The sequence below is a fragment of the Acinetobacter sp. UC24323 genome, from assembly GCF_024151445.1.
Lineage (GTDB): Bacteria > Pseudomonadota > Gammaproteobacteria > Pseudomonadales > Moraxellaceae > Acinetobacter > Acinetobacter baumannii.
The window spans coordinates 1-57,671 of record NZ_JAHIBY010000014.1 but is presented as its reverse complement, the minus strand read 5'-3'; the positions used below and the strand labels follow the sequence as shown (position 1 = coordinate 57,671).

55 protein-coding genes, 2 tRNA genes and 1 pseudogene (1 of these 58 running past the window's edge) are annotated in these 57,671 nt (G+C 40.6%); 40 read left to right on the top strand and 18 right to left on the bottom strand.

Features of this window, described 5'->3' with window-relative positions:
• The 8 genes in view from KNQ97_RS16785 to KNQ97_RS16750 are tightly spaced (at most 54 nt apart) and all read left to right on the top strand, a layout consistent with a single transcriptional unit that may run on beyond the window.
• On the top strand, positions 1-589 hold the 3' end of the coding sequence (locus KNQ97_RS16785) for a fatty acyl-AMP ligase (protein WP_253612490.1). 1,301 nt of this gene lie to the left of the window's left edge; 589 of the gene's 1,890 nt are visible here — the last part of the coding sequence; the start codon falls outside the window, past its left edge; the stop codon is at positions 587-589.
• A gap of 50 nt (positions 590-639) precedes the next feature.
• Positions 640-2,415: an acyl-CoA dehydrogenase gene (locus tag KNQ97_RS16780; protein ID WP_253612501.1), complete on the top strand. Its 1,776-nt coding sequence runs from the start codon at positions 640-642 to the stop codon at positions 2,413-2,415.
• Positions 2,412-2,672 (top strand): acyl carrier protein, encoded by a 261-nt coding sequence (locus tag KNQ97_RS16775; protein WP_001030690.1) that lies wholly within the window; start codon positions 2,412-2,414, stop codon positions 2,670-2,672. Before KNQ97_RS16780 ends, KNQ97_RS16775 begins: the two co-directional genes overlap by 4 nt.
• Positions 2,669-6,628 carry a non-ribosomal peptide synthetase gene (locus KNQ97_RS16770; protein WP_253612489.1) on the top strand — a complete coding sequence of 1,320 codons (3,960 nt, stop codon included), beginning with the start codon at positions 2,669-2,671 and terminating at the stop codon, positions 6,626-6,628. The genes KNQ97_RS16775 and KNQ97_RS16770 overlap by 4 nt, the downstream gene beginning before the upstream one ends.
• Before the next feature lie 24 nt (positions 6,629-6,652).
• On the top strand, positions 6,653-10,303 hold the full coding sequence (locus tag KNQ97_RS16765; RefSeq protein WP_253612488.1) for an outer membrane lipoprotein-sorting protein: 3,651 nt from the start codon (positions 6,653-6,655) through the stop codon (positions 10,301-10,303).
• Positions 10,300-11,574, top strand: a complete 1,275-nt coding sequence (locus tag KNQ97_RS16760) for a porin (protein WP_253612487.1) — start codon at positions 10,300-10,302, stop codon at positions 11,572-11,574. Before KNQ97_RS16765 ends, KNQ97_RS16760 begins: the two co-directional genes overlap by 4 nt.
• 54 nt (positions 11,575-11,628) lie before the next feature.
• Complete coding sequence (locus KNQ97_RS16755) at positions 11,629-13,494, top strand: alpha/beta fold hydrolase (RefSeq protein ID WP_253612486.1); 1,866 nt, start codon at positions 11,629-11,631, stop codon at positions 13,492-13,494.
• Entirely contained in the window at positions 13,487-14,251 is a 765-nt protein-coding gene (locus KNQ97_RS16750) for a 4'-phosphopantetheinyl transferase superfamily protein (protein WP_103235764.1), read from the top strand. Before KNQ97_RS16755 ends, KNQ97_RS16750 begins: the two co-directional genes overlap by 8 nt.
• A gap of 94 nt (positions 14,252-14,345) precedes the next feature.
• Here the strand turns inward: KNQ97_RS16750 and KNQ97_RS16745 are convergent.
• Both KNQ97_RS16745 and KNQ97_RS16740 read right to left on the bottom strand, forming a co-directional pair.
• Positions 14,346-14,421 (bottom strand) — tRNA-Gly (locus tag KNQ97_RS16745).
• A gap of 45 nt (positions 14,422-14,466) precedes the next feature.
• Positions 14,467-14,542, bottom strand: a tRNA-Gly gene (locus tag KNQ97_RS16740).
• Positions 14,543-14,772: 230 nt separating this feature from the next.
• On the opposite strand from KNQ97_RS16740, the gene KNQ97_RS16735 reads away from it, so the two are divergent.
• From KNQ97_RS16735 to KNQ97_RS16715, 5 genes are all read left to right on the top strand, one after another.
• Positions 14,773-15,081, top strand: a complete 309-nt coding sequence (locus KNQ97_RS16735) for a BolA family transcriptional regulator (protein ID WP_000051228.1) — start codon at positions 14,773-14,775, stop codon at positions 15,079-15,081.
• Positions 15,082-15,098: 17 nt separating this feature from the next.
• A complete protein-coding gene (locus tag KNQ97_RS16730) occupies positions 15,099-15,491 on the top strand; it encodes a SirB2 family protein (protein ID WP_000338677.1) in 393 nt (130 codons plus the stop codon).
• A gap of 76 nt (positions 15,492-15,567) precedes the next feature.
• The gene (locus KNQ97_RS16725) at positions 15,568-16,410 is read left to right on the top strand and encodes a ParA family protein (RefSeq protein ID WP_000957990.1); all 843 of its coding nucleotides are present in this window, start codon (positions 15,568-15,570) and stop codon (positions 16,408-16,410) included.
• Positions 16,411-16,420: 10 nt separating this feature from the next.
• Positions 16,421-16,807, top strand: coding sequence for a hypothetical protein (locus tag KNQ97_RS16720; RefSeq protein ID WP_000677531.1), 387 nt, complete (start codon positions 16,421-16,423; stop codon positions 16,805-16,807).
• Positions 16,808-17,022: 215 nt separating this feature from the next.
• Positions 17,023-17,613, top strand: coding sequence for a LysE family translocator (locus tag KNQ97_RS16715; RefSeq protein WP_000573143.1), 591 nt, complete (start codon positions 17,023-17,025; stop codon positions 17,611-17,613).
• A 7-nt stretch (positions 17,614-17,620) separates the two neighbouring features.
• On the opposite strand, the gene KNQ97_RS16710 is transcribed toward KNQ97_RS16715, so the two are convergent.
• Positions 17,621-18,262: a DedA family protein gene (locus KNQ97_RS16710; protein WP_000421344.1), complete on the bottom strand. Its 642-nt coding sequence runs from the start codon at positions 18,260-18,262 to the stop codon at positions 17,621-17,623.
• 193 nt (positions 18,263-18,455) lie between these two features.
• Between KNQ97_RS16710 and KNQ97_RS16705 the strand changes: the two genes are divergently transcribed.
• Positions 18,456-18,893: a DoxX family protein gene (locus KNQ97_RS16705; protein WP_253612485.1), complete on the top strand. Its 438-nt coding sequence runs from the start codon at positions 18,456-18,458 to the stop codon at positions 18,891-18,893.
• Between the two features lie 59 nt (positions 18,894-18,952).
• Here the strand turns inward: KNQ97_RS16705 and KNQ97_RS16700 are convergent, their stop codons facing one another.
• Positions 18,953-20,170: a DUF445 domain-containing protein gene (locus KNQ97_RS16700; protein ID WP_169518027.1), complete on the bottom strand. Its 1,218-nt coding sequence runs from the start codon at positions 20,168-20,170 to the stop codon at positions 18,953-18,955.
• 387 nt (positions 20,171-20,557) lie between these two features.
• Between KNQ97_RS16700 and guaA the strand changes: the two genes are divergently transcribed.
• The 7 genes from guaA to KNQ97_RS16665 all read left to right on the top strand — a co-directional run bounded on the left by guaA (position 20,558) and on the right by KNQ97_RS16665 (position 26,384).
• Positions 20,558-22,126, top strand: a complete 1,569-nt coding sequence (gene guaA, locus KNQ97_RS16695) for a glutamine-hydrolyzing GMP synthase (protein ID WP_000210750.1) — start codon at positions 20,558-20,560, stop codon at positions 22,124-22,126.
• A gap of 65 nt (positions 22,127-22,191) precedes the next feature.
• Positions 22,192-22,980, top strand: coding sequence for an ANT(3'')-II family aminoglycoside nucleotidyltransferase (locus tag KNQ97_RS16690; protein ID WP_001279064.1), 789 nt, complete (start codon positions 22,192-22,194; stop codon positions 22,978-22,980).
• 222 nt (positions 22,981-23,202) lie between these two features.
• On the top strand, positions 23,203-23,730 hold the full coding sequence (locus KNQ97_RS16685) for a PadR family transcriptional regulator (RefSeq protein WP_001249779.1): 528 nt from the start codon (positions 23,203-23,205) through the stop codon (positions 23,728-23,730).
• 60 nt (positions 23,731-23,790) lie between these two features.
• Positions 23,791-24,096 carry a DUF3861 domain-containing protein gene (locus KNQ97_RS16680; RefSeq protein ID WP_000809284.1) on the top strand — a complete coding sequence of 102 codons (306 nt, stop codon included), beginning with the start codon at positions 23,791-23,793 and terminating at the stop codon, positions 24,094-24,096.
• A gap of 156 nt (positions 24,097-24,252) precedes the next feature.
• A complete protein-coding gene (locus KNQ97_RS16675) occupies positions 24,253-25,200 on the top strand; it encodes a pirin family protein (protein WP_000069626.1) in 948 nt (315 codons plus the stop codon).
• Complete coding sequence (locus KNQ97_RS16670; RefSeq protein ID WP_253612484.1) at positions 25,197-25,604, top strand: OsmC family protein; 408 nt, start codon at positions 25,197-25,199, stop codon at positions 25,602-25,604. Before KNQ97_RS16675 ends, KNQ97_RS16670 begins: the two co-directional genes overlap by 4 nt.
• A gap of 111 nt (positions 25,605-25,715) precedes the next feature.
• A complete protein-coding gene (locus KNQ97_RS16665; protein WP_000626445.1) occupies positions 25,716-26,384 on the top strand; it encodes a glutathione S-transferase in 669 nt (222 codons plus the stop codon).
• Positions 26,385-26,427: 43 nt separating this feature from the next.
• Here KNQ97_RS16665 and KNQ97_RS16660 read toward each other — a convergent pair whose 3' ends face one another.
• Positions 26,428-27,054: an SPOR domain-containing protein gene (locus tag KNQ97_RS16660; protein ID WP_000467262.1), complete on the bottom strand. Its 627-nt coding sequence runs from the start codon at positions 27,052-27,054 to the stop codon at positions 26,428-26,430.
• A 153-nt stretch (positions 27,055-27,207) separates the two neighbouring features.
• Entirely contained in the window at positions 27,208-28,998 is a 1,791-nt protein-coding gene (gene argS, locus KNQ97_RS16655; RefSeq protein ID WP_253612483.1) for an arginine--tRNA ligase, read from the bottom strand.
• 496 nt (positions 28,999-29,494) lie between these two features.
• Here argS and KNQ97_RS16650 point away from each other — a divergent pair, with 496 nt between their 5' ends.
• Positions 29,495-31,192 carry an NAD-dependent malic enzyme gene (locus KNQ97_RS16650; protein WP_000623101.1) on the top strand — a complete coding sequence of 566 codons (1,698 nt, stop codon included), beginning with the start codon at positions 29,495-29,497 and terminating at the stop codon, positions 31,190-31,192.
• A 45-nt stretch (positions 31,193-31,237) separates the two neighbouring features.
• Here the strand turns inward: KNQ97_RS16650 and KNQ97_RS16645 are convergent, their stop codons facing one another.
• On the bottom strand, positions 31,238-32,158 hold the full coding sequence (locus tag KNQ97_RS16645) for a Dyp-type peroxidase (RefSeq protein WP_000126807.1): 921 nt from the start codon (positions 32,156-32,158) through the stop codon (positions 31,238-31,240).
• A 157-nt stretch (positions 32,159-32,315) separates the two neighbouring features.
• On the opposite strand from KNQ97_RS16645, the gene KNQ97_RS16640 reads away from it, so the two are divergent.
• Entirely contained in the window at positions 32,316-32,942 is a 627-nt protein-coding gene (locus KNQ97_RS16640; protein ID WP_002003548.1) for a LysE family transporter, read from the top strand.
• 1 nt (position 32,943) lies between these two features.
• Here the strand turns inward: KNQ97_RS16640 and znuB are convergent, their stop codons facing one another.
• Genes znuB through KNQ97_RS16625 form a run of 3 tightly spaced genes read right to left on the bottom strand, consistent with a single transcriptional unit; the run spans position 32,944 to position 35,015 of the window.
• Positions 32,944-33,753: a zinc ABC transporter permease subunit ZnuB gene (gene znuB / locus KNQ97_RS16635; protein WP_114183764.1), complete on the bottom strand. Its 810-nt coding sequence runs from the start codon at positions 33,751-33,753 to the stop codon at positions 32,944-32,946.
• Positions 33,754-33,756: 3 nt separating this feature from the next.
• Positions 33,757-34,545, bottom strand: coding sequence for a zinc ABC transporter ATP-binding protein ZnuC (gene znuC, locus KNQ97_RS16630; RefSeq protein WP_001112013.1), 789 nt, complete (start codon positions 34,543-34,545; stop codon positions 33,757-33,759).
• Entirely contained in the window at positions 34,518-35,015 is a 498-nt protein-coding gene (locus KNQ97_RS16625; RefSeq protein ID WP_000093118.1) for a transcriptional repressor, read from the bottom strand. The genes znuC and KNQ97_RS16625 overlap by 28 nt, the downstream gene beginning before the upstream one ends.
• 127 nt (positions 35,016-35,142) lie before the next feature.
• Between KNQ97_RS16625 and KNQ97_RS16620 the strand changes: the two genes are divergently transcribed.
• The 10 genes from KNQ97_RS16620 (at position 35,143) to KNQ97_RS16575 (ending at position 43,318) form a co-directional block, all read left to right on the top strand.
• Positions 35,143-35,982, top strand: coding sequence for a zinc ABC transporter substrate-binding protein (locus KNQ97_RS16620; RefSeq protein WP_000490209.1), 840 nt, complete (start codon positions 35,143-35,145; stop codon positions 35,980-35,982).
• Between the two features lie 169 nt (positions 35,983-36,151).
• A complete protein-coding gene (locus tag KNQ97_RS16615; RefSeq protein WP_000084237.1) occupies positions 36,152-36,550 on the top strand; it encodes an ATP synthase subunit I in 399 nt (132 codons plus the stop codon).
• A gap of 104 nt (positions 36,551-36,654) precedes the next feature.
• On the top strand, positions 36,655-37,530 hold the full coding sequence (gene atpB / locus KNQ97_RS16610) for a F0F1 ATP synthase subunit A (RefSeq protein ID WP_253612482.1): 876 nt from the start codon (positions 36,655-36,657) through the stop codon (positions 37,528-37,530).
• 84 nt (positions 37,531-37,614) lie between these two features.
• Complete coding sequence (atpE, locus tag KNQ97_RS16605; RefSeq protein ID WP_000424060.1) at positions 37,615-37,860, top strand: F0F1 ATP synthase subunit C; 246 nt, start codon at positions 37,615-37,617, stop codon at positions 37,858-37,860.
• Between the two features lie 38 nt (positions 37,861-37,898).
• Positions 37,899-38,369: a F0F1 ATP synthase subunit B gene (locus KNQ97_RS16600; protein ID WP_001024691.1), complete on the top strand. Its 471-nt coding sequence runs from the start codon at positions 37,899-37,901 to the stop codon at positions 38,367-38,369.
• A gap of 12 nt (positions 38,370-38,381) precedes the next feature.
• Positions 38,382-38,918, top strand: coding sequence for a F0F1 ATP synthase subunit delta (locus KNQ97_RS16595; RefSeq protein ID WP_000818995.1), 537 nt, complete (start codon positions 38,382-38,384; stop codon positions 38,916-38,918).
• Positions 38,919-38,964: 46 nt separating this feature from the next.
• The gene (atpA, locus tag KNQ97_RS16590) at positions 38,965-40,509 is read left to right on the top strand and encodes a F0F1 ATP synthase subunit alpha (RefSeq protein ID WP_253612481.1); all 1,545 of its coding nucleotides are present in this window, start codon (positions 38,965-38,967) and stop codon (positions 40,507-40,509) included.
• A 77-nt stretch (positions 40,510-40,586) separates the two neighbouring features.
• Positions 40,587-41,456, top strand: a complete 870-nt coding sequence (gene atpG / locus KNQ97_RS16585; RefSeq protein WP_001284971.1) for a F0F1 ATP synthase subunit gamma — start codon at positions 40,587-40,589, stop codon at positions 41,454-41,456.
• A 30-nt stretch (positions 41,457-41,486) separates the two neighbouring features.
• Positions 41,487-42,881: a F0F1 ATP synthase subunit beta gene (atpD, locus tag KNQ97_RS16580; protein WP_000094481.1), complete on the top strand. Its 1,395-nt coding sequence runs from the start codon at positions 41,487-41,489 to the stop codon at positions 42,879-42,881.
• A gap of 17 nt (positions 42,882-42,898) precedes the next feature.
• The gene (locus KNQ97_RS16575) at positions 42,899-43,318 is read left to right on the top strand and encodes a F0F1 ATP synthase subunit epsilon (RefSeq protein WP_000224542.1); all 420 of its coding nucleotides are present in this window, start codon (positions 42,899-42,901) and stop codon (positions 43,316-43,318) included.
• A 61-nt stretch (positions 43,319-43,379) separates the two neighbouring features.
• On the opposite strand, the gene KNQ97_RS16570 is transcribed toward KNQ97_RS16575, so the two are convergent.
• The 4 genes from KNQ97_RS16570 to KNQ97_RS16555 all read right to left on the bottom strand — a co-directional run bounded on the left by KNQ97_RS16570 (position 43,380) and on the right by KNQ97_RS16555 (position 46,793).
• Entirely contained in the window at positions 43,380-43,979 is a 600-nt protein-coding gene (locus tag KNQ97_RS16570) for a hypothetical protein (protein ID WP_031380347.1), read from the bottom strand.
• 145 nt (positions 43,980-44,124) lie between these two features.
• Complete coding sequence (locus KNQ97_RS16565; RefSeq protein ID WP_000194676.1) at positions 44,125-44,670, bottom strand: glutathione peroxidase; 546 nt, start codon at positions 44,668-44,670, stop codon at positions 44,125-44,127.
• Positions 44,671-44,792: 122 nt separating this feature from the next.
• Positions 44,793-45,557 (bottom strand): AraC family transcriptional regulator, encoded by a 765-nt coding sequence (locus KNQ97_RS16560; protein ID WP_000786959.1) that lies wholly within the window; start codon positions 45,555-45,557, stop codon positions 44,793-44,795.
• A 21-nt stretch (positions 45,558-45,578) separates the two neighbouring features.
• A complete protein-coding gene (locus KNQ97_RS16555) occupies positions 45,579-46,793 on the bottom strand; it encodes an MFS transporter (protein WP_000372838.1) in 1,215 nt (404 codons plus the stop codon).
• Between the two features lie 136 nt (positions 46,794-46,929).
• On the opposite strand from KNQ97_RS16555, the gene KNQ97_RS16550 reads away from it, so the two are divergent.
• Together KNQ97_RS16550 and KNQ97_RS16545 are read left to right on the top strand one after the other, a co-directional pair.
• On the top strand, positions 46,930-47,580 hold the full coding sequence (locus KNQ97_RS16550) for a TetR/AcrR family transcriptional regulator (RefSeq protein ID WP_110958241.1): 651 nt from the start codon (positions 46,930-46,932) through the stop codon (positions 47,578-47,580).
• Between the two features lie 105 nt (positions 47,581-47,685).
• Positions 47,686-48,606, top strand: coding sequence for a DMT family transporter (locus KNQ97_RS16545; protein ID WP_001994180.1), 921 nt, complete (start codon positions 47,686-47,688; stop codon positions 48,604-48,606).
• Between the two features lie 391 nt (positions 48,607-48,997).
• Here KNQ97_RS16545 and KNQ97_RS16540 read toward each other — a convergent pair whose 3' ends face one another.
• The 3 genes from KNQ97_RS16540 to KNQ97_RS16530 are packed head-to-tail and all read right to left on the bottom strand — an operon-like array spanning position 48,998 to position 51,923.
• The gene (locus tag KNQ97_RS16540; protein WP_000633612.1) at positions 48,998-49,567 is read right to left on the bottom strand and encodes an L-threonylcarbamoyladenylate synthase; all 570 of its coding nucleotides are present in this window, start codon (positions 49,565-49,567) and stop codon (positions 48,998-49,000) included.
• 50 nt (positions 49,568-49,617) lie between these two features.
• The gene (gene dprA, locus KNQ97_RS16535; protein ID WP_253612480.1) at positions 49,618-50,748 is read right to left on the bottom strand and encodes a DNA-processing protein DprA; all 1,131 of its coding nucleotides are present in this window, start codon (positions 50,746-50,748) and stop codon (positions 49,618-49,620) included.
• A 20-nt stretch (positions 50,749-50,768) separates the two neighbouring features.
• On the bottom strand, positions 50,769-51,923 hold the full coding sequence (locus tag KNQ97_RS16530) for a LysM peptidoglycan-binding domain-containing protein (RefSeq protein WP_000755281.1): 1,155 nt from the start codon (positions 51,921-51,923) through the stop codon (positions 50,769-50,771).
• 122 nt (positions 51,924-52,045) lie between these two features.
• Here KNQ97_RS16530 and def point away from each other — a divergent pair, with 122 nt between their 5' ends.
• From def to KNQ97_RS16510, 4 genes are all read left to right on the top strand, one after another.
• Positions 52,046-52,576, top strand: coding sequence for a peptide deformylase (def, locus tag KNQ97_RS16525; protein ID WP_001196539.1), 531 nt, complete (start codon positions 52,046-52,048; stop codon positions 52,574-52,576).
• A gap of 36 nt (positions 52,577-52,612) precedes the next feature.
• Complete coding sequence (locus KNQ97_RS16520) at positions 52,613-53,041, top strand: DUF2946 family protein (RefSeq protein ID WP_000231981.1); 429 nt, start codon at positions 52,613-52,615, stop codon at positions 53,039-53,041.
• A gap of 72 nt (positions 53,042-53,113) precedes the next feature.
• The gene (locus tag KNQ97_RS16515; RefSeq protein WP_253612479.1) at positions 53,114-55,225 is read left to right on the top strand and encodes a TonB-dependent copper receptor; all 2,112 of its coding nucleotides are present in this window, start codon (positions 53,114-53,116) and stop codon (positions 55,223-55,225) included.
• 53 nt (positions 55,226-55,278) lie between these two features.
• Positions 55,279-55,485 (top strand): hypothetical protein, encoded by a 207-nt coding sequence (locus KNQ97_RS16510; RefSeq protein ID WP_000182542.1) that lies wholly within the window; start codon positions 55,279-55,281, stop codon positions 55,483-55,485.
• 69 nt (positions 55,486-55,554) lie between these two features.
• Here KNQ97_RS16510 and KNQ97_RS16505 read toward each other — a convergent pair whose 3' ends face one another.
• Positions 55,555-56,769, bottom strand: a complete 1,215-nt coding sequence (locus KNQ97_RS16505) for an oxygenase MpaB family protein (RefSeq protein WP_031988364.1) — start codon at positions 56,767-56,769, stop codon at positions 55,555-55,557.
• 87 nt (positions 56,770-56,856) lie between these two features.
• Between KNQ97_RS16505 and KNQ97_RS16500 the strand changes: the two are divergent.
• Positions 56,857-57,427: pseudogene (locus KNQ97_RS16500) on the top strand (TetR/AcrR family transcriptional regulator).
• Positions 57,428-57,671: the final 244 nt, after the last annotated feature.

Here is a 57,671-nt window from a genome sequence, read left to right as displayed (position 1 = left end):
CTTAAGAACGGGTGATATGGGCTTTATCAAAAACGGAGACCTTTATATAACCGGCCGCCTTAAGGATGTGATTATCATTCGTGGCAAAAACTATTATCCGCAAGATATCGAATGCTCTGTTGAAATGGCACATCCTGCTGTTCGTAAAGGTTGTGTTGCGGCAGTGAACTTTGCTGATTCTGAAGGGGTTACGGTTGTACTTGAGATTAAGAAAAAGTCCTTAGATAAGACACTTAATTTTGAAACCATCAGAACTCAAGTTAAAGAACAAGTGGCGGCTGATATTGGCTTGCCTGTAGACGGTGTCTATTTACTGCACCAAGGCCGAATAAATAAGACCACTAGCGGCAAAATTAGAAGAAGAAAAATTAAAGAGCAGATCGAACGCGGTCAACTGGTCTGTTTAACCCATCCAAACCGTAGAACGGTGATTGCTCGAAACTATGTCAAGAACGGCTTAGACGTCATCCGTGATCGTGAGCAGCGGGGGCAGCTGATTCGTTATAGCTCCAATCTACTCAACTCAATGATCAAGGAACGTGAAGTACGCACGCTGATTTTTAATCGTCTGAAAAGTGCTTTGTTTTAACCCTTATCTTTTAAATCTTTGAGTGAAAATCCATGTCACTTACGTCCAATTTGCGGCAGTTTCAATCTGCTGCTCGTCTGGAGCAAATTTTAGGCTCCGTACATGATACCAATAATGATTTTTCTTGGTCCGCTGCTATCGAGCGTGATGAGAAAGAGCAATATCCACAGCGAGCTGTTGATTTTCTGAATGCGGTGGGTATGAACCGTTTCTATGTGCCTTCAGAGCTTGGAGGCCGTATGGAAATTGGTGAAGAGTTGTTATATCTGCATCGCGTGTTGGCACGACGCGATCTGACCATCAATTCGACCTATAGCACGAATGCTTGGTCTGTGATCGTATGGATCGGTGGTAATGAGAGCCAATGCCAAAACATCGCTAACCGAATTTTAAGTGGTGCTGCTCCAGCGCTGGCTTATAGTGAGAAAGCGCATGGTGCTGACCTGTTATCTAGTGAAGTGACTGCGCAACCTTCCGACAGTAAGTACGTCTTAAATGGCGAGAAATGGTCGATCAATCGCGCCACTCTAGGTGACTCTTTAAGTCTAATCGCTAAAACGTCAAATGATCGTGGACCCCGTAGCCTGAGTGCATTCTGGCTCGATAAGCGTCATATGGCTTCTAAAGGTACGTATAGCCTGAACCGCCTGCCAACAGTGGGCATGCGTGGTTTAGATATCAGCGGTATTGGTTTTAATAACGCTGAAATTCATAAAGATGCCCTAATCGGTGAAGAAGGCCAGGGGTTAGAACTTGGACTCAAAACTCTACAGGTAACACGTGCATATTGCAGTAGTTTCTCTCTAGGTGCCGGCGATACGATGCTACGCATCGCAACCGAGTTTGCGATTGAACGCGAGTTATATAACAAAAAAGTAATAAGCATACCGTTGGTACGTGAGCAACTCGCTACAGCTTATGCCTACCTTTTAGCAGCGGAGGTGTTATCACTTGTTGGTGCGCGAGGGTTACACGTTTGTATCAATCAATTCAGTACATGGTCACCAATCGTCAAGGTACTGGTGCCTGAATATGTAGAGTCGCTTGCCAAAATCACATCCTCAGTGCTTGGGTCACGTTTTTTCTTAAGAAATGCATATGCAGATGGAATGTTTCAGAAAGCATTCAGGGACCATCTGATTGTCAGTGTGTTTGACGGTAGTAGCACCGTCTGCCTAGACAGTCTGAGTTTTCAGCTCAAATCTGCCAATAAAGGGCGCAGCAAAAAAGCCGACCATCTCAATCAAGCTGAAGCGAAAGCACGCTATCGCCAGTTATATGACTTACAGGTAGAGACAGGTGCTATTGATTTCCGTGAGCTTGAGATTTTCAACCGAGATGGTGACTTGGTGATGGAGTCACTCGAAACAATCATCGAAATGCTCAACGACTCTAATGTCACAGTTGGGTTGTCTGCTGAGACGCTAGCTACGCTACATGAGCGAGCAAACCAGCTTCTGGTTGAGCAGCATTCGTTGGATCAAAAAATTCAGGACTACTTTTCAAATTCTGAGCAAAGCAAGGAGTTTGAAACGATGCGCTTCAGTCTCGCCCGTGACTACGCCGAGTTATTCGCTCGTATTGCTGTGTTGGGTTTCTGGGTTTTTAACCGCCATGGTTTAAGGCCTGCTTTACAGGATGGTGCATGGCTGATCATTTTCTTAAATGCTGCTGAAGGGCAGACAGCTCCTCCTATGACGTCACTACGTGAAAGCACATTGGCAGATCTGCTGGACCGAATTTCAACCAATCACATGTTATCTGTCATCGATTTTGCACTGGCACCGCGTGATGCCAAACCGGTTAAAAAGGAGATTACCCCATGAATAAAGATAAAGCTTACTGGAGCGCAATCATTCGTACGCTAGTCGCTAAAGAGATGCGCGTAGAGCCTGAGACGATTGATCCAGATCAAAAATTTACCAGTTATGGTCTTGATTCGATTGTTGCTTTGTCTGTGTCTGGGGATTTAGAAGATCTGACGAAATTAGAACTTGAGCCAACACTATTATGGGATTACCCAACAATCAATGCGTTGGCTGAATATCTTGTTTCTGAGTTGCAGCAGGGAGTTGCTTCATGAACAACCTTGCACGACTAGAACCGGAAGTTCTGTCTCGTCATGCGATTTCTGCAGAGCAGCTTGGTATTTGGTATATCCAGCGTCTTGAGCCAACTTGCAGTGCTTACAATATGGTGGTGGCCTTTGATGTGAAGGTCAACCAGTCGTTGGGTAACAAGCCAATAGAGATACTAGAAGCGGTAATGCATGATTATCCGCTACTACGTGTAAGTATGCCAGCCAATGATCAGGGGATTGAGCAACTGATCTGGGATCGCGTGTATCCGAATATCATCTTTTCTGATGCTCGTCATATTGAAGCTTCTGATTTGACGCAATTGGTTGAACAGGACACCAAGCAGCCGTTTGACCTGACTCAGCCACCGTTGTGGCGTATTCATTGTTATGAACGCGGTCAAAATCATTATGTGATCGCATTTGTGATTCATCATGCGCTCATGGATTTTTGGTCAATTGGTCTATTGCTGAGAGACGTTAGCAAACGTTTTGGAATCGTGGCAGAGTCGGATGCAGTGAACGGAATCGAGTTTGCACAGTATGCCGATAAGCAGCAGAGCAGCGTGATTGATGATACTGATGAGAGCTTAATTTTCTGGAAAAATGCACTGAAGCATGCACCACATGTGCATAGCATTCCGCTTGACTATCCTCGTCCAGCCGTACAGCAACATAAAGGCAGTTCACTGGTTTTCCGTGTGCCTGAGTCAGTGTCATCTGGCCTTGTAAACCTAGCAAAAGATTATGAGATCACATTATTCGGACTTGTGCTCTCTGGCTTTTATGTTCTACTACACAAACTATCTAATGAAAATAATCTAGTCATTGCTACGCCCGTAGCAGGTCGACTTGAACGTTCTTTACGTAATGCATTGGGTCAGTTTGTCAACACGATTGCTATTCACATGGACATCGATGCTGACCAGACTTTACGTCAATTTACCCAGCAGGTTCAGGAACAATTAAGACAAAGCCTTAAACATCAAAAAATTGCCTTTTCTAGAGTAGTTGAAGCTGTCTCACCAAAGCGTGATGGCAGTATTAATCCATTGGCTCAGATAGGAATGTTCTGGGAACGTCTGGGTGGTATGGATGAGTTTAAAGAACTACTCCTACCAATCCAGACTCCGGCCACTTTGGTTGGACAAGATTTGACGTTAGGAAGTTTTCCGGTTCGCCAGCAAGAAGGACAGTTGGATATTACACTGGAAATGGGCGGTGAATATCAAGGTGAACTCGTTGGTGTATTGAAATACAACACTGATCTATTTTCTGCGCAGTCTGCCGAGAATATGGTGCAACTGCTGCAAGCTGTACTATCAGAGATGGTGGCTCACCCTGAACGTAAGATCGTTGAGTTAGATATCGCACCTGATTATAAAGATGGCATTCAGTTTGAGGCCCTCCGTGGAAAGGTGACTGATTATGCTCAGCATGATCTACTTGGAATGATTCTAAAGCAGATTGAAGAGCGTGGTGAAAATCATGCTTTAACCTCAAACGATCATACGATTAGCTATCGTGACTTAGGTCAACATATTGCTGGTATTGCTGAATATTTGCGTGCACACGGCATTACACGCGGTGATCGTGTAGGTCTGATGTTAGACCGCACGGCGTTATTGCCAGCAGCAATCCTTGGAATCTGGGCGGCAGGTGCAGCTTATGTACCGCTAGATCCTAATTTCCCAACTGAACGTCTACAGAACATTATTGAAGACGCTGAACCTAAAGTCATCTTGACTCAAACCGAGTTAATGGATGGTCTTAACGTTTCTGTGCCTCGCTTAGATATCAATCAAGCTGGTGTTGTGGCACTTGAACAAGTGCGCGAGACGCTTGCCTTTGGTGACATAGCTTATGTGATGTACACATCAGGCTCGACAGGTAAGCCTAAAGGTGTCCGTATTGGGCATCCTTCAATTATCAATTTCTTGCTATCTATGAATGATAGATTGCAAGTAACGACTGAAACTCAGTTGTTAGCAATCACCACGTATGCATTTGATATTTCAATTCTTGAATTACTCATTCCGCTGATGTACGGCGGTGTGGTGCATGTTTGCCCACGTGAGGTATCACAAGATGGCAATCAATTGGTGGATTATCTAAATGCCAAGTCTATCAATATTCTGCAGGCAACACCGGCTTCTTGGAAAATGCTCTTAGACAGCGAGTGGAGCGGCAATGCGGGATTGACAGCACTCTGTGGAGGCGAAGCGTTAGATACTATTCTGGCAGAAAAACTGCTGGGTAAAGTCGGTTGCTTATGGAATGTCTATGGCCCGACCGAAACTACAGTGTGGTCTAGTGCGGCTCGTATCACTGATGCAAAGTATATTGATTTAGGTGAACCACTGGCGAACACTCAGCTTTATGTCCTTGATGAGCAGCAGCGTTTAGTTCCACCAGGCGTTATGGGTGAGCTTTGGATTGGCGGTGATGGTCTGGCAGTTGATTACTGGCAACGCCCTGAACTGACAGATGCACAATTTAGAACATTGCCATCTCTACCAAATGCCGGTCGACTCTACCGTACAGGGGATAAAGTCTGCCTGCGTACAGATGGACGTCTGACTCATCACGGACGTCTGGATTTTCAGGTCAAGATTCGTGGGTTCCGTATCGAACTAGGTGAAATCGAGAATGTCCTCAAACAGATCGACGGTATCACAGATGCAGTAGTGCTGGTTAAAACTACAGGTGACAACGACCAGAAACTGGTGGCATATGTAACTGGACAAGAGCTTGATATTGCTGGTTTAAAAAAGACCCTGCAAATCCATCTTCCAGCTTATATGGTGCCAAGTGCGTTTATCCGATTGGATGAGTTTCCAATGACGGCCAACAAGAAGTTGGATCGTAAGGCATTTCCTGAGCCGATCTTTGAGCAGAGCAATGATTATGTTGCACCGCGTGATCCGATCGAAATCGAGCTGTGTACTACCTTTGAACAGATCTTGTCGGTCAAGCGAGTTGGTATACATGATGATTTCTTAGAACTAGGTGGGCATTCACTATTAGCTGTGAAGCTTGTTAACCATCTTAAAAAGGTTTTCGGTACCGAACTGTCAGTTGCTTTGTTGGCACAGTACTCCACTGTGGAGCGTCTGGGTGAGATCATTCGTGAAAATAAAGAAATTAAACCATCCATCGTAATTGAGCTGCGCCGTGGAACCTCTGAGCAACCGTTGTGGCTGTTCCATCCAATTGGTGGCAGTACCTTCTGTTATATGGAACTTTCGCGTCATCTTAATCCGAACCGTACCCTACGTGCTATTCAGTCTCCTGGACTGATTGAGGCAGATGCTGCGGAAGTGGCGATTGAAGAAATGGCGACGCTCTATATTGCTGAAATGCGAAAGATGCAGCCTCAAGGGCCTTATTTCCTCGGTGGTTGGTGTTTCGGTGGGGCGATTGCCTACGAGATTAGCCGTCAGTTGCGTCAAATGGGACAACAGGTCACAGGTATTGTCATGATCGATACCCGTGCTCCAATTCCAGAAAATGTACCTGAAGATGCCGATGATGCCATGCTTTTGTCTTGGTTTGCCCGTGATTTGGCTGCGCCTTATGGCAAAAAGTTGACGATTCCAGCGCAATATTTGCGTGAGTTGAGTCCAGATCAAATGTTTGATCATGTACTTAAAGAAGCTAAGGCCATTAATGTTCTGCCTCTCGATGCAGACCCATCAGATTTCCGACTTTACTTTGATACCTATTTGGCGAATGGCATCGCACTCCAGACCTATTTCCCAGACCCAGAAGATTTTCCAATCCTTTTGGTTAAGGCCAAAGATGAGCCAGAGGATTTTGGGGAAAGCTTAGGTTGGGATCAACTAGTCAAAGACACGTTGACACAAGTCGATTTGCCTGGTGACCACTCATCAATTATGTACGCTGAGAATGTCGTAGCTGTAGCCCAGACAATTGATCAGATGTACCCAATTCCTGCATAAGAAATATAAGAAGGTAGAACCACTATGGTGACCATAGAACATGCTTTCCTCATACCGGCCAAGATTGACAAGGTTTTCAACTACCTTGCAAACCCAGCCAATGATGCAGGTTGGCAATTGTCGTGTAAACATTCTGAACTGCTAGACAGTACTCCGCGTGTGGGCAGTAAGTACGAGATTGGTTTTAGCTTTATTGGTCGTGAAATGTCCTTTAAAGGTGAAATTACACATCTAGTACCGAACGAATTGTATGCGTTTAAAGTAGTGGAGGGACCCTTTCACTACACAGGTACTTACCGTTTCAAACCACATCCGGAAGGTACATGGATTGAATGGGTGTTTGAAGCTGAACCAGGTAGTTTTTTTGGTGTATTGCCGCCAGCACTGCTAAAAAAGATGGTGCTCGCCCAGTTCAAAAAAGATGTCGACAATCTTCAAGCATTGGCTCAGAAGGGTGAAGCCTATGAGTCAGTTGGCAATGAAAATAAACCAACTCTCGAAACCAATAGACCACCTCATAAGACTCAACAAATGATGGAGAGATACGCGCGTTGGATTCTTAGCCACCGCCGTATTGTCTTGACTTTGGTGATGCTCTTAACACTTGCTCTGGCATATCTGGCATCTGGTGTAAAAATTATTATTGACCCAGATGCACTTGCACCTAAAGGGCATCCCTACATCACCTCGACCAAGCTGATTGAAAAGAAATTCGGCTCCAAATATATGGTCGTGATTGGTATTACTCCGAAGCAGGGTGATATTTATCAGCCGCAAGTATTGGAGAAAGTCAAACGCATTACAGAAGAAGTTGATAATGCACCGGGCGTGGTCCGTTCCACGATGATGAGTCTGGCTGCACGTCAGGCAAAAGGTATCGAGGCGAATGCAGAAGGGTTCGATGCCAAGAAACTATTGCCGAGTAGTTCAGTCACTCAAGAAGATATCGATCACCTGAAAAAACTGCTGGCACTGAATCCAACCTATATGAATTCAGTGGTATCTAAAGATCAACAAACTGCTGCGATTTTGCTTGAGCTTGAGGAAAGTCCAGAGGGCTTCCAGAAAATGATGGGCCCGATTAATAAAATCGTAGAAAGCGAACAATCTAAAGATATGACCATCAGTGTCGGTGGCAATCCTGTGTATCTGGATAAAGCTGAAGACTACTCTAAGCGTATCAATATCTTGTTCCCGATTGCCGTATTAGTGATTGGTTTATTGCACTTTGAAGCATTCCGCAGCAAGCAAGGTTTGATTCTGCCGCTCGTTACAGCTTTGTTGGCTGTGGCATGGGGTATGGGCATGATGGGCTTGTTCAAACAGCCAATGGATATCTTTAACTCGCCTACGCCAATTCTGATTCTGGCCATCGCGGCAGGGCATGCCGTGCAGTTGCTCAAGCGCTACTATGAAGATTTTGATCGCCTGATTGCTCAAGGGATGGAGCCTAAAGCTGCCAATAGCGAAGCTGTAGTGCAGTCTTTGGTTCGTGTTGGTCCGGTTATGGTGTTGGCTGGTGGTATTGCAGCAGCTGGATTCTTCTCTCTGTTGACTTTCAACATTCCAACGATTCGTTCATTCGGTATTTTTACAGGAATTGGGATCATCAGTACGCTGGTGATTGAGATGACTTTTATTCCGGCACTCCGCTCAATGCTGCCACCGCCTTCGGTCGTGAAGGTCAAACGTAAAGGCTTGGCAATTTGGGATTGGATTCCAAACCGTATTGGTGATGTCATTTTGTCAGTTCGTCCACGAATGATGTTAATGACTGCAATTGCTGCGATGGGCGTCTTACTTGCTATCGGCACGAGCCGTATTGTGGTAGACAACGATAGCCGTAATTTCTTCTCTCGCGACTTACCAATGCAACAAGACGACAGATTTTTAAATCAGTCTCTTGGTGGCACAAACAGCCTTTACATTATGGTTGATACCAAAGTTCGTGATGGTATTGAAAACCCTGAAATCTTAAAAGCGATTGATAATACAGAAAAGTTCGCGAACTCAATTCCAGAGGTCGGTAAAACCATCTCTATCGTGGACTATATCAAACGAATGAATCAGGCAATGAATGCTGATCAGCCACAAGCATTTCAGGTTCCTGCAACCAAAGACGTTGTTGCTCAGTATCTGCTGTTGTATTCAATGTCTGGTGAGCCGACTGATTTTGATTCATACATTGATACCACTCAGCGCTATGCCAAGATCACGATTCTTCTGAAAACCGGCAGTAATCATCGCATTAAAGAAATCCTTGAGTCGCTAAAAACGTATATGGCGGGTCAATTGGGTGATAAGGCTGTAGTAAGTTTTGGTGGTGATGTAACGCAGACCATTGCTTTGACTGAAACGATGGTTCACGGCAAGCTCATGAACATTCTACAAATTTCATTTGCCGTATTCTTTATTTCAGCATTGGTTTTCCGTTCGATTTCAGCGGGACTGATTGTTCTTACACCACTTCTGTTCTCAATTCTTGCCATCTTTGGCGTGATGGGCTGGCTCGACATTCCGCTCAATATTCCGAACTCTCTCATCTCGGCCATGGCTGTAGGTATTGGTGCGGATTATGCCATCTACTTCCTCTACCGCTTGCGTGAAATCTTGCGCGAAGAAGGCGGCGATATCAAAGATGCTATTCGTAAAACTTTAAGTACAGCTGGTAAGGCTTCTCTTTTTGTCGCGACTGCGGTTGCCGGTGGGTATGGCGTATTGTCTTTGTCACAAGGCTTCCACGTCCATCAATGGCTCGCGATGTTTATTGTGATTGCGATGCTTTTCAGTGTATTTGCAACCTTAATTATGGTACCTACAATGATTCTAATATTAAAACCTCGTTTTATCTTTTCTTCAAAGAAGAAGAGCATTCCTGTTGCACAAACTGTGGTGACAAGCCTTTTGTTAGGTACGGCGCTTACAATGTCGATGCCTAAAACATCTCATGCAGATGAAGTTCAAGATATTGTTAATCGTAGTGATGATGCCTCTAAATTCTTATCTTCAACGGCTAGTGCCAAATTTATTTTGACCTCTAAAAATGGCGAGCAACGTGTACGTTTAACTAAAAATATGACCAAGCTTGCTGGAAATACGCAGAACAATATGCGTTTGACTGAGTTCATTTCACCAGCAGATGTCCAAGGAACCACGACGCTGTTGATTGAAAATGCGAAAGGCAGCGATAGCATGTTTGTCTATTTGCCTGCATTGAAAAAAGTACGTCGTCTTGCATCGGCGAATAAAGGTGATGCTTTTATTGGTACGGACTTTAGTTATGGTGATGTCCTTGGCTATAAGCTCAGTGACTGGAAGTATACGAAACTGGCAGATGGTAAATTTAATGGCAAAGATTGCTACATGATTGAAGCAACACCAATTAATAATACGGTGAAGAGTGATTTTGGTTATAGCAAACGTCGTATGTGCATACTCAAAGACAACTTTGTTACAGCAACCATCGACATTTGGGATACAGCAGGCAAACCATTAAAACATATTGAATTCACCGATATCCGTCCTTACGGCAAAGTGAAACCGAGATGGCAAGCCATGAAATCTATGGCGAAGAATCTGCAAACTCAACATATGACGCAAGTGATCGTCAATGATTTTGCGGCAGAAAAAACCTTGTCCGATAAGCTTTTCTCACCGCAGAGTCTTGAGAAATGACGCAAGGTGCCTATTGGGTATTTGTATGCTGCAGTAGCTTTATGCTACTGCAGCATACTTATGCAGATGACAGCGAAATGAGTTTTGTGAGCCAAAACTCAGCGAGACTCGATGTGTGGTCATCAGATCGTGATTTAAGTTCGTTAAAAAACATTGGGCAAGCAAGTTTCTGGTCCAATGGTACGCTCAAGTTTAACCCTGCATTTAAGCTGCATTACGACATAGTGGTTTCAGACGAAACGGACCACACTGTAAACCCAGATCAGGTGAGTAAGGTAAATCGTAACTTACGTGAGTTGTATGCGTTATATAATTGGGACCAGACCATCTATGTCGATGTTGGTCGTCAGATTGTAGTTTGGGGGAGAGCTGATGGGATTAACCCAACGGATAACCTATCGCCCCGTGACTATACGCGTCTAGTACCAGATGAGACAGATCAACGTCTGGGAAATGATGCAATCAAATTGACGTATATTCCTGAATCTGGAACCAATAAATGGACGGCATTGTGGTATCCGCGTAGTCGTTCAGATGTGATTCCATTGCGTCAGATTGCTGGTGTTCAGTATGACATAGACCGTAAGAGCCGTCCTGCATTTGCAATGCGTTGGGATTATTCCGTAGATGGTCTAGATGTAGGGGCATCGTATTTCTCAGGTTTAGATCATATGCCTGATCTGTCAGTTCTTTCAGCGTCTCCAACAGGGGAGGCCACATTGCAACTGAAAAATAACCCTATGTCCGTCTATGGAGTAGATTTTAGTTATAACCATAACGATCTTGTGTGGCGCGGTGAAGCTGCATATACAAAGACTGACTCAAATGGCAGCGAAGATCTTACCCATAAGAAAAATAATTTAACTATAGTTATGGGGCCGGAATGGTCATTAAAAAATTCTACGCTGAGTTTAGTAGGCGTGTACAAGCATACAGAAGACTTTAAATCTGCCGATAGCCTAACAAATCCATCATTGAGTACAGTCTACCGTTATCAGCAAACAATCAGCGACCAATATGAGCAAGATCAGTATGGAGCTATGCTGCGTTATGCGCTTAACCTATTGAATGACAATTTAAAGTTAGAGTTTACAGGATTCTATTTTGCACCAGAGCCTAATGAATTGTTGAGAGTACGTATTAACTACAACCTCAATGATCACTGGCAGTTAAATGCAGGTGGAGATCGCTTCTGGGGCAGAAATGATACGGTACTAGGACAATTTAGAGATAACAGTCTGGTGTATGCCCAGGTTCGATATAACTTTTAAGATAACTCGCTTCAAAAACAATGCTGGAGTGCCCAGCACCTAATAAGGTGATTTATGGATAATCTAAATAACGCAAAAAAAGATAATTTTTCACGGAAGACCATATTAGTAACAGGTGCAGCAGGTTTTATTGGCAGCAGATTGATCGTTGAACTTCTGCGTGAAGGTCATCAGGTGATTGCTGCGCTGCGTAATGCCGCAACCAAGAAAGATAAGCTATTAGGTTTCATTACAACCCAAGGGCTGGCTGATCCATCTATATCTTTTGTTGAATATGATTTAAGCCGTGATTTTAAGCTGGACTCTCTATTATCGGACGCCCAGACAAAAATCCATGTAATTTATCATCTCGCAGCATCATTTAATTGGGGCATTAGCAAAGCTGAAGCTGAGCGTACCAATATTAAGTCAGGGCTGGCGTTAATTGAATGGGCTGCAACATTGAAGCAGCTTGAGCGATTTATCTGGATTGGCGGGTATCGTGTGGCTGCGCCGCCGCAAGAATCGGCTGATGAGTTGTATTGCAAACATGGTGGTTATGAGGCTTCAAAAATTCTAGGACATCAAGCTTTCATTGAGGCCTGTAAGCGTTTAAATGTGCCATGGACTGCAATAAATCCGGCGACAGTCATTGATGGTTTTTATAATTATGGCGATATGCAATATATCGGTATTGCTGACATGATTGATAAGCTCTATCAGGGACGTTTACTGGCATTACCTGGTGGCCGTGACACATTCCTGCCACTATGCAATATGCAGTATATCGTGAGCTTTCTGATCCGAACGATGTCTTATCCTGAAACGATTGCTCAGGAATATATGCTGCTTGATCCTGCGACACCCAAATTTCATCGCCTAGTTCACCTAGCTGCTGAGCATTTGGGAGTTAACTCACCACATTTACAAATACCTAAAGTTTTGCTCGAGAAATTACCAGAGGTATTACTTGACGGTTCTAAAGAGCAACTTTCTTTCATTTCTACCGAGCACTACCATGTTGCTGGGGCAGAGGCGATGGCGGCGAAGATGGGCATCGCAGACCTGATCAGTATCATGCCTTATTTTTCTCGCTGGATTGATCGCTTGGTGTTTACACGTTTTGGTCGTATGCAAGTACCAACACCTAATTCTTTTAGCTATCAGAACCGCTATTGGATAGAAATTTATACTAAACAGCCAGTTGGTTCAGAAAAAGTTTCTGCATTATTTTTACACGGCATTCCATTTGATAGTACATGTTGGTCTCCAATCATCAATAAAATTACTTATGATCAGGTCGCTATGATGGACTTACCGGGACTTGGGCGTTCAGGTAGTTATGAAATGATGGAAGATAATAACCATCAATTTATTGATACTGCGGCAGAGCTTTTGGCACCAAATAGTGTGGTGATTGCCCACTCATTAGGATGTCTTTTTGCATTAAATCTTGCAAAGAAATATCCAGATAAAGTTGCACGCCTTATCCTTATATCGCCTTATTTTGTTCAGGCACAGGCTGCAAAAATGTTTCAGATACAAGCGATATCTAAACTCATTTTCCGTTTTGTGCCGAAAGATGTGATTGCTAAAGATTTACATCCAGAGGGGCAACAAAATCTGTCAGTGAGATATGCGATGGATTCACTACGCCGCATGTCAGTGTCTAAGCATATTAGTGAGTACATGCACCACATTAATTTGCCGCAGCAGCGCGCAGCACAGACAGCTTTGCTTTCTGAGCTTCGATCTAAAATCGAGATTATTGTGGGAGAGAAAGATCCAATTGTTACTCCAATCAGTCCTGAGATTCCTGTACATATCATCGCTGGCGCAGGTCATAATCCACACGTTACCCATGTAGAAGCGGTTTATGATTACCTTACACCGGTTCTGACAAAGTACATTAGCACTACAGCACAGCTTAGTGATGTCTGATGTAGCGAACGTACAGGTTTATGTTTGCCCAATTTTACGGGTACCAGACAACCATCTCATATTGAGTCATTATCTCAGCTTTCTCAATGAGGCAGAAAAGTTGAGATATGATCAATATCATTCTCATGCTGCACGACTTTTCTTAATTTCTCGTGTGTTAATGAAGTCTGTTTTATCAGATAAGTTGGGTATCTCACCCCATGAGGTCATCATTCAATTACAACCTAACGGCAAACCATTTGTACGAGGCAATAAGGCTATTTATTTTAATCTTAGTCACTCAGCGGACCTTATTGTCTTTGCTGTGACAGAAAAAGGAGAAATAGGAGTCGATGTTGAAAGAATGAACCATGAGTTCGAATGGAGGCGTGTCGATAGCGTGTTAGCGCCAAGTGAAATTGAATGGATTCAGCAAAATGAATGGACTAATCCAACTAGTGTATATCAACGTTTTTTTCAAATATGGACCTTAAAAGAATCCTATATTAAATGTACTGGTGAAGGAATGAGCCGTCATTTAAAGAAGCTCAACTTTCATGTATCACCTGAACATATACAATTTTGCGATTTAACCAAGAATGATGTTCAAAGAACCGAGCAGTATCATTTTAAAAGTTATATCTATAATTATAGTTTTATCTTTTCCCTATGTTTACAGCAGAGTCATTGCCTAGAAAGCTTTAATATAGATTGTTTTCAATTATTACCTTATATATCTACACATCGAATAACTCTAGAACCTTGCGAACATAACTAACTTAAATCAAGGCAATGAGTGATTTTGAAATTCTAGATATATAAACAGATCAAAAGAAAAAGGCACTTACCTTTCGATAAGTGCCTTTTGAATTTGGAGCGGGAAACGAGACTCGAACTCGCGACCCCAACCTTGGCAAGGTTATGCTCTACCAACTGAGCTATTCCCGCATGTATGAGCAGTTTTTACTAAAACTTTCTCAAAAAAAACCAATCTGGAGCGGGAAACGAGACTCGAACTCGCGACCCCAACCTTGGCAAGGTTATGCTCTACCAACTGAGCTATTCCCGCGTGCCGCTTATAATACATTAAGCAAAACAAGGGTCAACAACTTTATGCAAATAATTATGCTGATTGCATAAAATAAAAACAGAAATGAGCATTTAGAGTTATTTTTATTGATAAGTTGCCGAATAAATAGACATTTTGTTTGAAGTCAAAGCGTACAAGAGCAACTTTTGTTTGTGTGTAGACAGGGTATACTAGGTCTAAATATACGAATAATCGTAAAAGGAAAAGCTATGAGCCTTGAACAACAGTTGATTGAACGGTTACAGACCCTTGCACCTAGCCATTTAGAAGTCATTAATGAGTCTGCCGGCCACGGTGGTTATTTTCCTGGTAAAGAATCCCACTTTAAAGTGATTGTGGTGAGTGAAGAATTTAACGGCTTGCGTTTGGTTCAGCGTCATCAAAAAGTTTATGCCTTGGCTTCTGATTTAATGAATCCAGGACAAATTCATGCTTTAGCAATCCACGCTTATTTACCAAGTGAGTGGCAAGGCCAAGCGCCAGCGAGTCCAGAATGTGCACATGCACCTAAAAGCTAAAAGCTAAGGGCTTATTTATGGATGCACATTTACTCACTAAAATTATCCATATGACTGCGGTAGCAGCCGCACTTATGGTTTTTGTATTACGCGCTTCAACACTATTTATTGGTGTACAAGGTGAACAACCTAACCCAGCAGGGCGTAAAGTTTTAGTTGCTTTACAGCATTTGTCATTTACCGTGGTTTTCATTACCGGAGCAATTTTACTGGTGATGAAGAACTTTCAGGTACAGCCATGGTTCTACGCTAAAATTATCTTATTTTTAGTGCTTTTATCATCTTTAATGAAAGCCTTTAAAAAGGATGACACTATTTTACTAGCTCAGCGCCGTGCGGGTTTGGTCATTAGTGCAATCGCATTTGTTGCCATTATTATTCTGGTGATAGTGAAACCTGTTTTTGCTTAATTGTTCTACATTCTTTGCCTTTTTGCGTAAGCTCTAGGTTAAACTGCATACAGTAAAAAAATATGTAGAGGGAAACATGCTAACTCGTGTGGTGTTTAACCAAAAAGGCGGTGTAGGGAAATCAAGTATTACTGTAAATTTGGCTGCCATTAGTGCCAAACATGGCTTAAGGACCTTGGTTATCGATCTTGATCCTCAAGCCAACTCAAGCCAATACCTTTTAGGCGAAGAAGCAACATACGCTGCTGATAAAGCAGTTTTAGAACCAAATATTGAAAACTTCTTTGAAGATGTGTTGGGAAATAATCAACAAAAAGGTTTAATTGGGAACGCACTGGGCTCAATTCTAAAAGCTCCACGCAACAAAGATCTCGACAGTTTTGTACACTCTACATCCTTTGCAAAATTAGATGTGCTTCCGGCTAGCCCTACGCTCGGTGCTCTTGAACATGCACTTGAAAGCAAACATAAAATTTATAAATTGCGTGACTCTATTCAAAGCTTGGTTGGGCGCTATGACCGCATTTATATTGACACACCTCCAGCCTTTAACTTTTTCACATTGTCTGCATTAATTGCAGCAGATAAGGTTCTGATTCCTTTTGACTGTGATGTCTTTTCAAAGCGTGCTTTACAAACATTGATTGAAAATGTTCTCGAAACGCAAGATGATCATAATGATCGCTTGGAAATTGAAGGAATTGTGGTGAATCAGTTCCAGTCCCAAGCAAAACTACCTCGGGAAGTGGTTCAACAGTTAAAAGATGAAGGGTTACCCGTGCTCAATAGCATGTTACCGCCTTCGATTTTGATGAAAGAATCACATCAGAAAAATTTACCTTTGGCTCACTTAGCGCCAGAACACAAATTGACTCAGTCTTATGAGGCATTGTTCAGCGAAATTGAACCAAAACGATAAGAGAAAAATGATGAAAGGCTTATATATTGTGCCTTTGGCAGCGGCCACTTTACTATTGAGCGCTTGTGCTACAACGGTAAAACCGACTTATGTGTCTCCGACGCAGTATCAATCTTTGAGTTGCCAGCAGCTACAAAGTGAATATAACCGTATTCAACAATATATCGACAATGGTGTACAGACACCAAAAAGTACAGGTATGGGTGTTGGACTCGGGCTTGGCGGTGGCTGGGGACGAGGCGGTTGGGGATTCGGCCCATCCATCTCTGTCAATATGGGACAATCTTCTTCAACCAAAAACACCGAACTTTCACGTGTATTAGGTCAACAAGAAGCCATTGTTCAGGCTGCTCAGTTCAAGAATTGTCCAATTATTGTTCGTAAAAAGACGAATTAATCATCAGTTTTGCATCACAATATGCTAACTAATTGCATATTGTGATGAATAAAGTTTAGCAAAATGTTTCATAATAAAATTATTATAAATCAATAATTTTTTAAAGATAAGCCTTAGAATAACTTGTATTCTTTCTAATCAGAATACGCTCTAAACTTGCTATATTTTGCCCATTTCGTTTAATGTTGCCGCATCTTTACTAATGTGGAAATTATATGATTGAGAGCTGGTTTTTTGTATTAGCTATGTTGGCTGTTTTACTTATTCCGGGCCCGACAAACGCATTACTTGCAACCGCCGCTCACTCACAAGGTTTATCTAAAACATTCTGGCTTATCCCGATGGAATGGTTGGGCTACGCTTATGGCATTAGTTTTTGGGCAGTGTTCATTCATTTGGCAGATCCGGTTTGGCCTGCACTACTGCTTATTTTGCACATCACTAGCGTATTATATGTATTCTGGATGGCATTCCGCTTATGGAAAACCACGCATTTACAACAATTTAGCCAAAATCATCGTAATATTCGCCCACGTCAATTATTCTTCTCAACTTTAAAAAATCCTAAGTCTTTACTTTTTGCCGCAGGTATTTTCCCCGCTGAAACATGGAATTCGCCTGAAAATTTTCTCATGGTTCTGGCTGCTTTTACTTTGATTCTTATTCCAGCAGCAAGTTTCTGGATGTTTTTCGGACGTGCTTTATTGACGGGATCAATGAAAAAAATAAAGGCCGATCATCTATATAAAGGATCGGCCATGTTACTTATTTTATGTATGCTTCCGGTGGTATTCCGTTTTTTCTAATTGCTCTTTAAACGTTAGCTTTTCGATTTTTTAGCTTTTGACGTATGAAGCCGATCACACCCGGTAAAATACTAATAATAATGATGCCAAAAATAAGGTGGGTAAAGTTATCTTTTACAAGTGGATGTCCACCGAAGAGATAGCCTAAAGTGACAAAAGAAGCTACCCAACAGAATGCGCCAATTACGTTATAAGTTAAGAAAAACTTATAATTCATGCTGCCAGCGCCAGCAACGAAAGGTGCAAAGGTACGAGCAAATGGAATGAAACGTGCAAAAATAATAGTCTTGCCACCATGACGGGCGAAGAATTCTTGAGTCTTAATTAAATGTTGCTTATTAATAAAGCGTGAATTCATCTCAAATACACGTGGACCGATAAAACGTCCAATATGATAGTTCACTGTATCGCCTAAAACCGCGGCAATGAAGAGTAGAATGCCCAGTAACCAAGGGTCCATTGTGCCTGTAGAAGCCGCTAAAGCACCTGCTGCGAACAGTAAGCTGTCACCCGGTAAGAACGGCATAACCACTAAACCGGTTTCGACAAAAATAATTAAAAATAAAATGCCATAAATCCACGTCCCGTAATTTGTGATAAATTCGGCGAGATGCTGATCAACGTGTAGAATAAAATCAAGAAGTTCCATGAGATGATTAAGTGGTAAACCGTGCTCAAATCCTAGCAGTGAGCCTATAGAAAGTCAGTATAAAACATCAAAAATATACAAATTGATCATCCTATTTGTGCAACGATATATATGGATTTTGAGTATTTAATTATCAATGTCCCAAACCTAGAATGAGTTCATCAACAAATAAGCATTAAATAAAGGTGGCAATATGTTTAATCCAAATGTGGTGGTCAAAAATATCGTGACGCAACCAGGCGCAGACAGTTTTATTAGCCTTGTTGCTCGTCTTCTTATCGCTTATATCTTTCTTGCTGCTGGTTGGGGGAAAATTACCGGTTATGCGGCAACTGCAGGATATATGGAAGCAATGGGTGTTCCAGGTGGACTTCTACCATTAGTCATTCTGGTTGAGTTCGGTGGTGGTTTAGCGTTGTTATTTGGTTTCCAAGCACGTTTCGCAGCTTTTGGTCTTGGGATCTTTAGTATCTTAACTGCGTTCTTATTTCACCAAGGTGGGGCTGATGCAGCAGCACAATATAACAATGGCATCCACTTTATGAAAAATCTTGCAATGGCAGGTGGTTTATTCTTCTTGATGCTTCACGGTGCTGGACGTATGAGCCTCGACCATGCAATTGAAAAATAATATCTAAAGCAAAATAAAAACCGGATGATTCATTCATCCGGTTTTTTTATATTTAAAAATTAAAGCATAAACTGGATTTGTAGCTCACCAACAACAAAACCAAGTACTGCGCCTACTGCAATGAGTGCCCACTCATCTTCTTTAAAGGCTGGACGTAGCATACCTTCAAATTCCGAAGGCGTTAATTTCTGCATACGCTCAATCAGGGTATTGCGAATATTCATGGCATCTTCTGCATAAGACTCAACATATTTCATGGTCTCTGGAAGTTGCTGCATGATACGTTCCGCAACCTGAGTTTTCATATTCTGGTATTTTTCTCCACCAATTGCATAAACAACGAGTGGGCGGATTACACCTGCTTGCATGTCAATTTCCTGTTTGACATGACGGTTAACCAGCTCAATAACACGTGCAGAGTGTGTACCTGAAAACAACTCTTCCATCATATGACGTGAAGTCAAAAGTTGTTTGGAAATTAAAGCTGCATAGTCAGCTGCCACTTCATTTTGACGTTTAATAAATAGACCTTGCCATGTATAGCCCAATATTTTTTTCGGATAGAGGGGTCTAAACATCATTTGTAGGGCAATCCAGTCACTAAAAAAACCTACAAATCCGCCAAACAGAGGTAGCATCCAAGGATATTTTCCTTGTGTGACAATCCAGCAGAGCATCTGGATCACACCAATACCAAAACCAAATACAAAACCAACGTTACTGAAAAACTTAAACTCTTGTTTGCCTACACGTTTAAAAATATTGTTCAGTAGGCGTTTGTCTTTAAGTAAATTACTAATGACTAAATGTTTAATATCAAAATATCGATTTACGTCACGTTGCACTTCACTCATGATGTGCTCGACAATTTCCGGGGCTTTTGATTGCACTCTGCGGATCAGTCTTTGGCGGGCAAACTCAGGCATGCCTTCCCATAAGCCTGGTTGATATTCTTGAGCAACCTCACGGGTAATATCTTCTGCTGCTGCCATTAATGGTTTTTCAATTTCTTTAGCAATACGCTTTGGGTCAAGGCGAGCAAAAATTTCTTCGGGCTTAATGAGCTTAGCCGTCATAAGCTCTACAGCAGTCGTTGCCATTTTTTCGGCTTTACGAGGCACAATACCTTGCCAGCCAAAAAACGGTTTAATACCTTTAAATTCAAGTGGTGAAAACATCATTTGAATGGCAATCACTTTAGTGACATAGCCAATTAAACCACTCATGAAAGGAATAGAGACATACAACCAAAAATGTTGCTGGAAATCTGCAATCATAGTTTGAAGCATTGTTGTTCCTTAGATTTCTATTGATTTTGATATGGGGCAACAAGCCATAAAAAACGGATAACTGTTTAAGGTCAGACAAATATCGCTTAATGGTATTTACCTTTCCATGGTAATGCCTGTTTTATCGGGTCATCTTAACATCAAATTCATTATGATGTTGCATAGAATGTGATGAATTTATCAATATGCATGAAGCTCTAAAGTAACTTTTAGGGTATTGATAAATATAAATAAATAATATTTTATATCGATTATTCTAACTATTAAAATGATTCTAATATGAAAAAAATAAGATATATGATGATTTGCGGTGCGTCGAAGCGTGAAAAATGTTAAAATGGCGCGCTTAATTCTTTTGCCATTTAGTGGTTTGTCATGACTACCAATACTCAAATTACTGAAGATCGTATCCTGATCCTGGATTTCGGCTCTCAATATAGTCAGCTCATTGCACGTCGTGTACGTGAAGCTGGTGTTTACTCTGAAATGTATGCCTTTGATATGTCTGAAGAAGACATTCGTGCTTTTAAGCCAAACGGTATCATTTTATCAGGTGGACCTGAGAGTGTGCATGAAGAGGGCAGCCCTCGCGCACCGCAAGTGGTGTTTGAATTAGGCGTTCCAGTATTGGGTATTTGCTATGGTTTACAAACCATGTCTGAACAGTTAGGCGGTAAAGTTGAGCCGGGTACTGTACATGAGTTTGGTTATGCCGAAGTTGATATCGTTAAACGTGACCAACTTATTGGCAACTTACAAGACCGCGAAAACCAACTACACGTTTGGATGAGCCACGGCGACAAAGTGAGCCAGATTCCAGAAGGTTTTACGATTACTGCAAGCACACCAAGCTGTCCAGTTGCTGCTGTAAGTGATGAAACACGCCGTTTTTACGGTGTTCAGTTCCACCCAGAAGTAACACACACGGCAAAAGGTGAAGAGCTACTTTCTAATTTCGTTCACAAAATTTGTGGATGTGGTGGCCTTTGGACACCTGAACACATCATCGATTTGCGTGTAGAGCAGTTACGTGAACAAATTGGTAATGAGAAAGTACTTTTAGGTCTTTCTGGTGGTGTTGACTCATCTGTTGTTGCTGCGCTTTTACACAAAGCGATTGGTGACCAATTAACATGTGTATTTGTTGATAATGGTTTACTTCGTTTAAACGAAGGTGACCAAGTGATGCAAATGTTTGCTGAAAACATGGGTATTCGTGTTATTCGTGCAGATGCAGAAGCGCGTTTTTTAAATGCTCTAGCTGGCGTTACCGATCCTGAAGCGAAGCGTAAAATTATTGGTCGTGAGTTCATTGAAGTATTTGCTGAAGAAGCACGTAAACTTGATGGCGTGAAATTCTTAGCGCAAGGTACAATTTACCCAGACGTAATTGAATCTGCTGCAAGCAAACAAGGTAAAGCACACGTTATTAAATCTCACCACAATGTGGGTGGTTTACCAGATGATTTAGCATTTGAATTGGTTGAACCTTTACGTGACTTGTTTAAAGATGAAGTACGTAAATTAGGTACTACACTTGGTTTACCGCACAGCATGATCTACCGTCATCCATTCCCGGGCCCAGGTTTAGGCGTTCGTATTTTGGGTGAAGTGAAAAAAGAATATGCAGATATTCTTCGTCTTGCTGATGATATCTTTATGCAAGAGCTTCGTGACAGCGGTTGGTATGATAAAACAGCTCAAGCATTTGCTGTCTTCCAACCTGTTAAATCAGTGGGTGTAGTCGGTGATGGCCGCCGTTATGCATGGGTGATTGCGCTTCGTGCAGTTGAAACAGTTGACTTTATGACAGCTCGTTTTGCACATTTACCATACGAATTGGTTGATAAAATCTCCACACGCATTATGAACGAAATTAAAGATGTATCACGTGTGGTATACGACGTGTCATCTAAACCACCAGCAACGATTGAGTGGGAATAATCAAATGAATAGGCAGGATTAAATCCTGCCTTTTTTATATCTGTTTCTTCCGAAGGAGGTGAGAGATGTCTGATTTCATTCAGTTAGAATATCTACAAGAAAAATTACAGCAACTTTTAGCGGAATCATTATTTGCAATCTATCTTTATGGTTCAGCTGTTGATGGTGGCTTAGGGCCAGAAAGTGACCTTGATGTTCTGGTCGTGGTTACTCAACCATTAACATCTGCTTTACGCGAGCAGCTTGCACAAGAATTACTAAAAATTTCACAGCCTGTTGGGGAATTACAAAGACCATTAGAAGTTACTATTTTATTAAAAGATGAGATTCAGTCTGGAAATTATCCTTTAAGTTATGAAATGCAGTTTGGTGAATGGCTACGTGAAGAACTTAAAGAAGGTGGAACATTAAGTTCGCAGAAAGATCCAGATATTAGTATATTGCTTAGAAAAGCGAGATTTCATCATACAGTTTTATTTGGTCCAGCTTTGGACCAATGGGCACCTGAAATTTCTGATCAAGAACTATGGCAAGCAATGTCTGATACTTATCCCGAAATTGTAGCTCATTGGGATGAGGATGCAGATGAAAGAAACCAGATTTTAGCTTTATGTCGGATCTATTTTAGTTTAGTCATGAAGGATATTGCTTCAAAAGACAATGCAGCTCGATGGGTTATGCCTCAGCTTCCTCCTGAGCAGAAATTCGTATTGCAGCGGCTTATACAGGAATATAGAGGGGAAATAGGCAAACAAAATTGGCAAGAGGAACATTATGCTTTGCAGCCTATTGTTAATTTTCTGAGTTCAAAAATTGAAGAGCAGTTTGAGCAGAAAAGAAATTTGATCACATAATAATTTTTTAGATTCTGGCTTTTTTTACCGACTTTACTAAACATACGGCTATATAAGAGTGCTTAAGCACTCTTTTTTTATTACTTAGTGTTTAAAGAAAATAATATTAATTTTAATAATTATCAAAGCAATAGGTTAGATTTTATTACTTTTTCTTGATAAAAGATATATTAAGATATATCTTAATAGTTATAAATTGTGCGTATTAGAGAACCTCCAAAGATGAGACAACAATCAGAACATCATCATGCTGAACATAATGACCATTATCACGGCCATCACCGTTCGGGGCGTCGTGGGAGACTTTTTGAAGCTGGACGTATGAAACTTTTAGTCCTTCATCTTATTCAGCAAAGTCCTAAGCATGGTTATGAAATTATTAAAGAAATAAGTGATTTGGTAGGCGATGGCTATACGCCAAGTGCAGGAACAATCTATCCGACTTTAACTAGCCTGGAAGAAATGAACCTCATTAACTTGCTAGATGTAGAGCGTAAACAATATCAAATTACGGAATTTGGGGAAGCTTATTTAAATGAACACCAAGACAAGCTAAGTGGGTTGTTAGAGAAATTGCGTTTGAGACGTGAAATTCACAGTAATGATCAATTAATCGAAATTCACCGTGCCATGGAAAACTTAAAGACGGCTTTACGTTTGAAATTGAATACCACTGACTTGAAGCAAGAGCAGATCTATCAAATTGCTGAAAAAATTGATCAGGCTGCTGTTGCGATTGGGCGCCTATAAGTGGGCCTTAAACAGGTTGAAATTATCCAAAAACTATCAACTTTAATAGAGAGTTTATGTATGAAACAGCATCAATATCACGTTACGGTACAACATTTAAAAGATGCCAAAGGGGAAGTTTCTACCTATACGGAAAGGCTCGAGTTCTATACTGGTAATCATGACGATATTTTTGAGATTGTTGAAAAGTTAAAGAATGCAGAATTTTTTGATGATCAAACCACAAAGTCTTTTGCGGTCGGTCTAAAGTTATTTAGTGAAGTCATGTTAGAAAATCGAGACCATCCATTGTTTCAAGAATTCTTGCCACAGTTTGGGCAATTTATGAAGAATTTAAAACAACAAGTTAAGACTCAATCACCTTAAGTTGGCCATATACCTTTAAATTTTCGATTGTTAAAAATTGATTGTCTCATTCATGGCACCCTGTGTATTACTAAAAGACTATATTGAATAATGAGTGTATTGTTAAGATCAGTATAACGACTCATTGCACAAGCATAGGTAAAAGAGAGTAATATCATGAGCAATAATAACGATTACGATATTTCGGATTCAAAGGATTGCGAAAAATTTGCCAATCAATTTATTCAGGAATTTCCAATTCGCTCTGCCGAAATTGGACAGGGGACGGTGATTAAGCGGGCTTTACCTAGTCGACAAAAACGAATGATTGGGGCATGGTGCTTTTTAGATCATGCAGGACCAGTAACGTTTCCTGCCGGCAATGGTTTAGATGTAGGACCTCATCCACATATTGGTTTGCAAACCTTCACGTGGATGATTGAAGGGACCATGATGCATACCGATAGTTTAGGGTCAAAGCAATTAATTCGCCCTAAACAGGTAAACTTGATGACAGCAGGACATGGTATTTCTCATACCGAGGTTGCACCTGATACTGAAACTCAAATGCATGCTGCGCAGCTCTGGATCGCATTACCGGACCATAAGCGCAACATGGATCCGAAATTTGAACATTATCCCGATCTTCCTGTTGTTGAAAAAGACGGTCTGGAATTTACTGTACTGGTGGGTGAATATTTAGAGACGACTTCTCCAGTTGTGGTTCATACACCGTTAGTAGGGGTTGATCTCATTGCTACCCAAGATACTAAAACACGTATTCCACTAAATCCTGAATTTGAATATGGTTTTATGGCATTAGATGGCGTAGCTCATGTGAATGGCCATGAACTTACTGCTGACAATATGGTTGTATTGGATACAGGTTTGAACGAAATTGAGATTGAAGTAAAGAAAGGGAACCGTGTGCTATTAATCGGTGGTGAACCTTTTGAAACTCCGATCTTATTATGGTGGAATTTCGTTGCACGTACGATGGACGATTTAAAAGAAGCACGTGAGCAATGGGTTAATCATGACGTGCGTTTTGGTGAAATTCCAGATTATGTGGGTGCCCGCTTAGAAGCACCAGTTCTTCCAGATCAAATGAGAGCATCAAAATGACAGCAGTAATTGCGAGCAGTAAAGCAAAGCCTCTTGCAGAGCAATGGAAAGGGGAAATTACCAGCGGCCGTCATCAATACTTTTGTGATGAGCCTGAAAAGCTAAAAGGGCATGACCAAGGGCCTGCACCTTATGATTTGCTTACCGGAAGTCTGGCAGCATGTACACTTATTACTTTAAGAATGTATGCAAAACATAAGGGTTATGATTTTGGTGAGTACTCGGTTGAAATTGATTTTCATACCAATCGAGAGCATGAAGAACATATCGAGCGTCGTATTGTTTTTAAAGAACTTCCAAACGAAGAACTTCAGCAAAAAATCTTAACCATATGCAGTAAAACCCCAGTCACTAAAACTTTGTTACGTAGTTTAGACATTCATACTGTGCTTGTTACAGCATAAAAATGCTATTTTGTTGCGGTGGATGATTTATATCCATCCCACAAATGGAATAAAACAGCATGTTCACATGCTGTTTTTTATGTAAAAAGAAAAATAAAAGTAGGCAATACCATGATTAGTGTACACCACCTGGAATGTTCGCGATCGTTTCGGATTTTATGGGCTTTAGAAGAGTTAGGCTTGGATTATGATATTCATTTTTATCAACGTCTTCCGAACTATTCAGCACCAGAAACATTGAAATGTATTCATCCGCTCGGCAAGGCACCTATTTTGACAGATGATGAGCAGGTTATCGCAGAATCGGCTGTTATTTTAGAGTATTTGCAGCAGCGATATGATCAAAAGCAGCAGTTTAAACCTAAGCAAGCTCAGGATTTACAGCAGTATATTTACTGGATGCACTATGCCGAAGGCTCACTTATGCCGTTATTAGTGATGACTTTGGTCATGAACAACGTCAATAAACATGTACCTTGGCTAATTCAGCCTGTGGCAAAGAAAATTACAGAAGGGGTTAAAGCAAATTTTGTTCGTCCACGTATGAAAGACCATATTAGTTTTTTAGAAAATTATTTGGCTGAGCATGAATATTTTGCAGGGGATTTTTCATTTGCAGATATTCAAATGAGTTTTCCACTAGAGGCTCTACAGTCACGTCTTCAAGGTAAATATCCGCATATTCAAGCATTCTTACATCGGATTCAGCAAAGACCAGCTTTTCAAAAAGCGAGACAGAAAGGTTTAGGGTCAAACGAAAGAAATTGTGCTGATATATAAAAGAAAAGGAACAAATATTTGTTCCTTTTTTATTGCTTAATCTTTATCTGCGTTTAATCACAATAGAGTCAATACCGCTATGCTGCAATGTTTGTTGAGCAGCGAGAGCAGCTTCTTGAGTGTCATATGGACCAGAAATAACACGATACCAAGTTTTTCCATTCTCAGAGCTTTTAATTACATCAGCCGATAAGCCATTTAAAATGATTTCTGCACGTCGAGCATCTGCTTGATCGGGGTCAGTATAGCTTCGAACTTGTAAAATATAATTTGGTTGTTGAGGTATAGCAGCTGTTGAGTCAGTCGTGTCGTCAGTGCTTACACTTGCAGGTTCAGAAGCGGCAGGTTGAGCTGTACTAGGTGCTTCTACAATCATGGCAGTACCCTGATTTTTACTTTCTGGAATTGCCTGTTCCGGAATAGGAGTGACCTGCTGTTGAGGCAATAGATCATAAAAGCGGTAATCTTTATTGGTTTCTTCTTCTTTATAGTGCTCAGAAGTAATCTGGTTTTTTGAGGAAACAGGTTGCCACGGTTTCCAAAGCATGAGCATTACTGCGATACATAAGACCGCTAAAATAGCGACAAGTGTCCCTAACCATTTAGGAATTAAAGGTTTTTTAGGCTTGTTAGGTCTTTCAGATACACCGCGTTGCGTTTTGCCAAACACGTGGATTATTCCTCTGTATTTTGATTGTTTTATTTCGAGTTTAGTTCTCGTTTACTTTAAAACATCGCTTCGCATAGATAGAATTCCTTGCAAAGCGTTATTTCTTACAACATGAAGGGGTATATGGCTTTGACCAAACACCCCAACACTAACTTACATGGCTTCAGGTGCAGAAACACCGAGTAATTCTAAGCCATTGCGCAATACTTGCTGTACATTGATTGAAAGTAATAAGCGTGCTTGTGTAAGTTCAGCATCATCACTTAAAACTTTGTGTTCATTGTACCAACCGTGGAATAGCGCAGCTAATTCTTTTAAGTAGTTACCTACTTGGTGTGGTTCATATGCATTAGCAGCACGTAACACAACGTCTGGATATGCAGCCAGTTTAGCAAGAATTTCAGTTTCTGCATCAAGTGATAAACGTGCAGCATGTGAACGAGCAGCACTTACTTCAAATTGTAAGCCAGTGCTCGCTGCTTTTTCTAGCATACGGCAAATACGTGCATGAGCGTATTGAATATAATACACCGCATTGTCTTTACTTTGTGAAACAGCAAGGTCAAGGTCAAAGTCAATGTGTTGTTCACTTTTACGCATCACGTAGTAGAAACGAGCTGCGTCATTGCCGACTTCTTTACGCAAGTCACGTAAAGTCACGAATTGACCTGAACGAGATGACATTTGAACCATCTCACCACCGCGCCATAAGCTTACGAACTGAACTAAAAGAACAGTTAATTTTTTCGAGTCATAACCCATTGCATCAATCGCAGCTTTTACGCGAGAGATATAACCGTGGTGGTCAGAACCCCAAATATCAACAAGGTCAGTATAACCACGTTGTAGTTTGTTTAAGTGGTAAGCAATGTCAGATGCAAAGTAAGTCGTTTGACCATTACGGCGCTTCACAACACGGTCTTTTTCATCGCCAAATTCAGTTGATTTAAACCAGATGTTGCCATCTTTTTCATATAAGAAGCCGCGTTGATCAAGTGTTTCTAACGCTTCGTCAATTTTTGCGCTAAGAGATGCTTCACTAAACCATTGGTTAAAGGTTACGCCGAAGTCAGCAAGGTCATCTTTAATATCATCTAAAATGGCATGAAGTGCTGCTTGATGGAATACGCGGTAGCCTTCACCTAATAATTGTTGTGAGTTGGCAATAAGACCGTCAATGTGTTTTTCTTTGTCGCCAGATAATACGACTTTGTTGCCTTCGCTATCTAGCTCTTCAGCATATTGCACGTCTTCTGGTACATCTTTATAAACATTCGCAACTTCATGAACGTAAGCATCGCCATCTCTATTAATGATGCCTTGTGCGATTTCTTTAACGTAATCGCCTTGATATGCATTTTTAGGGAATACAAGGTTTTGTCCAAGTAATTCCAAATAACGTAAATAAGTAGAAGTCGCCAAAATATCCATTTGACGGCCAGCATCATTTACATAATATTCGCGATCAACTTTAGCACCTGTTGCTTCAAGTAAGTTTGCAACAGTCATACCATAAGCAGCACCACGGCCATGACCTACGTGTAGGCTAGACGTTGGGTTTGCAGAAACGAATTCAACTTGAATCTTTTTAGCTGCATTTGATTGGCTACGACCAAAGCTTTCTTTTTGAGCCTGAATCTGGTCAAGAATTGCAAAACGTTGATCTGCATTTAAAAAGAAATTGATAAAACCAGGGCCTGCAATTTCAGCTTTGCTGATGTCTGCAACTTCTGGTAGCGCTGCTAGAATTTTCTCAGCTAAATCGCGTGGTTTCATACCAGCAGCTTTAGAGCCGATCATGGCAATATTAGAAGCAAAATCGCCATGGCTTCGGTCTTTGGTGCGTGTTAAATTGCTTGAATTATTCCAATCCGAAGGAAGCACACCTTCTTGCTGAAGGGTTTGCACTGCATGGTCGAGAGCTGCTTGTATTGCCGTATTCATATCAATCGAAAATAGATGTCGCAGAAAAACGTCAAATATAGCAAATTTCCTATGAGTTAGGGGAGTGCATTTAACGCTTTCATTTAATTTCTTTCTTGAAGTTTCATGGAACTATTTTTTTTGTAAATATTAAAAAATGAACATAATTAAATTCTAAAAATACGTAAATACAGGCTTTTTAGGTAATATTTTTGAAATTATAAGATAGTAAAACACTTGGTATTTTTTATGGAAATGTAAGATAGGGTAAAAATATAAGATTCTAAGTCAGATATAGAGTTGAGAAAGAATAATTTAAAAAAATATGAAAAATGTAAGTAATTAATTTTTAATATTAATTTTGTTATATGTTTTTTCTAAATAGTATTTAATTTCAATATCACAGTTTAAAATACCTATTTTGTATTAAATAGTCTTAAGCTTACGCATACAACGAGCTTTAGAGAGTGCTGAAACTGTACTTTTCTGAGTTCTAAGCTGGAAAATGAGATAGGCAATGATATCAGGTCACCCAAGTAAACATCCCCTTTATATCCCTTATGCAGGCTATACACTTTTAGAGTTACCCCTTTTGAATAAAGGGTCCGCTTTCACTCAAGAAGAAAGAAGTAACTTTAACTTACACGGGTTACTTCCACATATTATTGAAACTATCGAAGAGCAAAGCCAACGCTCTTATCAGCAATATTGTGCTTTCAATGATGATATTAATAAGCACATCTATTTACGTAATATCCAAGATACCAACGAAACTCTGTTCTACCACTTAATTGAAAATCATCTTGAAGAGATGATGCCAATTATTTACACGCCAACTGTGGGTGAGGCATGTCAACGTTTCTCTGATATCTATCGCCGTCATCGTGGTGTTTTCATTTCATATCCAGATCGTGATGTGATTGATGATATTTTGCAAAACGTTAATAAAAATAATGTCAAAGTCATCGTGATTACAGATGGTGAACGTATTTTAGGCCTTGGTGACCAAGGTATTGGTGGCATGGGTATTCCAATTGGAAAACTTTCGCTTTACACCGCATGTGGTGGTATTAGTCCTGCTTACACATTGCCAATCACAATTGATGTAGGGACGAATAACCCTCAATTATTAAATGACCCGATCTACATGGGATGGCGTCAACCACGTATTAGTGGTGATGAGTATTATGACTTTGTAGATATGGTGATTGAAGCTGTAAAACGTCGTTGGCCAAAAGCACTCATCCAGTTTGAAGATTTCGCACAAAAAAATGCGATGCCACTTTTAGAAAAATATCGCGATAAAATTTGTTGTTTCAATGATGATATTCAAGGAACAGCAGCGGTTTCTGTTGGTAGTTTAATTGCTGCAAGCCGTGCAGCAGGTAAACAATTAAAAGACCAAACAATTGCTTTCTTAGGTGCAGGTTCGGCTGGTTGTGGTATTGCAGAGCAAATCGTTGCACAAATGGTTTCAGAAGGTCTAACCGATGCTGAAGCACGTGCTCGTGTTTACATGGTAGATCGTTTTGGTTTGATCACTGAAAATCAGCCAAACCTATTAGACTTCCAACGTAAGTTAGCTCAAAAAGCTGAAGTAGTAGACCAATGGGGCAATATTGAAGAAGTGATTTCACTGCTTGATGTTGTTAAAAATGCCAAGCCTACAGTATTAATCGGTGTTTCTGGTCAGCCGGGCCTATTCACCGAAGAAATTATTAAAACAATGGCTGCCAATTGTGAACGACCAATTGTGATGCCGTTATCTAACCCGACTTCGCGTGTAGAAGCAGTACCGGCGGATATTGTGGAATGGACTGAAGGTAAAGCATTAATTGCAACGGGTAGCCCATTTGCACCTGTAAATCATCACGGCAAGCTTTATAATATTTCGCAGTGCAATAACTCATACATCTTCCCTGGTATTGGTTTAGGTGTAGTAGCATCAGGCGCTAAACGCGTTACAGAAAACATGCTCATGGCTTCAAGTAGTGCTTTAGCAGACTGTTCACCGTTGCTGAAAGATCCACAAGCGGATTTATTGCCACCTTTAGGTGAAATTCAACAAGTGTCTAAAGTAATTGCATTTGAAGTGGCAAAAGCTGCAATGGCAGATGGTGTGGCTGTAACCATTAGTGATGATTTGCTTAAGCAGAAGATTGATCAATCGTTCTGGAAACCAGAATACCGTAAATATAAGCGTATTCCTTTCTAAGAATGAGAATGTGAAAAGAGGAGCTTAAGCTCCTCTTTTTTTCTTTTAAGCCTCTAAAATTTCTTCTAATAGTTCTTCACTTGGTGCAAAGTAATATGCCCCGTCAAGCGGTGTCACGAAGTGCAATAAGCGGTCATGGATGCCATCCCCACTTGTACCAAACATGCGCTTTAACATCGCATCAATAATGCTCAGGTCTTTAGTGTAAGCAATGAAGAATAAACCTTGATCACCTCGACCGTCACCATAAGGTAAGCTGTGACGTAGGATTTCCATTTCTTCGCCTTCCTCATCTTCAACGACAGTACGAGCGACATGGGCATTTTCCGGTTTAACATCATCATCTAATTCAATAGATTCAAGCTTGGTACGGCCCATGACATTTTCTTGTGCATCGACTTTAAGTTTTTTCCATTTTTCCAAGTCATGTGCATAGCGCTGCGCAAATATGAAACTACCATCTGCAAATACTCCAGCACTTTCTGGGAGGAGAGCAGTTTCTGCGCGGTCATCTGGAAATTGAGGGTTTTCAGTACCATCTATAAAGCCAGTAATATCGCGACCATCGAAATAACGGAAGCATACACGCTCATCCAGAACTTCAACTTTATCTTTAATCCCTTCAAAAAATGCTTGGCTTAAAGCAAAACAGATATCAGAACGCATACTGGCAATGTGAATAAGCACATCAGCTGGTACGACTGGCATATTGAATGCGCCATTTTCTGGTTCAAGTTGTTTAAAACCAGCAGGAGATTGACTGTAAAGTTGCTTCCAAAGTTCTGGACCAAAAGCGACTGCTGTCTTAATTTGTGCGTCTGAATGTTGAGTAATGAGACGGTCACGTGTTTCGAATAAAGCTTCGAGTTGTTCTTTTAATTCAGCAATTGTTAAATCTTTTAAACGAAGAACAATAAAACGGGCATGATCTGATGGTAATGGCAAAATGACAGATTGAGCAGTCATTAGAAGATCTCTCCTCAATTATAATTTAGTATGAGCTTCAATTATTGTGCCTGATGCGAAGAGCCGTTAGTAGTCTATTTATTGATTTTATTGTTTGAATTATCGCCACGATAGTTTTATAAAACGGTATAATTCCACTTTTATTATCTATTTCGCTATGTCTTTGCAAGTTTGGTTTGCTTATATGTTGGCCTGTTGGGTCATTAGTATTTCTCCGGGAGCAGGGGCTATTGCTTCTATGTCGAGCGGCTTAAATTATGGCTTTAGACATGGCTACTGGAATGCGATCGGTTTGCAAATCGCCTTGTTAATTCAAATCATGATTGTAGCGGCGGGTGTGGGTGTTTTATTTGCAACGACCCCATTGGCTTTTCAAGCCGTTAAGTGGTTTGGTGTGGCATATTTATTGTATTTAGCTTATTTGCAGTGGACAGCACCAATAAAAGACATAGAAATTCAACACGAAAAAAAGGATAAATCTGTTTCTGCTCTGCTATTCAATGGATTTGTGGTCAATATCAGTAACCCTAAAGCGATTGTATTTCTATTGGCAGTTTTGCCTCAGTTCTTAGATTTAAGCAAACCTCAATGGATACAATACCTGATTATGGCAGCCACTATGGTTACGATTGATTTGATTGTAATGGCTGGTTATACAGGGCTAGCTTCAAAAGTTTTAAGATTGCTACGTTCTCCTAAGCAACAAAAATATTTGAACCGTGGTTTTGCTGTCATGTTTAGTTGTGCAGCGTTATTGCTAAGTACGGTCCATCAAGCAGCCTGATTTAGGCCGCTTGAGTTTGATTTTTGATTTTTTGAACCATAAAGATAAGTGCAAAACTTAAAGCCATACATAAAACAATACTGAGGCCAGTCGAGATATTAAGTGCTGCGCTTGACCATAGGCCAACACTGACACCGAGTTGAGCTAAAACAAAGGCCCAAATAACCATTTGCTTTGGTGAGTGAGCGAGTAGTCGAGCGCTCAACGCTGGAATAACCAGTAGTGCCCCCATTAAAAGTGAACCTACTGCACGTAAAGCTAATACTGTAAATAAGGCTAGCAGTAACATAAAAATGAGACGCTGCCATTTCGCATTTATCCCTTCACTAATTGCAATATCCGGATCAATTGCAATTTGAATTTGTGGCTGCCAATAGCGATAAAGAATGGCGAGTGATACCGCAATAATTAATGTGAAAACAGGTAGGTCAGGCCAGTCAATACTCAGTAAGTCACCAAATAAATAACTTAAAAGCTCCGGTCTTAAACTTGGAACATGCTGAATAAATAGAAGCCCACTACATAACAAAGTCGCTGAGCATAGGGCAAGCAAAGCATCGTTTGGTAAACGATTGTCATGTAGTGCCCATAAAATAGCGACTAATAAAATAGCTGTACCTGCCACACCAAGCCAGAGAGGAAGGCTTAAAGCACCAGCAATTGCTACCCCAAGTAAGGTTCCATGTGCCATGGTGTCTGCAAAAAAAGACATACGTCTCCATAGCATGAGACAACCAAGTGGTGCAGTCAAAAAGACTAATAAGGTTCCCATAATCCATGCGGGTAACAATAATTGTAACCATTCCATCATGGCTTAAGCTTCCGGTTCCGGGTGAATGTGAGGTCTGCTATTGTGAGGGCAGGGGTGTGCAGCGTCACCATGCGCACAGTGATCATGATGATGTTGATAGAAAACTCGCTGAGTACCGAATATTGCTTGGTATTCAGGATGCTGCTGAATACTTTCTGGTAAGCCACTACAGCATATATGCTTGTTTAAACAAACAACGCGTTGAGTTCCCTGCATGACCCACTGTAAATCATGGGAAACAATTAAAATGGCACAACCATAACGTTCCGGCAGACTACGTACATATTCATAAAGCTCAGCTTCTGATTGAATATCTAAGCCTTGCATGGGCTCATCAAGAACGAGGATATCTGGCTTTCTAAGTAAAGCACGTGCGAGCAGTACACGTTGGCGCTCTCCACCAGAAAGTTGTTGAACTTTTGATTGTTGTAGTTTGGCAATACCGGTGTCTTGAATAATTTCCTGACGAAGGGCAGGGCTACACTTTTCCAGATCTAATAAATCTTGAACCCGTAAAGGAAGACTATGAGATGGATTAAATTTCTGAGGCACATAAGCCATTTTTAGTTTTTTATTGCTTATGACGCGTCCGCTACTTGGCTTTAAAATACCAAGTAGAACTTTAATTAAAGTTGATTTACCTGCGCCATTGGGACCAATTAAGGTCACAATTTCATTTTCATGCAGAGCAAAATCAACTTTTTTTAATATATCCCGCTGATCACGATGAACAGAGACCTGTTCAAGTTGAATCAAAACAGGATTTAGCGAGCTGTGCGGCACTGCTGGCATTTCCCCGAAATTTCTATAATGCTGTGTTGTGCTGCGAAATCATCTAAAGCTGCAAGTTGGTCAAGTTGTTGGGTTAGACCTTGTGAAGATGCTTCTTTAACCGTGTGACATTCGGTACAAATCAGGAATGCAGCCTGATGACCTTCACGTGGGTGACAGCATGGTATGTAAGCATTAATAGATGTTAAGCGATGAATAAGACCCTTTTCTAATAAAAAGTCTAAAGTTCTATAAACAGTAGGAGGGGCGGCAGGGCGATCTGTTTGACTTTTAATACGTGCTAATAAGTCATAGGCACCCATAGGACCTGAAGCATTTAAAATGAGTTCAAGAACTTCTTTACGCAAAGGCGTAAGGCGTGCGCCGACCGCAGTACATAAAGTTTCTGCTTCAGCTAAACGACTTGCGACATTATGGTGATCATGTACACCATGCAAAGAATCATGATGTTCATGCATGCAAGAACTCATAGACATAACCTCAAATTTTTAATGGAATATTAGCATGAAGCGGTGCTTCATTCGATTAATCTTAGGTATTTTTGTAACTTTGTTATATTATAACATGCTTCGAGCTATTACTAATTGATGGTCTGTCATGTTCCGCGTTTTTGTTTTCAGTATGTTCTCTCTTATGAGTACGTTAGGTTGGAGTCAGGGTTTGGTTGTCTCTACGCACCCAATCTATTTGATTGCAAAAGAAATTACCAAAGGAGTTGAAGAACCCCAGTTATTGCTTCAAGGGCAAAGTGGGCATGATGTACAGTTAACACCGGCACACCGTAAAGCAATTAATGATGCTTCTTTAGTGATCTGGTTAGGAAAAGCTCATGAAGCTCCGCTCAACAAATTGCTAAGTAACAATAAGAAAGCAATTGCTTTGTTAGATAGCGGTATTCTTTCTATTTTGCCGCAGCGCAATACACGTGGGGCTGCTTTACCAAATACTGTAGATACGCATGTCTGGCTAGAACCAAACAATGCAGTACGTATTGGCTTTTTTATTGCAGCTTTACGTTCACAACAGCATCCTGAAAACAAAGCGAAGTATTGGAATAATGCGAATACATTTGCACGAAATATGTTACAGGCGGCTCAAGCTTACGATAGTTCAAGCAACGGTAAGCCGTATTGGTCTTATCATGATGCTTATCAATATTTGGAGCGTTCGCTAAACTTAAAGTTTGCTGGTGCCTTAACGGATGACCCGCATGTAGCTCCTACAGCGGCACAAATAAAGTACCTTAATGATAGTCGACCAAAAGCTCAGATGTGTTTACTTGCAGAAAGTTTTACAACAAAAGGGCAATATCAAAAACTGGGTAGTATTACCTTCCAACCCGTTGATGAAAGTATGAATAATGAAGATAATTTTGTAACAGCATGGAAGAAACTGGCGATAAAAACCGATAAATGTGTATTAAATACGCAAAAGTGAGATAAAAAGTAAACAAAGGCTGACTGTAGCGTCAGCACCACCTGTCACGAAAAACCCCGACTAAAGTCGGGAAAAGATTGCATGTTCAGGGGTGTAACTCTATAATGCCTGCGATTAAAAGCGATCATCAGCTAAACTTGTCAAGCATTTATGCTGTGAGTGGATAAAAATGAGCCAAACTAGTCGCTTGATTGACCGACGATTAGCAAAAGCTTTGGTCTTCTTACAAGCATGCATGATCCCTGTTTCCGCACTTGTGGCGTGGAGCATAAAAGACATGACAGCAGCATTAAGTGCGGCACTTGGTGCATTGGTCTGCTGGCTTGCTACGAGCTATTTTGCGTGGCAATCCTTCAGAACGGCAGGTGCGAGAGCATCTAAACAAGTGCTGTCTAACATGTATAGGGGCATGTTAGGCAAATTTGCAATCATGATCGTTGGATTTATTTTGATTTTGAGCAATGTTAAACCTTTATCACCGTTAGCATTGCTGTTTGGTTTTATTCTCGTTCAAGCGATGTCGTGGGTTGCTCCTTTTTGGGTGTCACGTCTACAAAAACGGGTATAGAAACAAGAAGAATTGAAGATTTTTTGGAGGGTGGCGAGATATCGACAGTACGCCGATGTTCGTTTCCCTTCTTTTTAGTAATTGACATTGACCAGGTGTGATTTATGGCTGCTGAAGAACATGCCCTCACTTCGACAGAGTATATCAAGCATCACTTGACCAATATGACCTATGGCAAAATGCCAGATGGTACATGGAAATTGGCTGAGACTGCTGAAGAAGCTCATTCGATGGGGTTCACTGCAATTCACTTGGATTCAATGGGTTGGTCAATTGGCCTTGGTGTGATTTTCTGTTTGTTATTTTGGATAGTTGCGAGAGCTACAAATGCTGGCGTTCCAACAAAATTCCAATCTGCAATTGAAATGATCATTGAGTTTGTTGACTCAAGTGTCCGTGATACTTTTCATGGCAAATCACGTTTAATCGCTCCACTTGCACTCACTATTTTCGTGTGGATTTTCCTCATGAACTTAATGGACTTGATCCCAGTTGACTGGATTCCTCAAGTTGCTGCATTTGTGGGTGCTAACGTATTTGGTATGGACCCTCACCACGTTTACTTCAAGATCGTTCCATCTACAGATCCAAACATTACCCTTGGTATGTCTTTATCTGTATTTGTACTTATCTTGTTCTACAGCATCCGCGAAAAGGGTGTTGGCGGTTTTGTAGGCGAGTTGGCACTTAACCCATTTAACCCAAGTAATCCAGTTGCAAAAGCGTTGCTTATTCCAGTGAACTTGATTTTGGAATTGGTAACATTCCTTGCTCGTCCTATTTCATTGGCTCTCCGACTATTCGGTAACATGTATGCCGGTGAGTTGATCTTTATCCTGATCGCATTATTGCCGTTCTGGATTCAATGGGCGTTATCTGTGCCTTGGGCGATCTTCCACATTCTTGTAATCACGTTGCAGGCATTCATCTTTATGATGCTTACCATCGTTTACTTGAGCATGGCAAGCGAAAAACATTAATGGTATTGCCTAACTGTCAAACGATGGTTGGGCTGAATTTTTTTAATTTAATTTGGTAATAACCTAACCTCTGAGGAATTTTTCATGGAACTCACTTTAGGTCTAGTTGCAATTGCATCTGCTATCTTGATCGCTTTCGGTGCTTTGGGTACTGCGATTGGTTTTGGTCTTTTGGGTGGTCGCTTTTTAGAAGCTGTTGCTCGTCAACCAGAATTAGCTCCACAACTTCAAACTCGTATGTTCTTAATCGCGGGTCTTCTTGATGCTGTGCCTATGATCGGTGTTGGTATTGGCTTGTTCTTCATCTTCGCTAATCCATTTGTAGGTTAATCAGCTTAATTCCTAAATCCACTATTTGAGGAATTGCAATGAATATCAACCTCACATTGATTGGTCAAGCGATTGCGTTTGCGTTTTTTGTCGCATTCTGCATGAAGTTTGTTTGGCCACCACTAATCAATGCGATTAGTGAGCGTCAGCGCAAAATCGCTGATGGCTTAAATGCAGCAGAAAAAGCGAAAGCTGACCTTGCCGATGCACAAGCGCAAGTAAAGCAAGAGCTTGATGCGGCTAAAGCACAAGCGGCTCAATTGATCGAACAAGCGAACCGTCGTGCAGCGCAATTGATCGAAGAAGCTCGTACTCAAGCTGCGGCTGAAGGTGAGCGTATTCGTCAACAGGCTAAAGAAGCTGTTGATCAAGAAATCAATTCTGCTCGCGAAGAATTACGTCAACAAGTAGCTGCCTTGGCAGTAACTGGTGCAGAAAAGATCCTGAACCAACAAGTTGATGCAGAAGCTCATAACGCCATGCTGTCTCAGCTGGCTGCTAAACTTTAAGCGAGGCGAATTATGGCTGAACTCTTGACGTTGGCACGTCCGTATGCCAAAGCAGCATTTGCTTATGCTTCTGAGCAAGGTGCAACAGACAATTGGTCGAATGCGTTACAAGTGCTCAGTGCTGCGGTGCAAGACGAAGCATTTTCCGCTTATTTAAATCGCCCTGAACTTACTCCTGCGGAGCAAGTGAAGCTTTTTGCTAAAGTTTTAGGTGAAGATCAGTCTCAAGCAGTGTCTAACTTTTTGACACTTCTTGCAGATAATGATCGATTAGTGTTGTTACCTGAAATTGCAGCAGAATATGAACAGCTTAAATCACAGAATAACAACAATGTGGATGTCGTGATTGAATCGGCTTTCCCGTTAACTGCTGAACAAGAGCAACTGTTGAAATCTGCTTTAGAAAAGCGTTTTAACAGCACAGTAACTGTTTCAGTTGAAGTTAAACCTGAGCTTATTGCAGGTGTTGTAATTCGTGCAGGCGATCAAGTGATAGATGATTCTGCGCTTAACAAGCTTGAAAAAATGCGTACTCGTCTTCTTGCATAATGCAAATGATGAAGACTGAACTAATAAAAGATTGAGGAATAGCGCAATGCAACAACTGAATCCATCCGAGATCAGTGCGCTCATTAAACAGCGTATCGGAGATCTGGACACCAGCGCGACCGCTAAAAACGAAGGTACCATTGTTATGGTATCCGACGGTATCGTGCGTATTCACGGTCTTGCTGATGCAATGTACGGTGAAATGATCGAATTCGACGGCGGCTTATTTGGTATGGCACTGAACCTAGAACAGGATTCAGTGGGTGCCGTTGTTTTAGGTAACTACCTAAGCCTTCAAGAAGGTCAAAAAGCTCGTTGTACAGGTCGTGTTTTAGAAGTTCCAGTTGGTCCTGAACTTCTTGGCCGTGTCGTAGATGCTTTGGGTAACCCAATTGATGGTAAAGGCCCAATTGATGCAAAATTAACTGATGCTGTTGAAAAAGTAGCACCAGGTGTAATTTGGCGTCAATCTGTAGACCAACCTGTTCAAACTGGTTATAAATCAGTTGATACCATGATTCCTGTGGGTCGTGGTCAGCGTGAGTTGATTATTGGTGACCGTCAAACTGGTAAAACAGCAATGGCGATCGATGCGATTATCGCTCAGAAAAACTCTGGCATTAAATGTGTATACGTTGCGATTGGTCAAAAACAATCAACAATTGCAAACGTTGTACGTAAGCTAGAAGAAACTGGCGCTATGGCGTATACAACTGTTGTCGCTGCTGCGGCTGCTGATCCTGCTGCAATGCAGTATTTAGCTCCGTACTCTGGCTGTACAATGGGTGAATACTTCCGTGACCGCGGTGAAGACGCTCTTATCATTTATGATGATTTGTCTAAGCAAGCTGTTGCTTACCGTCAAATTTCATTGCTTTTACGTCGTCCACCAGGTCGTGAAGCGTATCCAGGTGACGTATTCTATCTTCACTCACGTCTTCTTGAACGTGCTTCACGTGTATCTGCTGAATACGTTGAGAAATTCACTAATGGCGCAGTAACTGGTAAAACTGGTTCTTTAACTGCATTGCCAATTATTGAAACTCAAGCAGGTGACGTATCTGCATTCGTACCAACAAACGTAATTTCGATTACTGACGGTCAGATCTTCTTAGAAACATCATTATTCAACGCAGGTATCCGTCCTGCTGTGAACGCGGGTATCTCTGTATCTCGTGTTGGTGGTTCTGCTCAAACTAAGATCATCAAAAAATTGTCTGGTGGTATCCGTACCGCTTTAGCGCAATACCGTGAATTGGCTGCGTTTGCTCAGTTTGCTTCTGACCTTGATGAAGCAACTCGTAAACAACTTGAACATGGTCAACGTGTAACTGAGTTAATGAAGCAAAAACAATATGCTCCTTACTCAATTGCTGACCAAGCTGTTTCTGTTTATGCATCTAACGAAGGCTATATGGCTGACGTAGAAGTTAAGAAAATCGTAGACTTTGATGCTGCGTTAATTGCTTACTTCCGTTCAGAATATGCTTCGTTGATGAAACAAATCGATGAAACTGGTGACTACAACAAAGACATCGAAGCAGCAATCAAAGCTGGTATTGAAAGCTTTAAAGCGACTCAAACTTACTAAGTTCAGTTTTAGTTAAGTTTGGTTCACGGATCAACCTTCGGAAGCTCGAAAGGGCTTTCGAATACTAGGTTAAGCGTATGGCAAATTTAAAAGAAATTCGCGCCAAAGTAGCTAGTATCAAGAGCACGCAAAAGATTACTCGCGCGATGCAAATGGTAGCTGCTTCAAAAATGCGTCGTGCGCAAGAGCGCATGGCTCAGGGCCGTCCGTATGCCGATAATATGCGCCGTGTAATTGCTCACTTGGTACAAGCAAACCCTGAATACAAACACCGTTATATGGTGGACCGCCCAGTTAAGCGTGTTGGTTACATCATTGTATCTTCAGATCGCGGTTTGGCAGGTGGTTTGAACATTAACTTGTTCAAGAAAGTTGTGCAGCATGTCAAAGCACAACAAGAGCAGTCAATTGAAGTTCAATTTGCTTTGATTGGTCAAAAAGCGGTTTCGTTTTTTAAGAATTACGGCGGTAAAGTGCTGGGTGCAACCACTCAAATTGGTGATGCCCCTAGTTTGGAACAGTTAACTGGCTCAGTGCAAGTTATGCTTGATGCATTTGATAAAGGCGAATTAGATCGTATCTATCTCGTTTCAAATGGTTTCGTCAATGCAATGACACAAAAGCCTAAAGTTGAGCAACTTGTTCCTTTAGCACCAGCAGAAGAAGGCGATGACCTCAACCGTACTTATGGTTGGGATTACATCTATGAACCAGAAGCAGAAGAATTGCTAAATGGTTTATTAGTTCGCTATATCGAGTCTATGGTTTATCAAGGTGTGATTGAAAACGTCGCATGTGAGCAATCTGCACGTATGGTCGCAATGAAAGCAGCGACAGATAACGCAGGTCAGCTTATCAAAGACTTACAACTCATCTATAACAAGCTGCGTCAAGCCGCGATTACTCAGGAAATCTCTGAGATCGTTGGTGGTGCCGCTGCCGTTTAACATTATTAAGTTTGAATTGAGGAGACAGCAATGAGTAGCGGTCGTATCATTCAGATCATCGGCGCGGTTATCGACGTCGAGTTTGAGCGCACAAGCGTTCCAAAGATCTATGACGCTCTCCAAGTTGACGGTACTGAAACTACTTTAGAAGTTCAGCAACAACTTGGTGATGGTGTTGTTCGTACCATCGCAATGGGTTCTACAGAAGGTCTTAAACGTGGTCTTACTGTAACTAGCACAAACGCACCGATCTCTGTTCCAGTTGGTACAGCCACTCTTGGCCGTATCATGGACGTTTTAGGTCGTCCTATCGATGAAGCAGGTCCTGTTGCGACTGAAGAACGTTTGCCGATTCACCGTCAAGCGCCTTCTTATGCTGAACAAGCAGCTTCTACTGACCTTTTAGAAACTGGTATTAAAGTAATTGACTTACTTTGCCCGTTTGCGAAAGGTGGTAAAGTTGGTTTATTCGGTGGTGCTGGTGTTGGTAAAACCGTTAACATGATGGAATTGATCAACAACATCGCGAAAGCACACTCAGGTTTATCTGTGTTTGCTGGTGTTGGTGAGCGTACTCGTGAAGGTAACGACTTCTATCACGAAATGAAAGATTCTAACGTTCTTGACAAAGTAGCAATGGTCTACGGTCAGATGAACGAGCCACCAGGTAACCGTTTACGCGTAGCGTTAACTGGTTTGACTATGGCTGAATACTTCCGTGATGAAAAAGACGAAAACGGTAAAGGTCGTGACGTATTATTATTCGTCGACAACATCTACCGTTATACACTTGCAGGTACTGAAGTATCAGCATTGTTAGGTCGTATGCCATCTGCGGTAGGTTACCAACCTACACTTGCAGAAGAAATGGGTGTTCTTCAAGAGCGTATTACATCTACTAAATCTGGTTCGATCACTTCGATCCAAGCAGTATATGTACCTGCCGATGACTTAACAGACCCATCGCCTGCAACTACATTTGCTCACTTAGACGCAACAGTAGTATTGAGCCGTGACATCGCATCTTCTGGTATCTATCCAGCGATCGATCCACTTGACTCAACTTCACGTCAGTTAGACCCATTAGTTGTTGGTCAAGAGCACTATGAAATTGCGCGCGCAGTACAAAACGTATTGCAACGCTATAAAGAGCTTAAAGACATCATCGCAATCTTGGGTATGGATGAGTTGGCAGAAGAAGATAAATTGGTTGTTTACCGTGCGCGTAAAATCCAACGTTTCTTCTCTCAACCATTCCACGTAGCTGAAGTATTTACTGGTGCTCCTGGTAAATTAGTACCACTTAAAGAAACGATTCGTGGCTTTAAAGGTCTATTAGCTGGTGAATACGATCACATCCCAGAACAAGCGTTCTATATGGTTGGTGGTATTGACGAAGTGATTGCTAAAGCTGAGAAACTCTAATTTAAGGAGATCATCTCATGGCGACTATGCAATGTGATGTCGTAAGTGTTAAAGAGTCAATTTACTCTGGCGCAGTGACGATGTTAATCGCGAAAGGTGCAGGTGGTGAACTTGGTATTTTGCCAGGGCATGCTCCACTTGTAACCTTGCTTCAACCGGGCCCGATTCGTGTTCTGTTGGAAAATGGTACAGAAGAAATCGTCTATGTATCTGGCGGTGTTTTAGAAGTTCAACCTCATGTTGTGACGGTTCTTGCAGATACTGCAATCCGTGCTGACAATTTGGATGAAGCTGCAATTTTAGAAGCACGTAAAAATGCTGAACAATTGCTTGCAAACCAAAAGAGTGATTTGGACTCAGCTGCTGCGTTGGCTGCCTTGGCAGAAACCGCTGCACAGCTTGAAACTATCCGTAAAATCAAAAACCGCGCTCAATAAGACGCGGTTCGAGATTGAAAAAGCCACCTTTCGGTGGCTTTTTTTATTGCTAAAAAGAAAATTAAGAATCAGTTTTTGAATCTGATTTTTCATCTCCTGCCATAATCATAGCAGCGAGCTTGACCATATCCATTTGGATGGTATTAAGTTGCTTTTCAATTTGGTCGAAATTAATTTGCTCTAATTTCCCATTTAATAAAGGCATGCTTAAAGCTTGCTGGTTTGCCTGTAATAGGCTTTGACGAATATTTTCAACTTCCTGACTTCTAATATCTAAACCAAGCAAAGCTTGGTTTAAACCTTCTAACTGTGCTTTCAAGGTCGTCACAGTTGTTTTTAGCTCATGCTGATCTTTATCTTGAATAGCTTGTTCAACGTCAAGTTGAGTGTCCTTGAGCTTTTCGATATAGTCGCCAGCCTTTAACTGTAAGTTAGCGGCATCACGAACGATATAAAAAACATTACCATTTTTTAATTCAGTTTTATTTTGTGTAGCTGTGATTTCTTGTTGAGAGCCATCAGCTTGTACTGATATTTGATCGTTAGTCTGAACGGATTCTTGTTCCTTTGCGTGGTCTTGTGCCTGATCACATCCAAGTAACAACATACCTGAAGCAAAAATCACAAATGGGAAAAATGCACCTTGTAAAACTTTTTTCATAACTACAAACAATACCAACTGAAGCAAGTAGGTACTATATGCATAAAATATGTAGAAATAAGGTATTGTTGCAAATGAACAACATTTTGAGTAGACAATAAAAAAGGAGTGCTATAGCACTCCTTTTATTAGTTTGATGTAAAAATTATTTAGCTAATTCCGCTTCAACTGCTTTTACAATTTGTTCATCGTCTGCTGTTAAGTTAGGTGCAAAACGCGCAACAACTTCACCGTTTTTATTTACTAGGAATTTCTCGAAGTTCCATAACACTTCAGGGGCAGGGTTAGTAGGAATACCTAAACCTTCTAAGCGCTCACGGAAAGGACCTTCTCCAATACGTTCTGGTTGAGCTGTTGTTAGCGCTTGATAAAGTGGATGTTTATCTTCGCCAGCTACAGAGATTTTAGAGAAAAGTGGGAAATGGACATCGTAGTTTAATGAGCAGAACTGTTGAATTTCTTCATCCGAACCAGGCTCTTGTTCTTTAAAGTTGTTTGCAGGGAAGCCTAAGATTTCAAGACCTTGATCTTTCTTTGCTTGATACAGCTTTTCTAAACCTTCGTATTGTGGAGTTAAACCACATTTAGACGCTGTGTTTACGATTAATAAAACTTTCCCTTTATATTGGTCAAGGTCAACCGTTTCGCCTGAAATAGCTTTTACTGGAATATGATATACAGATTGAGTCATGAGTCTTTCCTGGAGATTGTAATTGATATCAAGTAATGCATTTGTTTTAACTGCTATTCTTGAGTAGTGCAATAATATTCGTGTTCAAAAAATAAAAAGATATACAAAAGCAGTTTTACTATCTAATTATTTCTGATTTGAACAGGTGTTTGGCCTGTATATCTTTTAAAAAATTCGATAAAACTTGAGCTGTGTTGATATCCTAAATCGTATGCTAGGCGTTTAATCGGTGTTCCTTGACGGATCTGATGAATGGCGTAAACAATTTTGGCTCGATTGCGCCATTCGGATAGTGAAAGTTGTAGTTCTTGTTGGCTTAAGCGTAATAGATGACGATCACTGACAGAAAAGTTCTGAAGTAACTGCTGTAAAGAGAGATTAAAAAGTAATGGGTCTGAAAGCTTTTCTAAAATTGGCAGTAAAACAGGATGCCGTGTTTGTGGTAAATAATGAGAATAGGCGGGTGCTTGTTGTAATTGATCGAATAAAACCTGTAAAAGATGTTCTAAATATTCAGGCTTTTCCGTTTGTCTTTGCTGTTCCAATATTTGTAAAACTAAGGTCCGAAAGAAGGGCTGAATACTAAAGCATCGGCAGATATCTCCTAAAATAGAGCAAAGCCGAGGGTGTAAACGAATGCAGATATAATGAATTTCATGATCGATATGGGTAGATTGATGAACCGTTTGAGGGGGAATCCAAAGCCCATAGCTTGGAGGAGACAAGTATATTTGCTCTTCTACCTGTATTTCTAAAATACCATTTAAACTAAAATTAAAATCTCCCCATAGTGAAGCATGAGGACGAACAATATCTTCTTTTTCATATAGAAATTCATGAACTTCTATACTCTCTAATAAAGAAAATTGTTGGTCCTCATTTTTCATGGGTCTACTCTAAGTAATATTCTAATTTTCACATGTTGCTTTGGGATTGTTTAAACCTTTGGCTAAGGTAAATGTACTAATTAAAGCTAAGGCAACGAAGCTTAATACCCCATAAATTAAAGTATTTTCATTGAAATGATCAACTACATAACCACCTAATAATGAACCTGTAGCAATCATGACTTGGAACATACCAACAAAAAGCGGCATACCTTTTTCTACAGCATGAGGTGCATGTACAAACATCCAAATATTGGCAGAGGTAGGGAAGGCGCCAAATGCGAAGCCCCATAATGCAGTAAGGACAATGGCACCAAACTCATGGATAGCAAAGATTGGGAAGCCAAAGAATACAATGGCAAAACATGTTCCAACGAAAGCTAAGGTATACCGAACATTTAAATTACCACTGTACCCTGCAAATGCATTTCCAAAAATACCGGCTATTCCATAAAGCAATAATAATGAGCTAATAGTTGTGCCATTAAACCCGGCTACATTTTTAAAGAAAGGGGCTAAATAACTATATGCACAGAAGTGAGCAAGCCCAATTAATAAAACAATAAGCATGCCGCTACGTGCTTTAGGTGTGCGTAATAATGCAGGTAAATCGCGAATATGTATTGCTGACTCTGGTAAAAGTTTTGGTAAGAAAATAAGCTGAAGCACTAATACAACAAGACCGATAGCAGCTGTAATTCCAAAGGCACTGCGCCACCCATAAAACTCACTTAACCATGTTCCAATCGGTACACCTAGTACAGTGGCGAAAGTTACACCAGCCATTACTACAGCAGTTGCTTTGGCGATAGGTAAATTTGCAGGTGCGAGCTTACCGCTTAAGGCAATTGCTGTTGCCCAGAAGCCACCAATTGAAATCCCTAAAATCAAACGGCTCAATAATAAAACATGAAAGTTTTCTGCAAAAGCCGTAATGGTATTGGCAATCACCATAATAGCAGTCAGTAAAATAAGCACATAACGACGGTCGAGTTGCTTTACTGAAACGGGTAATAGAGGGGCTGCAATCGCTGCCATAATGCCGGGTACTGTAATAATAAGACCTGCTGTACCTACAGAAATGTGTAAATCGGCTGCAACGCTATTTAAGACACCAACAGGTAAAAATTCACTCGTTACCAAGGCAAAGGCTGCGATGGCAACAGCCAAAATAGCAAACCAGCTCCCTTGTGTGGAAGTCATGGGTCGTGCTTTAGAGGTAGTAGATTGGTCCATAAAGAAATCCTTACTTTGCTAAATTCGAAGTGAAGAAAGGCAAATTTATAATTAACTAACGATCATTATGAAAATAAAATAGTTGATAAAAAATTGAACGTCAATTAATTTAATAACGATTGTTATAAAAATAGATGTGATCTTTATGACAAATAGGCATGAAACAGATCTTGTTAATGATGACACGTTAAAAAAGAAGCGTGGACGCCCTAAATGCTTTGATGAGCAGCAAGTGTTAGAGAAAGCTATGTTACTTTTTTGGGAACATGGCTATGAAGCCACCTCTATTAGTGACTTAACACATGCTTTAGAAATTACAGCGCCGAGCCTATACAGTGCTTTTGGCGATAAGGCAGGTTTGTTTTACAAAAGTATTGACTACTATCTCGCTCATGAAGCATGTCCTATTGAAACGATATTTTTAGAAGCAAAAACTGCAAAAATCGCTTTTGAGTTATATCTTTATGACAATGTAAAACGATTGGTTCAACCCAATAAGCCAGCAGGCTGTATGTTGGTAGTTGCTGCTATGAACTGTTCTGATGCCACACAAGAGGTACAGCAAAATCTTTTAGATAAGCGAATAAAGACCAAAGAAAAATTATTAAAACGTCTCGAACAAGGTGTAGAGCAGGGCGATTTGCCTACTAATGCCCCTCTTCAAGAAATGACGGATTTTTATGCGACTGTTATTCAGGGGCTTACCATTCAGGCTAGAGATGGTGCAAGTACCGAACAATTACATAAAGTGGTAGAACATGCCATGAAAGCTTGGACATTATTTTAAAAAATAAATGATGTCTTAAGTTCAATATCAATGTCGGAAATACGATATTTCAATTTATTAAGACATTCTTCAAAATAAAGTCTCTTTTGTAGTTGGTGTATTACTATGAGTCAGGTCATGAAATATCACAAATGGGCATTTATTTTTCCCATTCTGGCAGTACTGATTTGGTCTTTAAATATTGTAGTCACCCGCTATGTCTCGGACTATATTTCTCCGGTAAGTATCAGCTTTTATCGGTGGTTAATCGCTTTTATTATTTTGACTCCATTTATGTTTTTGTCTGTTTGGAGACAAAGACGACTAGTAATACCCTATTTACCTAAGCTTGCTGTGTTAAGTGCATTTGGGATGGTGCTTTATCAAGGCTTGGCTTATACGGCTGCCCATTATACTAGTGCAACCAATATGGGGATTGTGAATGCATTTATTCCCATCTTTACGATCTTTGTTTCGCTTGCCATTTTAAAAGATGTGCCTAATCGCTTTGCAGTTTTTGGCAGTATTTTGTCTTTTGCTGGTCTGCTATACGTTATGTCCCAAGGAAATATTAATAAGCTTTTAAGTGGTGGCGGGCACCTTGGCGATGCATTGATGATTATTGCCGTATTCTTCTATGCATTTTATGGAGTTTTCTTAAAGAAATGGCAGCTCCCACTTCCAATTATGACAAGCTTATACGTTCAGATTGGGTTTTCCGTGCTGTTCCATCTTCCTTTAATTTTCTGGTTTGGTCTGGATGCTTTAAATTCACAAAATGCGCCAAGTGCAATTTATGCAGGTGTATTTGCTTCTTTAATTGCGCCGTTAGTTTGGATGTTAGCCGTACAACAACTTGGGCCAAATAGAACCAGTATCTTTATGAATCTTGTGCCAGTGTTCACAGCCATTATTGCAAGTATCTGGTTATCTGAACAATGGACCATATATCACACCTTCGGCGGAATTATGATTCTGGTGGGCATTATCATGGCACAAAAGAAAGTTAATTCTAAAAAATCAGACCTTTTGCCAGAGCAAAATTAAGAATCATAAAAAAACTATGGCATATTTTTAAAAAAAGTGATGAAAATATGCCAGTTTTTTATCAATCTAAGCTTTTCTATATGATTTATAAATATATTTATAAAAAGATTGTGTAACATAAATATTAAAAAAGGCCAATAAAAATATTAATATAATTTTAATTCAACTGCTAAAAACGCCAAATTCCCTACACTTTTCATGCTTTTTTTAGAGAAATAATATATTTCTCACATTAAGTCTCTTGCCACATAATAGCGACCACTACGAAAGATGCTCTTTTAAGCAATTTTTCTTTCGTTCCAGAGATATCCAAACCCTCTGGATGTGGTATATACCCATCCTTTTTTATGCTCAGTTATCCCTATATAACTGAGCTTTTTTTTGTCTGGAATTAAGGGCGTATCACTTCACCAGTTAATGCGTTAATGATGCGACTTGGCTGTTGGCTTTGGCCTAAATCACCATTGAGATAGTTTAATTGTGAACCAAAGTATTGGCAGGCATCTTGTAAAGAATGTGCAGGTTCTTGTCCACTAGGGTTGGCACTCGTCGATACAATAAAACCATGAAAAGCATTGCATAAAGCGACACATAAAGGATGTGTCGTTACACGTACCGCAACAAGAGGATGCTCGCCTTTAATCCATGAGGGAATGTGTTGATCAGCAGGTAATAGCCAAGTTGTGGCTCTTTCTGAGGGTTGATGGTTCGTCCAGCAATCAATAATTTCTTGCTGAGTAGTTTGCGGTAAGGAAGTTAGTAGATGTTCTACTTGACTAATATGGCCAGCCAATAAAATGACGCCCTTTTCAATAGGGCGCTGTTTCAATTCAAGAATTTTTTGAAAAGCTTGTTCATTAAATGGATCACAGCCTAGTCCCCAGACTGCCTCAGTTGGATATGCCAAAACTTGACCTTGTTGTAAACATTCGGCTGCTTCGGTCACTGAGGTCGTAATCATGGTAATACTTTCCTTTCAATCAAACAGAATCGCTATTGTGCGCTCTAATACTAAGAACGACAACGTAAATACAGCCCTGATTGTTGCATACATAAACCGAGTAGTTCTAGTTCCATTAGTGAAGAGGTTAGTTCAGAAACTGGAATATTATGGTGAACTACAAGCTGGTCAATATTTTGTCCCACCCAGTCTAAAGACTGATAAAGGTCAATCAAATGCTCAGGAATTTCTGGAGTATTCGTATTAGCTTCTTCAGTTTGATTCTGTTGCTGACTTTGCCATTGAGTGGGTAAAGCAAGATCTTCAATAATCTGTTCAGGATGATCGATTAAAATTGCACCTTCACGGATAAGTTGATGGCATCCTTGATGAAACTCGCTATAAATATGGCCCGGAATCGCGAATACGGTTTTACCTTGTTCAGCAGCTTTATTGGCCGTGATGAGTGAGCCACTTTTTAATGTCGCTTCTACCACCAAAACGCCTAAACTCAAACCGCTGACAATTCGGTTTCTACGTGGAAAATGCTGTTGTAATGGCGGTGTACCCGGTAAAAACTCAGTAATAATGGCGCCGTTTTGAGCCAAAATATATTCTGCAAGTTTTTTATTTTGAGCTGGATAAGTAGTGTCTAAGCCCGTACCCGTCACTGCAATGGTACGTTGATGAGCAGATGCACCTTGATGAGCGGCTTCATCAATGCCATAAGCCAGACCACTACTAATGAAAAAGCCCTTTTCACTTAAGTAATAGGCAAAATCATAAGCGACCTGTCGTCCATGTGGGCTTGGTTTTCGGCTACCGACAATTGCAATTTGAGGTTGCAATAAAGCTTGCGCTTGACCTTTCCCAAAAATAATAGGTGGATAATCTGTATAAGGAAGTAATTGAGTGGGATAGCCAGAGTCATCCGGCGTTAAAATAAAATCCGTATGTTGAACAACTTGTTGTACAAGTTGTTCAAACTGCGTCTGACCTTGGGGCGTTTGAAACTCGCTTACACGTTTTAAGTGATTAGCATGTAGCCCTAGAGAGGACCACTTTGCTAAACCATCAGGTTGAGTGGCTTTTTCACAATTTCCAAAATAATCAATAATTTTTTTAAAGCTGACTAAAGAGTGCTGCACCAAATACCACACTTTAAGTGTGTGGTAGTGGTGTGAAGAAAGTTGAGTGAGCATTGTAAAAGGTACATCCAGCATTAATCATTAAATTGAGGTGGCTGAATGCTTGAACCAACCTTAATTGGTAAATCGCTCTCTAAAACATAAGCATAACTTAGCTGATCAAAAGTTCTAAAAACCATTAGACTACCAATTTGTTGGCCAGGAAGTTGAATTACTTCTTTGGTTTTAGGGTCGCGAATTGATTCACCTTGTTGAGTAATATCAAAAACTTGACCTACTTGAATGCCCTGAGTTGTACCGCGATCCAAAGTCACTACACTATTTTTTGCAGCTCTACCAATTGAGCCCATGACACGAATAATCTTGCCACCATCCGTCACTTGCTTCGCATCTACTGGGTAAAATAATGTTGGCAAAGTAGCTTGCTCTTCAGGCATAACACGATCGCCACGACGTACTTCAGCGTTATAACTATCTGTTAGTTCTAATGTAGTAATATCTTTTTCAGAAGATACCGCAACACCTGAAGCAACTTGTAGTAACTCAATCCCTAAACTATGCTTTTTACCTTTATTGTCTGTGAAATAGTAAGGTTCACCTTCTCGGTAGACTGCATAACGCTGCCCATTAATTAAGCCTTGTCCTCGTGCATAAATAGTCTGGCCTTTTCCTGCAAGTACACGTTGATCGGCTGTACCAACAATATAAGGTGTGTTGGTAATTGAGTCGGCTGGTAAAATAGTACTGTTCTCTAACCACTGTTTAATATGTTCAAGTGGAATAACCGGAACGCTATTATTTAATGCTTCGACGCGAACTTGTGGTTGTAGGTTTGTGGTTTGACCTGTATAGCGGCGAATAATACCGACACAACCATCGCCCTCATCTTTACCGACTAAAGGACGCCCATCTAGGCTACATAATAGTAATCGGTCACCCGGATAGATCCAGTGCGGATTTTTAACATGTTGGTTGCTCGCCCAGATTTCAGGCCAACGCCATGGTTTATTTAGAAAATGTCCTGAAATATCCCATAAAGTATCCCCACGTTTTACAACATATACATTGGGTGCATTACTTTTAAGGGAGGGTGGATTATGGTTCGGACTGGTTGCATGAACCTCTGCTATCGTACCGATTGCGACACCTGTACAGAGCGCCAAAGCAAGTAAATGCTTCTTTATCCCCAAGGCATGAAAATTAACCATGCCGTTAAAAACCTTTTTCATTATGATAATTCCTAAAAATTATGTGTGCAGTTGCGTTATAATGGGCGGCTTACACACAATTTTTCGATGAAGTATTTCCTTCATTTGGTTTTTCAATCAATGGCATAAGTGAGGACGACAGTATGGCCTTATTACCTATTTTAAGTTTTCCTGATCCCCGTCTTCGTACCATTGCTAAGCCCGTTGAAGAAGTTACTGATGAAATTCGTCAACTTGCAGCAGATATGTTTGAAACCATGTATGCGGCACCAGGTATCGGTTTAGCAGCTTCTCAGGTCGATCGTCATATTCAGCTTATCGTCATGGATTTGTCTGAATCTAAAGATGAACCTATGGTTTTCATTAACCCCAAAGTAACTCCGCTGACTGAAGAGACGCAGCCGTACGAAGAAGGCTGTCTATCAGTGCCACAAATATACGACAAAGTTGATCGCCCGTCACGCGTGAAAATTGAGGCAATTAACCTTGAAGGTCAAGCATTTGAGATAGAAGCTGACGGACTTCTCGCTGTTTGTATCCAACATGAAATGGATCACTTAAATGGCAAATTGTTTGTGGATTATTTGTCACCACTTAAGCGTCAGCGTGCGCGTGAAAAAGTCGAAAAAATTGTTCGCCAACGCGAACGTGAAAAAGTTGCGGTAAAACGTTAATATTTTTCAAACACCAATATAGTGTGGATGTGATTTTTGGTTTTTCGTAGTGGTTTGCTGCTTGCCTGTGCAGCAGTATTTTTACAGATTGCGGTATTTCTACAGCCGCTATTACCGAAGCAATATCAAATTGCTCCGGTCTGTGAAACTATTACCCGTGCTTTGCTTAAACCAAAAGCACAGACGGAAGCCATGTCACATGCCATGCACCATTCACATCACCAGCATCATATCGAACAGGCGCAAGTACCTGACCATCATGATCACCATGATGCAAACCATCAGTGTCAATATTGTACCGTTTATGCCAATTTGGTTTTACCACCTGAATTTGGCGTAAAAGAGGTGCTTGTTCGTATACAAGTTCGCTTAGTCGCGTATCAACAAGCTTTCCGGCATGTTTACTTTGCGCTACAGCGACTTTTCCTACTCCCGCAAGGACGTGCGCCGCCTCTATTTGCATAAATAAAAGCAATTTTTGTTGGGGTCTTAACTGACTTCGATATCACTTTATTTATGTTTTAGAGCGTATAAAAAATGCCACATTCTAAATTTTTACTACAACCTTTATGGGTTGCGATGCTTGCTGTCTCTCATTCGGGTCTAGTGTTTGCCGAATCAGAAAAAAATGATGCCGATAACACACTTCACTCATTAGCACCTATTGTTGTTACAGCACAGCAAGGCAATGATGCAAATGGTCTGATCGTACACGCAGATCCAAAGCAACCTATTCAGCCAGTCCCTGCCACAGATGGCGCAGACTATCTGCAAAGTATTATGGGTTTTAATTCAATTCAAAGCGGTGGAACAAATGGTGATGTGATATTCCGAGGTATGTTTGGTTCACGTATTAAAATTCTAACGGATGGCACAGAGAACTTGGGTGCCTGCCCAAACCGAATGGATGCTCCAACTTCTTATATTTCACCAGAAAGTTATGACCGGATTTCTGTGATTAAGGGACCACAAACGGTTCAATATGCCAATACTGGTTCAGCTGCAACAGTTCTATTTGAACGTCAGCCAGAAAAGCTTACCTCTGAAAAACCCTATCGCGGTCAAGCGAGTGTCTTGCTAGGTTCATATGGGCGTATTGACCATAATATTGAAGCGGCCGTTGGCGATGAGAAAAAATATATCCGTTTAAATGCTAACCGTTCAGAGTCGAATAGTTATCAAGATGGTGATGGCAATACAGTTCCATCAGCATGGAAAAAGTGGAATGCTGATGTAGCGCTTGGCTTTACTCCAGATGAAAACACGTGGGTCGAAATCACGGGTGGGAAATCTGATGGTGAATCGCTTTATGCTGGACGTTCAATGGACGGATCTCAATTTGCGCGTGAAAGTTTAGGGCTTCGTTTTGAAAAGAAAAATATCACTGATGTGATCAAGAAAATTGAAGGGCAGGTGAACTATAGCTATAACGACCATATTATGGATAACTTTAGCTTGCGTACACCACCATTAGTTGAAATGAATCATGGTGGTATGACCATGCTGATGCCAAATGCAATGGCCATGCAAGTGACACGCCGTACATTAAACTCACGTTTGGCAATGACTTCTGAATGGAACAAATGGAGTTTGATCACAGGCGTTGACTCTCAATTTAATAAACATGGTGGCAGCATGTCATCGCCAACAATGCCTTCTATGAATGTTCCATATCGTCAAGATATGCGTTTTCAATCATACGGCGCTTTTGGTGAACTTGGTTATCAATGGAACGATCAAAATAAGCTGGTTACAGGTGCACGTTTAGATCGAGTCACAGTTGAAGATGAACGTGCTGATTCTCAAGCAAAAGGCTTTAACACGAAGCTTGAAAAGACTTTGCCAAGCGCATTTGTTCGCTGGGAAAATCAACATCCTGAGCATGACATAAAAAGTTATATTGGTTTAGGTTATGTAGAGCGTATGCCTGATTATTGGGAACTTTTCTCGCCTAAACATGGTAATGCGGGTTCAACCAATACTTTTAACGGTGTGAATCCTGAGAAAACACTACAGTTGGACCTGGGTTTTCAGCAACAACATGGTGCTTTAAACACATGGGCTTCTGCCTATGCAGGTTTAGTAGATGACTACATATTAATGAGTTACCACCATCACCCAAGTATGGGAATGGATGGACATGATATGAGCCATGATATTACTGCGGGAGCCAAAAATGTCGATGCAACCATCGCTGGTGCAGAAGCGGGTATTGGGTACCAATTCACTGACCGTATTCAGGCAGATTTGAGTGCGATGTATGCGTGGGGCAAAAACACCACAGATGACAAACCTCTACCTCAAATTTCACCTTTAGAAGGTCGTTTAAATATTCGCTATGTGGCTGACAAATATAACTTAGGTCTGTTATGGCGAGCTGTTGCTGAGCAAAACCGTGTGAGTCTACATCAAGGTAATATCGTGGGATATGACCTAAAACCAAGTAAAGGTTTTTCAACACTTTCTTTAAACGGAAGTTATAACCTTCGTAAAGATATTGATGTCTCTGTTGGCATTGATAATGTATTAGATAAGACCTATACCGAACACTTAAATAAAGCGGGTAGTGCAGGCTTTGGATTTGCGAGCGAAGAGCAGTTTAACAATATCGGAAGAAATTACTGGGTTCGTATGAGTATGAAGTTTTAATAAGCTTTAGCGAATTAAAGAACTGAAATTATTAATTTAATGAGAGAAATGAAATGACTAATAAATTATCGCCTGAACAGTCTTGGTGGGGATGGAAGTTACTTATTGTGGCTTCTATCTTGAGTGTATTGTTTATGATTATTTTTTACTTGGCCATCAACAATGAGCCTGACTACATGCCAAGTCAAAAAAAGAAGCAGATGATGGAGTCACATGAGCAAATGAATCACGCTGAAATGCATAGTTCATCAGCTCAATAAGGTTCTTAATAGTTGAAAATGGAAGTCTGGATAACGGGCTTCCATTTTTTACTTTTTTAGATTCCAGAATTATTGATGCATACTTGCTAAGGTTTTTGCCTTACCTTGATTCTGATAAAGCGTTAAGCCAAGTTTTTGTATATTACGGCCTGATTTAGATAAAAACTTTTCAACTTTTGGTGAAAGCTTTGCGCCATTATAAAGTAGTAAATTACGCACAATTAAATAATAAGCAAACCATGAGGCAGATTGCTGAGGCAATCCGAGTAGTTTCATTCTTTTCTTACCAATAAAAAATTGGGTAAGTTCTAAATGTTGTCGATAAGCAAGTTTCTGCTGTAAAGAGCGTAAATGCAGATATTTTCTCTCAAAAGGTTCTTTCGACAAGCTCAATCCTAATTCAATACTGCTGTGATCGGAGCGAGGATGAGCAAACTGCATCCAGTAAAGTAACCTCCAACCCTCAGGTTCAGACTGAATAAGCCATTTTTCATCAATACCCATTAACCAACCAACATAACGCCAGAAATGTAAAAAACTCTTTGCCTCTTGTTTTGTTGGCCATATACCTAAAGCTCTAATACCGAGTAAAACGACACTGCTAAAAGCCAAATTAGTCATTGCTAAATCAAATTGATTAAGAGGAATTCCCCAAACCTCACTATCCCAACGGTCAGACTTTTTTAATTGCCGGCGAACGAGTGCATGAATAAAGCGAACATAAATCGTTGACGTAAAACCTGCACTCAAACGAGAAAGCCCTTGGGGTTCAGTAATATCTACCCACCATTTTGTGGTTTCTGCTAAACGTGTTCCCGCTTCTTTCTTTAATGCACCCGTTAAAATTAGGGGTTGATTAAATCCCGGATATAAATATCCCGCCATTAAGGATAAATCTCTAAGAATAAAACCATTATTTATTCCTAAACGATGGGTAAATTTAACAGCCTCATCGATTTGGCGCTGATCTAACCATTCAGGCTTTTGTTCGATGTAATTAAAGAAATTTTCTAACTCAGTAGGTATAAGCTCAGAGAGTTCATCACGGCCTTGAAATAATATCTTCTCAAAAATTATTCGGTGATCTTTGGGATTTTGCATAACCCAATCAATCACCTTGTCCATTTCAATATCCCCTTCATAAAGGGCATGTTGTAAAGACACATATTCCGTATAGCTTGGTTGTACTGGTTTTTCACAACAGATATTTAAAAACTGAGTAAAGAAATTACTGTCTTGCATGTCATTAAAAGAAGCAAGTCGAGTCGGGCTAATCATTTGCATATCGTTACTTACTTATTGAACTGAATAATAAATAGGCTAATATGAATAATTATTCGCATTCAATTCGCATTTAACGAATAAAAAACGATGAGAAAAGTCCCACAGCAACAGCGTTCAAAAATTATTGTTGACCATATTTTAGAGGCGACACAGCAGTGTATCGCCCAGTATGGATTACTACATACGACGACGCCTAAAATTGCAGAGAAATCTGGAGTAAGTGTTGGGTCGATTTACCAATACTTTGAGAATAAAGATCAAATCATAGAAGAACTATTGCGCCGTAAAAGCGAATTGCTGGGGCAACAACTTAAAGAATTAGTTGTGCGACAAGGAAATATTCCTTTAGAGCTGCTCATTCCCTTAGCAATAGAGTTGGGATTTAATGCATTAAAAGCCGATCATGGATTTTTTATAGAAGTGCTGAAACACTGGCATGACTATAGTCATTCGCAAGCTGCTCAGATTTTAGAAAAGCATTTTTTTGAAGTAGGGCTATATACATTCAGTAGAAATCCTCATCAATGGGACTTCGAACAGGTGAAGCATAAGTCCTTTGTAATTATTAATAGTACGCTTTTTACGATGATGCGTTATGTAAGCCAAAACAATTTTCTTATCTCAGAACAACAACTTAAGCGAGAATTATCGAGCATGATACTGGCTTATTTAAGTCAAAAATAAAAAATTAAAATAATTATCAATATAAAACAAAGGATTAATATTAGTATTGATTTAAAAATAAACGCTCGAGTCATTAAATTTTAATTTTCGCTTGCAAAGGGTTATTAATGGTCTATAATGCACATCCATCGGCGGTGATGCAGATAGAAACTTGTTGAAAAACAGTTACTTGTGATTAGATTGGTTGCTTTAAGTGATGAATTTGATGATGAGATGGT

Bases quoted from the DNA above. Each gene is read 5' to 3' on its own strand.
- KNQ97_RS16775 (WP_001030690.1), top strand. From the start codon at position 2,412: ATGAATAAAGATAAAGCTTACTGGAGCGCAATCATTCGTACGCTAGTC.
- KNQ97_RS16770 (WP_253612489.1), top strand. From the start codon at position 2,669: ATGAACAACCTTGCACGACTAGAACCGGAAGTTCTGTCTCGTCATGCG.
- KNQ97_RS16765 (WP_253612488.1), top strand. From the start codon at position 6,653: ATGGTGACCATAGAACATGCTTTCCTCATACCGGCCAAGATTGACAAG.
- KNQ97_RS16760 (WP_253612487.1), top strand. From the start codon at position 10,300: ATGACGCAAGGTGCCTATTGGGTATTTGTATGCTGCAGTAGCTTTATG.
- KNQ97_RS16755 (WP_253612486.1), top strand. From the start codon at position 11,629: ATGGATAATCTAAATAACGCAAAAAAAGATAATTTTTCACGGAAGACC.
- KNQ97_RS16750 (WP_103235764.1), top strand. From the start codon at position 13,487: ATGTCTGATGTAGCGAACGTACAGGTTTATGTTTGCCCAATTTTACGG.
- KNQ97_RS16735 (WP_000051228.1), top strand. From the start codon at position 14,773: ATGAGCCTTGAACAACAGTTGATTGAACGGTTACAGACCCTTGCACCT.
- KNQ97_RS16730 (WP_000338677.1), top strand. From the start codon at position 15,099: ATGGATGCACATTTACTCACTAAAATTATCCATATGACTGCGGTAGCA.
- KNQ97_RS16725 (WP_000957990.1), top strand. From the start codon at position 15,568: ATGCTAACTCGTGTGGTGTTTAACCAAAAAGGCGGTGTAGGGAAATCA.
- KNQ97_RS16720 (WP_000677531.1), top strand. From the start codon at position 16,421: ATGAAAGGCTTATATATTGTGCCTTTGGCAGCGGCCACTTTACTATTG.
- KNQ97_RS16715 (WP_000573143.1), top strand. From the start codon at position 17,023: ATGATTGAGAGCTGGTTTTTTGTATTAGCTATGTTGGCTGTTTTACTT.
- KNQ97_RS16710 (WP_000421344.1), bottom strand. From the start codon at position 18,262: ATGGAACTTCTTGATTTTATTCTACACGTTGATCAGCATCTCGCCGAA.
- KNQ97_RS16705 (WP_253612485.1), top strand. From the start codon at position 18,456: ATGTTTAATCCAAATGTGGTGGTCAAAAATATCGTGACGCAACCAGGC.
- KNQ97_RS16700 (WP_169518027.1), bottom strand. From the start codon at position 20,170: ATGATTGCAGATTTCCAGCAACATTTTTGGTTGTATGTCTCTATTCCT.
- guaA (WP_000210750.1), top strand. From the start codon at position 20,558: ATGACTACCAATACTCAAATTACTGAAGATCGTATCCTGATCCTGGAT.
- KNQ97_RS16690 (WP_001279064.1), top strand. From the start codon at position 22,192: ATGTCTGATTTCATTCAGTTAGAATATCTACAAGAAAAATTACAGCAA.
- KNQ97_RS16685 (WP_001249779.1), top strand. From the start codon at position 23,203: ATGAGACAACAATCAGAACATCATCATGCTGAACATAATGACCATTAT.
- KNQ97_RS16680 (WP_000809284.1), top strand. From the start codon at position 23,791: ATGAAACAGCATCAATATCACGTTACGGTACAACATTTAAAAGATGCC.
- KNQ97_RS16675 (WP_000069626.1), top strand. From the start codon at position 24,253: ATGAGCAATAATAACGATTACGATATTTCGGATTCAAAGGATTGCGAA.
- KNQ97_RS16670 (WP_253612484.1), top strand. From the start codon at position 25,197: ATGACAGCAGTAATTGCGAGCAGTAAAGCAAAGCCTCTTGCAGAGCAA.
- KNQ97_RS16665 (WP_000626445.1), top strand. From the start codon at position 25,716: ATGATTAGTGTACACCACCTGGAATGTTCGCGATCGTTTCGGATTTTA.
- argS (WP_253612483.1), bottom strand. From the start codon at position 28,998: ATGAATACGGCAATACAAGCAGCTCTCGACCATGCAGTGCAAACCCTT.
- KNQ97_RS16650 (WP_000623101.1), top strand. From the start codon at position 29,495: ATGATATCAGGTCACCCAAGTAAACATCCCCTTTATATCCCTTATGCA.
- KNQ97_RS16645 (WP_000126807.1), bottom strand. From the start codon at position 32,158: ATGACTGCTCAATCTGTCATTTTGCCATTACCATCAGATCATGCCCGT.
- KNQ97_RS16640 (WP_002003548.1), top strand. From the start codon at position 32,316: ATGTCTTTGCAAGTTTGGTTTGCTTATATGTTGGCCTGTTGGGTCATT.
- znuB (WP_114183764.1), bottom strand. From the start codon at position 33,753: ATGATGGAATGGTTACAATTATTGTTACCCGCATGGATTATGGGAACC.
- znuC (WP_001112013.1), bottom strand. From the start codon at position 34,545: ATGCCAGCAGTGCCGCACAGCTCGCTAAATCCTGTTTTGATTCAACTT.
- KNQ97_RS16625 (WP_000093118.1), bottom strand. From the start codon at position 35,015: ATGAGTTCTTGCATGCATGAACATCATGATTCTTTGCATGGTGTACAT.
- KNQ97_RS16620 (WP_000490209.1), top strand. From the start codon at position 35,143: ATGTTCCGCGTTTTTGTTTTCAGTATGTTCTCTCTTATGAGTACGTTA.
- KNQ97_RS16615 (WP_000084237.1), top strand. From the start codon at position 36,152: ATGAGCCAAACTAGTCGCTTGATTGACCGACGATTAGCAAAAGCTTTG.
- atpB (WP_253612482.1), top strand. From the start codon at position 36,655: ATGGCTGCTGAAGAACATGCCCTCACTTCGACAGAGTATATCAAGCAT.
- atpE (WP_000424060.1), top strand. From the start codon at position 37,615: ATGGAACTCACTTTAGGTCTAGTTGCAATTGCATCTGCTATCTTGATC.
- KNQ97_RS16600 (WP_001024691.1), top strand. From the start codon at position 37,899: ATGAATATCAACCTCACATTGATTGGTCAAGCGATTGCGTTTGCGTTT.
- KNQ97_RS16595 (WP_000818995.1), top strand. From the start codon at position 38,382: ATGGCTGAACTCTTGACGTTGGCACGTCCGTATGCCAAAGCAGCATTT.
- atpA (WP_253612481.1), top strand. From the start codon at position 38,965: ATGCAACAACTGAATCCATCCGAGATCAGTGCGCTCATTAAACAGCGT.
- atpG (WP_001284971.1), top strand. From the start codon at position 40,587: ATGGCAAATTTAAAAGAAATTCGCGCCAAAGTAGCTAGTATCAAGAGC.
- atpD (WP_000094481.1), top strand. From the start codon at position 41,487: ATGAGTAGCGGTCGTATCATTCAGATCATCGGCGCGGTTATCGACGTC.
- KNQ97_RS16575 (WP_000224542.1), top strand. From the start codon at position 42,899: ATGGCGACTATGCAATGTGATGTCGTAAGTGTTAAAGAGTCAATTTAC.
- KNQ97_RS16570 (WP_031380347.1), bottom strand. From the start codon at position 43,979: ATGAAAAAAGTTTTACAAGGTGCATTTTTCCCATTTGTGATTTTTGCT.
- KNQ97_RS16565 (WP_000194676.1), bottom strand. From the start codon at position 44,670: ATGACTCAATCTGTATATCATATTCCAGTAAAAGCTATTTCAGGCGAA.
- KNQ97_RS16560 (WP_000786959.1), bottom strand. From the start codon at position 45,557: ATGAAAAATGAGGACCAACAATTTTCTTTATTAGAGAGTATAGAAGTT.
- KNQ97_RS16555 (WP_000372838.1), bottom strand. From the start codon at position 46,793: ATGGACCAATCTACTACCTCTAAAGCACGACCCATGACTTCCACACAA.
- KNQ97_RS16545 (WP_001994180.1), top strand. From the start codon at position 47,686: ATGAGTCAGGTCATGAAATATCACAAATGGGCATTTATTTTTCCCATT.
- KNQ97_RS16540 (WP_000633612.1), bottom strand. From the start codon at position 49,567: ATGATTACGACCTCAGTGACCGAAGCAGCCGAATGTTTACAACAAGGT.
- dprA (WP_253612480.1), bottom strand. From the start codon at position 50,748: ATGCTCACTCAACTTTCTTCACACCACTACCACACACTTAAAGTGTGG.
- KNQ97_RS16530 (WP_000755281.1), bottom strand. From the start codon at position 51,923: ATGAAAAAGGTTTTTAACGGCATGGTTAATTTTCATGCCTTGGGGATA.
- def (WP_001196539.1), top strand. From the start codon at position 52,046: ATGGCCTTATTACCTATTTTAAGTTTTCCTGATCCCCGTCTTCGTACC.
- KNQ97_RS16515 (WP_253612479.1), top strand. From the start codon at position 53,114: ATGCCACATTCTAAATTTTTACTACAACCTTTATGGGTTGCGATGCTT.
- KNQ97_RS16510 (WP_000182542.1), top strand. From the start codon at position 55,279: ATGACTAATAAATTATCGCCTGAACAGTCTTGGTGGGGATGGAAGTTA.
- KNQ97_RS16505 (WP_031988364.1), bottom strand. From the start codon at position 56,769: ATGCAAATGATTAGCCCGACTCGACTTGCTTCTTTTAATGACATGCAA.